The sequence below is a fragment of the Methylobacterium ajmalii genome, from assembly GCF_016613415.1.
GTDB classification, from domain to species: Bacteria; Pseudomonadota; Alphaproteobacteria; order Rhizobiales; family Beijerinckiaceae; genus Methylobacterium; species Methylobacterium ajmalii.
Genome location: NZ_JACWCT010000167.1, coordinates 1 through 44,460, shown reverse-complemented (window position 1 = coordinate 44,460; position 44,460 = coordinate 1). Strand labels below are relative to the sequence as shown.

General features: G+C 71.3%; 38 protein-coding genes and 2 tRNA genes. 21 read left to right on the top strand and 19 right to left on the bottom strand.

The window, feature by feature from the left end; all coding sequences use genetic code 11:
- A partial coding sequence (locus HPY23_RS32725; RefSeq protein WP_210346970.1) for a hypothetical protein occupies window positions 1-206 on the top strand: 206 nt, incomplete at its 5' end.
- A 128-nt stretch (window positions 207-334) separates the two neighbouring features.
- Here the strand turns inward: HPY23_RS32725 and qhpR are convergent.
- Window positions 335-1,387, bottom strand: a complete 1,053-nt coding sequence (gene qhpR / locus HPY23_RS29755) for an AraC-like transcriptional regulator QhpR (RefSeq protein WP_091884067.1) — start codon at window positions 1,385-1,387, stop codon at window positions 335-337.
- 289 nt (window positions 1,388-1,676) lie between these two features.
- Here qhpR and HPY23_RS29750 point away from each other — a divergent pair, with 289 nt between their 5' ends.
- From HPY23_RS29750 to HPY23_RS29730, 5 genes are all read left to right on the top strand, one after another.
- Window positions 1,677-3,068, top strand: coding sequence for an ethanolamine ammonia-lyase subunit EutB (locus tag HPY23_RS29750; protein ID WP_091884064.1), 1,392 nt, complete (start codon window positions 1,677-1,679; stop codon window positions 3,066-3,068).
- A complete protein-coding gene (eutC, locus tag HPY23_RS29745) occupies window positions 3,065-3,874 on the top strand; it encodes an ethanolamine ammonia-lyase subunit EutC (protein ID WP_091884062.1) in 810 nt (269 codons plus the stop codon). The genes HPY23_RS29750 and eutC overlap by 4 nt, the downstream gene beginning before the upstream one ends.
- Before the next feature lie 56 nt (window positions 3,875-3,930).
- The gene (eat, locus tag HPY23_RS29740; RefSeq protein WP_091884058.1) at window positions 3,931-5,310 is read left to right on the top strand and encodes an ethanolamine permease; all 1,380 of its coding nucleotides are present in this window, start codon (window positions 3,931-3,933) and stop codon (window positions 5,308-5,310) included.
- A gap of 192 nt (window positions 5,311-5,502) precedes the next feature.
- Complete coding sequence (locus HPY23_RS29735) at window positions 5,503-6,498, top strand: TorF family putative porin (protein ID WP_139234907.1); 996 nt, start codon at window positions 5,503-5,505, stop codon at window positions 6,496-6,498.
- A 359-nt stretch (window positions 6,499-6,857) separates the two neighbouring features.
- Window positions 6,858-8,903, top strand: a complete 2,046-nt coding sequence (locus tag HPY23_RS29730) for a methyl-accepting chemotaxis protein (protein ID WP_236012815.1) — start codon at window positions 6,858-6,860, stop codon at window positions 8,901-8,903.
- 204 nt (window positions 8,904-9,107) lie between these two features.
- Here the strand turns inward: HPY23_RS29730 and HPY23_RS29725 are convergent, their stop codons facing one another.
- The 9 genes from HPY23_RS29725 to HPY23_RS29685 all read right to left on the bottom strand — a co-directional run bounded on the left by HPY23_RS29725 (window position 9,108) and on the right by HPY23_RS29685 (window position 19,769).
- A complete protein-coding gene (locus HPY23_RS29725) occupies window positions 9,108-10,592 on the bottom strand; it encodes a carbohydrate porin (protein ID WP_091884054.1) in 1,485 nt (494 codons plus the stop codon).
- 7 nt (window positions 10,593-10,599) lie between these two features.
- Complete coding sequence (gene ppk2 / locus HPY23_RS29720; RefSeq protein ID WP_060848054.1) at window positions 10,600-11,520, bottom strand: polyphosphate kinase 2; 921 nt, start codon at window positions 11,518-11,520, stop codon at window positions 10,600-10,602.
- 147 nt (window positions 11,521-11,667) lie between these two features.
- Window positions 11,668-11,752, bottom strand: a tRNA-Tyr gene (locus HPY23_RS29715).
- A 149-nt stretch (window positions 11,753-11,901) separates the two neighbouring features.
- Window positions 11,902-11,986 (bottom strand) — tRNA-Tyr (locus HPY23_RS29710).
- Between the two features lie 876 nt (window positions 11,987-12,862).
- On the bottom strand, window positions 12,863-13,792 hold the full coding sequence (gene kce, locus HPY23_RS29705; protein WP_060848053.1) for a 3,5-dioxohexanoate:acetyl-CoA acetone transferase: 930 nt from the start codon (window positions 13,790-13,792) through the stop codon (window positions 12,863-12,865).
- Window positions 13,793-13,812: 20 nt separating this feature from the next.
- Window positions 13,813-14,739 carry a 3-hydroxyacyl-CoA dehydrogenase gene (locus tag HPY23_RS29700; protein WP_060848052.1) on the bottom strand — a complete coding sequence of 309 codons (927 nt, stop codon included), beginning with the start codon at window positions 14,737-14,739 and terminating at the stop codon, window positions 13,813-13,815.
- 40 nt (window positions 14,740-14,779) lie between these two features.
- The gene (locus tag HPY23_RS29695) at window positions 14,780-17,305 is read right to left on the bottom strand and encodes a branched-chain amino acid ABC transporter ATP-binding protein/permease (protein WP_091884053.1); all 2,526 of its coding nucleotides are present in this window, start codon (window positions 17,303-17,305) and stop codon (window positions 14,780-14,782) included.
- A 5-nt stretch (window positions 17,306-17,310) separates the two neighbouring features.
- Complete coding sequence (locus HPY23_RS29690; RefSeq protein WP_091884050.1) at window positions 17,311-18,189, bottom strand: branched-chain amino acid ABC transporter permease; 879 nt, start codon at window positions 18,187-18,189, stop codon at window positions 17,311-17,313.
- A gap of 332 nt (window positions 18,190-18,521) precedes the next feature.
- Entirely contained in the window at window positions 18,522-19,769 is a 1,248-nt protein-coding gene (locus tag HPY23_RS29685; RefSeq protein ID WP_060848049.1) for an ABC transporter substrate-binding protein, read from the bottom strand.
- Between the two features lie 195 nt (window positions 19,770-19,964).
- Between HPY23_RS29685 and HPY23_RS29680 the strand changes: the two genes are divergently transcribed.
- Entirely contained in the window at window positions 19,965-20,699 is a 735-nt protein-coding gene (locus HPY23_RS29680; RefSeq protein WP_091884047.1) for a GntR family transcriptional regulator, read from the top strand.
- Between the two features lie 29 nt (window positions 20,700-20,728).
- Window positions 20,729-21,496, top strand: coding sequence for an SDR family oxidoreductase (locus tag HPY23_RS29675; RefSeq protein ID WP_091884044.1), 768 nt, complete (start codon window positions 20,729-20,731; stop codon window positions 21,494-21,496).
- Window positions 21,497-21,588: 92 nt separating this feature from the next.
- Here the strand turns inward: HPY23_RS29675 and HPY23_RS29670 are convergent, their stop codons facing one another.
- The 4 genes from HPY23_RS29670 to purD all read right to left on the bottom strand — a co-directional run bounded on the left by HPY23_RS29670 (window position 21,589) and on the right by purD (window position 25,123).
- Entirely contained in the window at window positions 21,589-21,726 is a 138-nt protein-coding gene (locus tag HPY23_RS29670) for a hypothetical protein (RefSeq protein WP_167543932.1), read from the bottom strand.
- An 85-nt stretch (window positions 21,727-21,811) separates the two neighbouring features.
- Window positions 21,812-22,687: an EamA family transporter RarD gene (gene rarD / locus HPY23_RS29665; protein ID WP_091884040.1), complete on the bottom strand. Its 876-nt coding sequence runs from the start codon at window positions 22,685-22,687 to the stop codon at window positions 21,812-21,814.
- A gap of 161 nt (window positions 22,688-22,848) precedes the next feature.
- Window positions 22,849-23,760 carry an alpha/beta fold hydrolase gene (locus tag HPY23_RS29660; RefSeq protein ID WP_200601878.1) on the bottom strand — a complete coding sequence of 304 codons (912 nt, stop codon included), beginning with the start codon at window positions 23,758-23,760 and terminating at the stop codon, window positions 22,849-22,851.
- A gap of 73 nt (window positions 23,761-23,833) precedes the next feature.
- Window positions 23,834-25,123 carry a phosphoribosylamine--glycine ligase gene (gene purD / locus HPY23_RS29655; protein ID WP_091884035.1) on the bottom strand — a complete coding sequence of 430 codons (1,290 nt, stop codon included), beginning with the start codon at window positions 25,121-25,123 and terminating at the stop codon, window positions 23,834-23,836.
- A gap of 153 nt (window positions 25,124-25,276) precedes the next feature.
- Between purD and xseA the strand changes: the two genes are divergently transcribed.
- The 3 genes from xseA to HPY23_RS29640 all read left to right on the top strand — a co-directional run bounded on the left by xseA (window position 25,277) and on the right by HPY23_RS29640 (window position 28,656).
- Complete coding sequence (gene xseA / locus HPY23_RS29650; RefSeq protein ID WP_091884033.1) at window positions 25,277-26,854, top strand: exodeoxyribonuclease VII large subunit; 1,578 nt, start codon at window positions 25,277-25,279, stop codon at window positions 26,852-26,854.
- Between the two features lie 732 nt (window positions 26,855-27,586).
- On the top strand, window positions 27,587-28,297 hold the full coding sequence (locus HPY23_RS29645) for a carbonic anhydrase (RefSeq protein WP_060849488.1): 711 nt from the start codon (window positions 27,587-27,589) through the stop codon (window positions 28,295-28,297).
- Between the two features lie 74 nt (window positions 28,298-28,371).
- Window positions 28,372-28,656: a hypothetical protein gene (locus tag HPY23_RS29640; RefSeq protein WP_091884246.1), complete on the top strand. Its 285-nt coding sequence runs from the start codon at window positions 28,372-28,374 to the stop codon at window positions 28,654-28,656.
- 49 nt (window positions 28,657-28,705) lie between these two features.
- On the opposite strand, the gene HPY23_RS33930 is transcribed toward HPY23_RS29640, so the two are convergent.
- Window positions 28,706-29,947 (bottom strand): GGDEF domain-containing protein, encoded by a 1,242-nt coding sequence (locus HPY23_RS33930; RefSeq protein WP_175539896.1) that lies wholly within the window; start codon window positions 29,945-29,947, stop codon window positions 28,706-28,708.
- 382 nt (window positions 29,948-30,329) lie between these two features.
- Here HPY23_RS33930 and HPY23_RS29630 point away from each other — a divergent pair, with 382 nt between their 5' ends.
- Window positions 30,330-31,601: a multidrug effflux MFS transporter gene (locus tag HPY23_RS29630; RefSeq protein WP_091884028.1), complete on the top strand. Its 1,272-nt coding sequence runs from the start codon at window positions 30,330-30,332 to the stop codon at window positions 31,599-31,601.
- A 57-nt stretch (window positions 31,602-31,658) separates the two neighbouring features.
- A complete protein-coding gene (locus tag HPY23_RS29625) occupies window positions 31,659-32,189 on the top strand; it encodes a DoxX family membrane protein (RefSeq protein WP_091884025.1) in 531 nt (176 codons plus the stop codon).
- Between the two features lie 76 nt (window positions 32,190-32,265).
- Here the strand turns inward: HPY23_RS29625 and HPY23_RS29620 are convergent, their stop codons facing one another.
- The 3 genes from HPY23_RS29620 to HPY23_RS29610 all read right to left on the bottom strand — a co-directional run bounded on the left by HPY23_RS29620 (window position 32,266) and on the right by HPY23_RS29610 (window position 35,206).
- Window positions 32,266-33,429 carry a PAS domain-containing protein gene (locus tag HPY23_RS29620; RefSeq protein WP_091884023.1) on the bottom strand — a complete coding sequence of 388 codons (1,164 nt, stop codon included), beginning with the start codon at window positions 33,427-33,429 and terminating at the stop codon, window positions 32,266-32,268.
- A gap of 492 nt (window positions 33,430-33,921) precedes the next feature.
- Window positions 33,922-34,611: a LuxR C-terminal-related transcriptional regulator gene (locus HPY23_RS29615; protein ID WP_091884020.1), complete on the bottom strand. Its 690-nt coding sequence runs from the start codon at window positions 34,609-34,611 to the stop codon at window positions 33,922-33,924.
- A gap of 157 nt (window positions 34,612-34,768) precedes the next feature.
- Entirely contained in the window at window positions 34,769-35,206 is a 438-nt protein-coding gene (locus HPY23_RS29610) for a hypothetical protein (RefSeq protein ID WP_139234906.1), read from the bottom strand.
- 63 nt (window positions 35,207-35,269) lie between these two features.
- Here HPY23_RS29610 and HPY23_RS29605 point away from each other — a divergent pair, with 63 nt between their 5' ends.
- The 3 genes from HPY23_RS29605 (at window position 35,270) to HPY23_RS29595 (ending at window position 38,143) form a co-directional block, all read left to right on the top strand.
- Window positions 35,270-36,184, top strand: coding sequence for an alginate O-acetyltransferase AlgX-related protein (locus tag HPY23_RS29605; RefSeq protein WP_060848037.1), 915 nt, complete (start codon window positions 35,270-35,272; stop codon window positions 36,182-36,184).
- Between the two features lie 117 nt (window positions 36,185-36,301).
- Complete coding sequence (locus HPY23_RS29600; RefSeq protein WP_091884014.1) at window positions 36,302-37,684, top strand: MATE family efflux transporter; 1,383 nt, start codon at window positions 36,302-36,304, stop codon at window positions 37,682-37,684.
- A 3-nt stretch (window positions 37,685-37,687) separates the two neighbouring features.
- Window positions 37,688-38,143, top strand: coding sequence for a MaoC family dehydratase (locus HPY23_RS29595; RefSeq protein WP_060848035.1), 456 nt, complete (start codon window positions 37,688-37,690; stop codon window positions 38,141-38,143).
- Between the two features lie 21 nt (window positions 38,144-38,164).
- Here the strand turns inward: HPY23_RS29595 and HPY23_RS29590 are convergent, their stop codons facing one another.
- The gene (locus HPY23_RS29590) at window positions 38,165-38,725 is read right to left on the bottom strand and encodes a sugar O-acetyltransferase (RefSeq protein ID WP_091884012.1); all 561 of its coding nucleotides are present in this window, start codon (window positions 38,723-38,725) and stop codon (window positions 38,165-38,167) included.
- 107 nt (window positions 38,726-38,832) lie between these two features.
- Between HPY23_RS29590 and HPY23_RS29585 the strand changes: the two genes are divergently transcribed.
- The 5 genes from HPY23_RS29585 to HPY23_RS29565 form a co-directional block, all read left to right on the top strand.
- Window positions 38,833-39,387: a TetR/AcrR family transcriptional regulator gene (locus tag HPY23_RS29585; RefSeq protein ID WP_091884009.1), complete on the top strand. Its 555-nt coding sequence runs from the start codon at window positions 38,833-38,835 to the stop codon at window positions 39,385-39,387.
- A gap of 63 nt (window positions 39,388-39,450) precedes the next feature.
- Window positions 39,451-41,310, top strand: a complete 1,860-nt coding sequence (gene htpG / locus HPY23_RS29580; protein ID WP_091884007.1) for a molecular chaperone HtpG — start codon at window positions 39,451-39,453, stop codon at window positions 41,308-41,310.
- A 223-nt stretch (window positions 41,311-41,533) separates the two neighbouring features.
- Window positions 41,534-42,271, top strand: coding sequence for a Crp/Fnr family transcriptional regulator (locus HPY23_RS29575; protein ID WP_060848031.1), 738 nt, complete (start codon window positions 41,534-41,536; stop codon window positions 42,269-42,271).
- Window positions 42,272-42,502: 231 nt separating this feature from the next.
- Entirely contained in the window at window positions 42,503-43,000 is a 498-nt protein-coding gene (locus HPY23_RS29570) for a MarR family winged helix-turn-helix transcriptional regulator (protein WP_091884004.1), read from the top strand.
- Between the two features lie 30 nt (window positions 43,001-43,030).
- Window positions 43,031-44,460, top strand: a 1,430-nt coding sequence (locus HPY23_RS29565; protein ID WP_200649715.1) for an FAD-dependent monooxygenase, incomplete at its 3' end; no start/stop codon positions are given.

Genomic DNA, 44,460 nt, shown 5'->3' with positions numbered 1-44,460 from the left:
GCCTCACGCTGTTTCCTGCCTGTGGCCTGGGCGTCTATCAACCCCAAACGACGAAGCGGGCTTCGAGCCCGCCTCTCGTCCATCAACCCCGAATGACGAATGACCCAAATATCGATCGACTTCCCCACGTGGAGGGCGATCTTGGATCTGGAGAAACGATGCGGATTACGATGACGCTGAGCGCGCAATGCGTGGCATCGCCGTGAGCGACGACGAGTCGCAGTCGTGGCGAGAGCCGGGTCGAGACGAGCGGCGTCGGTCAGGGCCGCCCGCCCGGGCGCCTTCCCTGCGTCGCGGTCCGGGCAGGCGCGTCGGGGCGCCGCCGCATGCGCACTCACTGGACGCGGGATCGACCGCCCTCGATCCGATGCATCTTGCGGAAGCGCAGGGGCGAGATCCCGAACCAGCGGCTGAAGGCGCGCACGAAGGCGCTCGGCTCCGAATAGCCCAGGTCGTAGGCGATCTGCGCGATGTCGAGCTGGCCCTCCAGCAGCGTCCGGCGCCCCTCGACCCGGCGGACCTGCTCGACGAGGTCGGCGAAGCTGGCATTCTCCTCGACGAGGCGCCGCTGCAGCATGCGCGCGGGCATGTGCAGGACGCGGCTGGCCCCGTCGAGCGAGACCGAGCCGCTGGCGATGTTCCGGCGGATGTAGTCCTCAGTCATCGCGGCGACGGACTGCGCCGGCTTGCAAAAGCCCAGGGTCTTGATGTTGTGGCACATGAGCCGCAGCAGGGCCGGGTCCGCCTGCGGCATCGGGGCGACGGCCCTCTCCGGCCGGAACAGCAGGGCGTTGGTCCGGCTCTCGAAGCGGACCGGCGCACCGAAGGCGGCCTCGATGCTGCGCCAGTTCTCGGTCCTGGCATGTTCGAGGTGGACCTCGTCCGGGCACCAGTCCCGGCCGGCGCAATGCCGGAAGACGTTGCAGAACATGCCGAGCGTCAGCACCGCGTCCTGGCTGCGGTGGGCGATGCGGGCATCGTCGATCCGGTAGGTCAGGTGATAGAACGGGTTGCGGAAGATCAGCTCGGTCGAGGTCTCCTGCTGGTGATAGCGGAAGTGGCTGGCGAGGTTCTCGGCCGCGTGCAGCGCGTCGTCCGACGATAGCGCGATGTAGCCGATGAGGCCGAGCTGGCTCGGCCGGAACTGCTGGCCGTAGGCGAGGCCGAAATCGTCGTCGCCGGAGCGCCGGGCCGCGAGATCGAGGACGGTGCAGTACCCGTCGAGGCTCAGCGGCGCCACCGGGTCGGAAAGGCTGGCCTGGTCGATCCCGGCGTGACCCAGGATCGTGTCCAGGCAGAGCCGGCGCGATTCGATGAAGCCCGCCAGCCCCGTCGCGGCGGCGGACAGGAGCTTCGGCGTGCCGGCGGTGGGGGCGAGGGCGGCCATGCGGGCGGTCTCCTCCAAAAGACCTCGGGCAAGAGACCTCTGGCGAAGCCCCTGTGCACGTCGTCGACATGCATGTCCTGGACCGTTTCTCGGCCCGTTTCGGTCGTCGGCGTGGCGCCCGGCCCCGGACGAGGTCGAGAACGCCCGCCTTTGTCGCGATCTGTCAGTTTTCCGGATTCCGCTGTCAATCCGGACGGACGGGCGAGGTGCTAAAACACATGCCTGCTTCACCGTAACGTCGGACATGGTTTCGTTCCGTTACGGCGCGCCTGAGTTGAGGGGCACCGCCATGGCACGTTATCACTGCACGCTGGGGGGCGAACGGCACGGCTTCGCGGATCTGAGAACCCTGCTCGCCGCCGCCTCGGCGCCGAAATCCGGCGACGGGCTCGCGGGCCTCGCCGCCGGGAGCGCCAAGGTGCGCATGGCCGCGCGCTTCGCCCTCGCCGACCTGCCGCTCAAGACCTTCCTGGAAGACCTCGTCGTCCCCTACGAGGACGACGAGGTGACGCGCCTCATCGTCGACACCCACGACCGGGCGGCCTTCGCGCCCGTGTCCTCGCTCACGGTCGGCGAGTTCCGCGACTGGCTGCTCTCGGACGCGGCCGATGCCGCCGCCCTTGCCGCGCTCGCCCCGGGCCTGACGCCCGAGATGGTCGCGGCGGTGTCGAAGCTGATGCGCAACCAGGACCTGATCGGCGTGGCGAGGAAGTGCCGGGTCGTCACTGCGTTCCGCACCACGCTCGGGCTCGAGGGGCGGCTCGCCACCCGGCTCCAGCCCAACCACCCGACCGACGACACGCGCGGCATCGCCGCCAGCACCCTCGACGGCCTGCTCTACGGCGTCGGCGACGCCGTGATCGGCATCAATCCCGCCACCGACAACGTTTCCAACGCGGTCGCCTTGATGGACATGCTCGATACGCTGCGTCAGGAGTACCGGATTCCGACGCAGACCTGCGTGCTCACCCACGTCACCAACTGCATCGAGATCATGAACCGGGGCGCGCCGGTCGATCTGGTGTTCCAGTCGGTGGCGGGCACGCAGGCCGCCAATGTCGGCTTCGGGGTCGACCTCGCGGTGCTCCGCGAGGCCCACGACGCCGCCCGCACCCTCGACCGGGGCACGGTCGGGCAGAACGCGATGTATTTCGAGACCGGCCAGGGCTCGGCCCTGTCCTCGGGCACCCATCACGGCGTCGACCAGCAGACCGTCGAGACCCGTGCCTACGCGGTCGCCCGCGCCTTCGCGCCGCTCCTCGTCAACACGGTGGTGGGCTTCATCGGCCCCGAATATCTCTACGACGGCAAGCAGATCATCCGGGCCGGACTCGAAGACCATTTCTGCGGCAAGCTGCTCGGCCTGCCGATGGGCTGCGACGTCTGCTACACGAACCATGCCGAGGCCGACCAGGACGACATGGACGACCTGATGACGCTGCTCTCGGCAGCGGGCTGCACCTTCCTGATCGCGGTGCCGGGCTCCGACGACGTGATGCTGAACTACCAGAGCCTGTCGTTCCACGACATCCTCTACCTGCGCTCGCTGCTCGGGGTCCGCCCCGCCCCCGAATTCGAGGCCTGGCTCGCCGAGATGGGGGTGACCGGCGGGGGCGCCCGCCGGCCGGCGCCGCTCGAGGCCCGCTTCGTGCGCCAGCTCGTCGACGGGCGCGTGGCATGAGCCGGCGCGACGACGAGCGAACCCCGACCGAGCGCCCCGGCACCGCGCCCGCCACCGACCCGTGGGCCCTGCTGCGGACGCTGACGCCGGCCCGCATCGGCCTCGGGCGGACCGGAAACGCCATCCCGATGCGCGCCGTGCTGGAGTTCCAGTACGCCCACGCCCTTGCCCGGGACGCCGTCCACGATGCCCTCGACACCGAGGCGCTGTGCCGGGCCCTGGAGCCGCTGCCGACGCTCCGGGTCGCCAGCAACGCCCCCGACCGCGCCACCTACCTGCGGCGCCCGGATCTCGGCCGGATGCTCGCCCCGGAGAGTCATGCCGCCTTCGCGGGGATCGCGCCGGCCGAGATCGCCATCGTGGTCGCCGACGGGCTGTCGGCCACCGGCGTGCAGGCCCACGCGGCGGCGCTGGTCCATGCCTGCGCGGCGGCGCTGGCGGGGTTCCGCCTCGCCCCGGTCGTCGTGGCGACGCAGGGGCGGGTGGCGCTCGGCGACGACGCGGCCGCCCGCCTGGGCGCGGCTTTGTGCGTGATGATCGTCGGCGAGCGGCCGGGCCTCACCGTCTCCGACAGCCTCGGGATCTACCTGACCTACGACCCCCGGCCGGGCCGGCAGGATTCCGAACGCAACTGCATCTCGAACATCCATCCGAACGGCGGCCTGAGCGCCGAGCAGGCCGCCCGCAAGCTCGGATGGCTGGCCCGCGAAGCAATGAGCCGGAAGCTGTCCGGTGTCGGCCTGAAGGACGACATGCCGGCCGCCCTGGGTACGCAGTCCGGCGCACCCAGGATCGCCGGCTCCTGAGGTCTACAGACAACGAAAACTGAAGATCAACCATCGACCGACAGAGGGGAACCGTCATGTCCGAAGCGCCCGTCAACCTGCACAAGGGGCTGAACGCCTTCCATCTCTGGGGCATCGCCGTCGGCCTGGTGATCTCCGGAGAGTATTTCGGCTGGAGCTACGGCTGGGCCCAGGCGGGGACCATGGGCTTCCTGATCACCACGGCGCTGGTCGCGGTGATGTACATCGCCTTCATCTTCAGCTTCACCGAACTGACGACCGCGATCCCGCAGGCGGGCGGTCCCTTCGCGTATGCGCTGCGCGCCTTCGGCGAGACCGGCGGGGCCATCGCGGGCTTCGCAACCCTGATCGAGTTCGTGTTCGCCCCGCCGGCGATCGCGCTCGCCATCGGCGCCTACCTCAACGTGCAGTATCCGGGCCTCGACCCGAAGCACGCGGCGCTCGGCGCCTACATCATCTTCATGGGCCTCAACATCGTCGGGGTGCAGATCGCCGCCACCTTCGAGCTGGTGGTGACGGTGCTGGCGGTCGGCGAGCTGCTGGTCTTCATGGGCGTCGTCGCCCCGGCCTTCAGCGTCTCGAACTTCGTCGCCGGCGGCTGGGCCGGCCAGGACGCGTTCAGCCCCGCCGCGATCGGCGGGATGTTCGCCGCGGTGCCGTTCGCGATCTGGTTCTTCCTCGCGATCGAGGGTGTCGCCATGGCGGCGGAGGAGGCCAAGGACCCCAAGCGCACGATCCCGATCGCCTACATCACCGGCGTCCTGACGCTGACCGCGCTCGCCTTCGGGGTGATGCTGTTTGCCGGCGCCGCCGGCGACTGGAAGTCGCTCGCCGACCTCAACGACCCGCTGCCGCAGGCGATGAAGCGCGTCGTCGGCGAGTCGAGCGGCTGGCTGCACATGCTGGTCTGGCTCGGCCTGTTCGGCCTCGTCGCCTCCTTCCACGGCATCATCATGGGCTACGGCCGGCAGATCTTCGCCCTCGCCCGGGCCGGCTTCCTGCCCGCCATCTTCGCCCGGCTGCACCCGCGCTTCCAGACGCCGCATCTCGCGACGCTCGCCGGCGGCGCGGTCGGCATCGCGGCGATCTACAGCGACAACCTCGTCAGCATCGCCGGACAGTCGCTCACCGCCAGCATCGTGACCATGGCGGTGTTCGGGGCGCTGACGATGTACATCGTCAGCATGGCGGCCCTGTTCCGGCTGCGCCGCACCGAGCCGGGCCTCGCCCGCCCGTACCGCGCGCCGCTCTACCCGGCGGCGCCGCTGGCGGCCCTGGCGATGGCGGCGGTCTGCTTCGTCGCGCTCGTCGTCTACAACCTGCAGATCTTCGTGATCTTCGCCCTCGTGATCGCCGCCGGCACCGGGGCAACCCTGCTGATCCGGCGCCGTCAGCGCGCGGCCGTGCCCGGCCGCGCCGCGGGCGAACTCGCCTGACGGCGGGCCGCCGCGGACAGACCCCGTCTTCTCGCGACGCATCCGACCGCTCCCGTCCCCGGCAGTAACGGGGGGAGGGCCCCCGTCGGTCCGCACGCGACCGCCCGTCCCGCGGACCATCCGGCCGGCGGGGCGGACGCCCACCCCCGGATGACCGAACGTCAACGACCCAGCGAGCGAGCCCGGACGACCATGAGCCCCGCCACGACCGCCAGAGCGCTCTCCCTCGGGGCAGGATTCCTGCTCGCCCCCATTCTCGGCGGGGCCGCGATCGCGGCCGACACGCCGGCGCCGGCCGAGGTGCCGGCGGCGGCCGGGCCGAAGCCGGTCATCGATTTCTCCCTCGGCGCCCGCTACCAGACCGACTACAACTTCCGCGGCGTGAGCCAGTCGGACCGCCGCGGCAGCGTCCAGACCTTCTTCGAGACGCAGTACTTCGACAACCTGCTCTATACCGGGATGGCGACCTACCAGACCCGCCTGCCGACCCGGCCCGACATGGAGTTCGACCTGATCGCCGGCATCCGGCCGAAGTTCGACAAGTTCACCTTCGACCTGGCGATCTACTACTACAACTACCCGAACGAGCGCCGCGCCTTCCTGGTCGACGCCACCGGTGCGCCCTTCTACGCCACGACCGCGAACTCGGACTTCTACGAGGGCGGCGGCAAGGTCTCCTACGCCTACGACGACAACCTAGTGCTCGGCGCGGCCCTGTTCCACTCGCCGAACTTCTTCGGGACGCACGCGATCAGCACCTACGCGGCGGGTAACTTCGCCTACACGCTGTCGCCCGAGATGTTCCCGACGCTGCCGGCCTCCCTCGTCGGCGGCCTCACCATCTCGGGCGAGGTCGGCCACTTCACGCTGACGAGCGCGAAGAACTCCACCACCGGCTTCAATGCGGACATCGGACGCTTCAACTCGTTCAACCTGCCGAGCTACTTGTACGGCAACGTCGGCGTCTCCTACGCGTACAAGAACCTCCTGCTCGACCTGCGCTACCACACCGCCGGCCTGGACAAGCGGGAATGCTTCGCGCTCACCGGGGACCTGCGGGGCTTCTCCAACGGCGGCACCTCGCGCTGGTGCGGCGACGCGGTCATCGGCTCGATCACCTGGCAACTCTCGACGGCGACGCCCGGCATCTATTCGGAGCCGGCCGGCATCCTGGGCTTCTTCAGGTAGTCGTCCGCCCCCGGGCCCGCGGATCCACCTCGCGCCACGTCCGGCCAGGAGCCGGGCGTGGCTTTCGCGCGTCGCAAGTGCAGCCGGGATCGGCCGTCGTCCTCGTGACGCGACGACCCAAGGCAAGGCATGACATGGCGGGGGAAATATCGGTCGGCGCCCGCATTCGCGACTGCTTGACGAAACGAGACGATCGCCTACTCACACGTTAAATCGTGCCGGACGGCCTCTCGCGAACGCGAATAAGCAATTCATAATCCCTTTTTAACACTACAGGCGCAGGTTACGCCGATCACGCGACTGCGCACCACGCCGGCCCGGTGCCGGCGCGGCTTGCATTTCACCCTCGAGATCGCACGATGCCCAACCTCAGAAGCATAAAGTCGCGCCTGACGCTCGGTGGCGGCATCGTCACGATCGTCGCGATGGCGACCGTCACGCTCAGCGGCTCGTACTTCATGTACCGCTCGTCGGAGGACGCGGCCAACCGGGAGATGAAGACCCTCCTCGACCGCTACGCCAACGACGTCTCGCTCAGGATCGTCGCGGGATCGGCGGTCGCCGCCACGGTGGCCAACGCCGTGTCAGGCGTCGTCGCATCGGGATCGCCCGACCGCCAAGCGGTCGAGCAGATGATGAAGGTCGTGATCGACCGCAATCCCGACATTCTCGGGCTGTCGGTCGGCATGGAGCCGAACGCCTTCGACCGCAAGGACGGCGATCTCGGCCGATTCATCCCCTACGCCTTCCGCAAGCCGGACGGGGCGGCGGGCATCGAGAAGCTCGGCATGACGGCGGCGGACGGCGTCGAGGAGTGGTACGACAAGCCGGTGCGGGAGAACCGCTCGCGCATCCTGAATCCCTATACCTACACCGTCGACGGCAAGAGCGTCCTGATGACGACGGCCGTGGGCATCGTGCGCAACAAGGCCGGCGCGGCGATCGGCATGGCGGGCGTGGACGTGGGCCTCGCCCAGCTCCAGGCCTTCGCCGGCGGCCTCGCCCCCCTGGGCGTGGGGCGGATCACGATCGCGGCCGGCGGCGCCTGGGTCGCGAATCCGGACGCCGCGCTCCTGGGCAAGCCCATCGAGCGGCCGGAGGTCGCCAGGCTCGTCGAGGCGTCCGACCGCGCCGACGGCCCGGTCGTCGACCTGCACAGGAACCAGGACGGGTCGCGCGATTTCGTGTCGGCCGTGCCGGTGCGCTTCCCGGGCGTGGCGGAACGCTGGCACGTCGTCATGACCATTCCGCACGACGCGGCCCTCGCCGGCGCGCGCTCGGCGCTGAACATGATGATCGTGACCTCGGCCCTGATCCTCGCCCTCGTGCTCGCCACGGTCTTCGTCTCGGCGCGCTCGTTCGTCCGGCCGATCGACCGGGCGACGCGGCGGATGACCGGCCTGGCGAATGGCGACGTCGCGTCGGCGATCCCGGACCTGACCCGCCGCGACGAGATCGGCGACATGGCCCGCGCCGTGGCGGTGTTCCGCGACAACGCCGTCGCCCGCCTCGACCTCGAGGCGGCCCAGGCCGCCGAGCAATCCGCCCGCCAGCGCCGGGCCGACCGGGTCGACGCCCTGGTCAAGGGCTTCCAGCACAAAATCGCCCGCTCGCTCGAGATCGTCACCTCGGCGGCCACCGAGCTCGACGCCACCGCCCGGGCGATGACCCACGTCGCCGACACCACCAACCGGCAAGCCGTGGCCTCGAGCGCGGCCGCCGAGCAGACCTCGGTCAACGTGCAGACGGTGGCCTCGGCCGCCGAGGAGATGGTCTCCTCGCTCCACGAGATCCAGCGCCAGGTGCTGCGCTCCAACGAGGTGGCCACCCACGCCGCCCGCGAGGCCGAGGCCAGCGGCTCGGCCATGGCCGAGCTCGGCACCGCCTCCGAGCAGATCGGGGCGGCCGTGACGACGATCTCGTCGATCGCCGCCCAGACCAACCTTCTGGCGCTCAACGCCACGATCGAGGCGGCCCGGGCCGGCGAGGCGGGCCGCGGCTTCGCGGTCGTCGCGGCGGAGGTCAAGGAACTGGCCGGCCAGACCACCCGGGCGACCGAGGAGATCGGCGGCCAGATCACCGCGATCCAGAGCGCGACCGGCCGGGCCACCGAGGCGATCCTGCAGATCGGCCGGACGATCGCGTCGATCAACGAGATCTCCGGGATGATCGCCTCCACGGTCGTGCAGCAGACCGGGGTGACGACGGAGATCTCCCGCAACGCCGCCGAGGCGGCGCACGGCACGCAGGACGTGTCGGCCAACGTGGCGCGGGTGCTGACCTCCGCCAACGAGACCGGCCGTGCCGCCTCGCAGGTTCTCGACGCAGCCGCCGAGCTGGCGAGCCAGTCGCTGAGCGTCAAGCAGGAGGTCGACATCTTCCTGAACGACATCCAGGCCGCCTGACCGCGCCCGCGCGGGGAGGACCGGGAGCGGATGGCCCCCGCGCCAGGATGGCGCCAGGCCGAGGCTTGGCGCAGCTCGGACCGCCCCCTGGCCGCACCCGAGGCTGGAGCATTTTCCGACGAAGTGGAACCCGGTTCGTCGCAAAAAATGCAACAAAACAATGACTTAGAGATCTTCGCGATTGCAACGCGATCGTGAAGTGCTCTAGTAGTTGATCGTCGCCCGCAGGCCCATCACGGTGGCGTTCTTCAGCCGGTGGCCGGCGTCGTCGGCGAGGCCGCCGCCGGGCCGCAGGACGAATTGCAGGTCGGGCTGGAGCGTGAAGCCGGGCAGCACCTCGGCCTGGTAGGTCGCCTCGATCACCACCTCGCTCGACCGGATCGGGCCGGTCCCCTGGCCGAACAGGATCGTGTCCCGGTCGAAGGCCCGGGCCGCCGGGCCGATGCGCGAATAGATCACCCCGAGCGCCACGGTGTCGTTGGGCCGGCCCGGCAGCACGCCTTTGTAGGCGAGGCCGCCGTCGACGTAGAGATCGATCAGGTTGCGGTCGCCCGGCACCTTCGACATCCGCAGGAAGGCGCTGGCGCCCTCGTCCTCGGTGCCGGGCTCGCGATAGAGCGTCTGGTCGATGATGCCGTAGACGCCGCGGTCGCCGCGAAAGCGCCGGGCGATGCCGCTCGATTCCGGATCGGCGAGCAGGCGGCCCGACACGCTGTCGAGGCGCGGGCTGTCGAAGTCGCCGAAATGCTGCCAGCCGCCGAGCGTCGCCGTGCCGTGCAGGCTCTCGCCCCACAGGTCGAGCGTGTAGGCGTAGGCGACCTCGCCGATTAGCAGCGGCGGGTCGGCGACCCGGAAGCTGGTGCCGGTGCGGTTGAGGCGCTGCGGATCGGTGTCGTCGCCCCGGCGCCGGCCCGCGGGATCGCCGTCCAAGATCGCCGCCTGGACCGACAGGCGCTCGTCGGGCACGTACTTCACCCGCACCGCCGGGGTGGCGAGCGGATAGATCGGCCCGCCGCTCGGCAGCACCACGGCGCCGATGTTGGGCCAGCCGAAGCCCGCATTGAAGAACACCACCGCCGACTGGGCGATGGCGAACTCGGTATCGGCCGAGACCTGGCCGACCTTGATCGAGAGCGTGTTGTCGAACAGGTTCTGCTCGAGCCACAATTCGAACAGCCGGGTCGCCGGCAGCGCCTCGATGCCGCTCACCGTCGTCAGGTTGTCGACGTAGGAGCGCGACATCCCGTGGCCGTGGATCTGGAAGAAGTCGGTGTGGAGCTTCGCCCCGGTCCAGCCGGCGAGCTTGTCGAGGTCGACGTCGAGGGAGGTGTCGAGGCGGCCGCCATAGGTGACGCCGCGCTTCAGGCCGCCGCGCAGGTTCGCCAGGCCCTCGCCGATATAGGTGATCGTATAGGTGATGCCGCGCTCGGCCAGGAACGCGCGGGCGCCGAACGGGTCGCCGTAGGGGCCGAGCGACGACTGGATCGAGCCGCCGATCGTCAGCGAGACCTGGTCGGAGGTGCGCGCCTGGGCGATGGCGGTCTGCGGGTCGCCGCCGGCGCCCGTGAGGGGAAAGCGCGCCAGGATCGGCAGGGTCGGGCCCGGCGCGGGCGCGGCCTGCTGCGCCACGGCCCCGCCCGCGGCGAGACCGAGGCCGACGAGGAAAGCCGCCGCGCGCCAATCCCTCATGCCGGGCTCAGTACCGGGCCGGCACGTACATCTCGGCCGGAACCGGGCCGCGGACGTAATCGGGGTTGCGCACCCGCTCGGGCAGGTGGACGGACGGGCGCTCGACGGTGCCGTACGCGACCTGCTCCAGCAGGTGGCCGATGCAGTTGAGGCGGGCGCGCTGCTTGTCGACCGCGTCCACCACCCACCAGGGCGCCTCGGGGATGTGGGTGCGGGCCAGCATGTCCTCCTTGGCCCGGGTGTAGCTTTCCCAGCGCCGGCGCGATTCGACGTCCATCGGGCTGAGCTTCCACTGCTTGAGCGGATCGCGGATCCGCATCTCGAAGCGGTGGGCCTGCTCGGCGTCGGTGATCGAGAACCAGTACTTCACCAGGATGATGCCCGAGCGCACCAGCATGCGCTCGAACTCGGGCACCGAGCGGAAGAACTCCTCGACGTCGGCCTCGGAGCAGAAGCCCATGACGCGCTCGACGCCGGCCCGGTTGTACCAGGAGCGGTCGAACAGCACCATCTCGCCGCCGGTCGGCAGGTGGCTGACGTAGCGCTGGAAGTACCACTGGCCGCGCTCGCGCTCGTTCGGAGCGGGAAGGGCGGCGACGCGGCAGACCCGCGGGTTGAGCCGCTGGGTGATGCGCTTGATGACGCCGCCCTTGCCGGCGGAATCGCGCCCCTCGAACAGCACCACGACCTTCAGCTTGTGGGCCTGGACCCAGTCCTGGAGCCGGACCAGCTCGTGCTGCAGGCGCAGGAGCTCGCGGAAGTAGAAGCGCCGGTCGAGGTCCGGGCCGGCGCCCTCGCGCGGCGGGACGAGGCCGGCGAGGCGCTCCTCCTCCATCTCGAGCTCCAGCTCCTCGTCGTAGGCGTCCGCGATCTCGCGCCGCAGCGCCTCGATCACCGCCGATTGCTGCGACGCCTCGAACTCGCCCATGGTCGTGCTTCCCGCTCCGGTTCGTCCGACCGGGAGCCTTACCCGCCGTCCCGTGACAATATCGAGAAGCCGGCCGGCCGGCACGCCGAGGGACGACACCGTGCACAACGTCGAAGAATCTCGGTGATCGGAACGAAGGAGAAGAAGTGGTGGGGGAAGTAGGACTCGAACCTACGAAGGCATAGCCAGCGGATTTACAGTCCGCCCCCTTTGCCGCTCGGGACATTCCCCCACGCTGCCGTCGCCGGCAGGGGCCGCCGCACGAGCGGCGGGTCCTTATGATGGTGCCGCCCGTTCCTGTCAAGGTAACGGCACAGCCCCACGATCCCGTCCGCGACGCCTCGAAGCGGCCACGATCACGGGACTAGACTGAAAACAGAATGGTGGGGGAAGTAGGACTCGAACCTACGAAGGCATAGCCAGCGGATTTACAGTCCGCCCCCTTTGCCGCTCGGGACATTCCCCCACGCTGCCGTCGCCGGCAGGAGCCGCCTCTCGGCGACGGGGCCCTTATGGTGGGGTGCTCGGGGGGTGTCAAGCCGCGATCCGTGGCCGGCTCACCGGATCCGTCTTCGTGCGGTTTCCAATCCTCGACATTCGACGGAAGATGACGACGCGAGGCTCCGGCCATGACACGCAGGAATATATGCAATGCGACGATTCAGAGCCATTCGCCGGAACAGCTCTTACACAATTAATCCTTGATATAAACAAAATAATTACTTCTATGAGTTCTTTCGAGATCTGCGTTCGCCGGTGCGGGTGGGTCAAGGGCTGGACGTTCCCCCCGACGAACGACCTTTCGCCCACACGCCTCAGGCAGGCTGCGCCGTGCCGGGCGGGGTGGATCGCGACCGGCAATACGGCCGCCGGAGGAGCTATTCCGCAAAACCGTTCATCGGGGCCTGTTTGAGTTGCGACGACACGATCGCGAGGAGATTTTTTTCCTGCCCTCGACCTCATGCCGAGGCATGAACGCAGTGAGCCTCGAAGGAGGGATCCCGTGATCTCGGAGACTTCTGCATCCCTCCTTCGAGTTCAGTCGATCTTTGATCGCGTGCGATCTCCGATCACCGACATCTCGGGATGAGGCTGCTGGCAGGATGGTGTCTGTCGATCGGTCAAACAGGCCTTGGCACCGAGGCCTCTATGCGAGAGATCGGGCTCACCGTCGCGAAGCGAACGGTCGGGACTCGCACGCGAGCCCGGCCGCTCAGTCCTGGAAGAGCGTCGAATGCTCCAGGGCGTTTTCAAGACACAGCGGATGACGGTTCACCGGCAGAAACTTCGGCACGATCAGAGACGTAGAGCCGCCCCGGCTGCGATGCGATCCGGCGCGGCTCTAGAAGTTCACCCGGTCGCCGCCCTTCAGCGCCAGGATCTCGCGGGCGTCGTCCGGCGTCGCCACGTCGAGGCCCAGGCCCTCGATGATCTGGCGCGCCTTCAAGACCTGCTGGGCGTTCGACTCGGCCATCCTCCCGGGCCCGATCCACAGAGAATCCTCCAGCCCCACCCGGACGTTGCCGCCGAGCGCGATCGCCTGGGCGGCGATGGTCATCTGGTTGCGGCCCGCGCCCAGCACCGACCAGTGGTAATCGGCGCCGAACAGCCGGTCGGCGGTGCGCTTCATGTGCTGCACGTCCTCGGGGTGCTGGCCGATGCCGCCGAGGATGCCGAACACGCTCTGGACGAAGAAGGGCGGCTTGATCACGCCGCGATCGGCGAAGTGGGAGAGCGTGTAGAGGTGGCCGATGTCGTAGCACTCGACCTCGAACCGGGTGCCGCTCTCGGCGCAGGTCGTCAGGATGTGCTCGATGTCGGCGAAGGTGTTCTTGAAGATCCGGTCGCGCGAGCCCTCCAGGTAGGGCTGCTCCCAGTCGTGCTGGAACGTCTTGAACCGCGACAGCATCGGGTAGAGGCCGAAATTCATCGACCCCATGTTGAGCGAGGCGACCTCGGGCTTGAAATGCGCCGCCGGCCCGAGGCGCTCGTCGATGCCCATGGTCGGGGCGCCGCCGGTGGTGAGGTTCACCACGCAGTTCGAGCGCTGCTTGATGACCTTCAGGAAGGGCTCGAAGGCCGCCGGAGACTGGTCGGGCTTGCCGGTCTTCGGGTCGCGGGCGTGCAGGTGGACGATGGCCGCGCCCGCCTCCGCCGCGCCGATCGCGGCCTCGGCGATCTCGTCGGGAGTCACCGGCAGGTGCGGCGACATCGAGGGCGTGTGGATCGCCCCGGTGACGGCGCAGGTGATGACGACTTTTCTCTTGGCCATGGGAATGTCCTCCTGAACTCTTACGATTGGGCGCGCTTGTGCGCCATCAGCGCCGCGAGGCGCGCGTCGCGTCGGCGGCTGCGCTCCGCCGGCGGGGCGGGATCGGGCCCGCCGTCCCAGGCGGCGTTGATGCGGGCGACGCTCTCGGGCGACCACACCGCGGCGGGAGCCGGGTCGGCGGCGAGACGGCCATAGAAGCCGCCGTAGCGGGCGGCGTAGTCGGCCACCCCGCCGGGCGCGTTGAGGTCGATCGTGGCGAAGGGCCCGAGGAACGACCAGCGTAGCCCCAGGCCCTCGGCCACCGTCCGGTCGAGGTCGGCCGGGCTCACCACCCCCTCGGCGACGAGGCGGAACGCCTCCGAGAGCAGGGCGCCCTGGAGCCGGTTGAGCACGAAGCCCTCGACCTCGCGGTTCACCGTCACCGGCGCCTGGCCGGCGGCCTCGTAGAGGGCGCGGGCGCGCGCGATGACGCCCGGGTCGGTCCAGGGCGCGCCGCAGAGTTCGACCACCGGCACGAGATGGGGCGGGTTGACCGGGTGGCCGACGAGGCAGCGGGCCCGACCCGCGAGGCCTTCCGTGAACAGCGACGCGACGATGGCGGAGGTCGAGGAGGCGAGGATCGTGTCCGGCCCGCACAGGGCGTCGAGATCGGCAAACAGCGCGCGCTTGGCCTCGACGGTCTCGGGGCCGTTCTCCTGCACGAGGTCGACGCCCGCCACCGCCTCGGAGAGAGTCGGGCAGGTGCGGATCCGGGCGAGGATGGCCGGGATGTCCGCCACGAGGCCGTGGGCCTCGAGCTGGCGCAGGGCCTCGGCGATGTGCCCCGGTGCGACGTCCAGCGCCGCCGGGTGGATATCGGTGAGGCGGACGTCGAACCCGGACCGGGCGAAGACCACGGCCCAGGACCGGCCGATCAGCCCGGCCCCGACGACGGCAACGGTTGGCATGACGGGCGATTCTCCCTCGGGGCGGATCATAGGTAGGAACTCACAGCCACAGAACCTGCCGGCGAAGGGCCAGGTCGTCGCGCAGGGCCTGCGAGGGGCCGGCATGCATCACGCGCCCCCGCTCCAGCGCCACGGTGCGGTCGGAGAGGGCGAGCGCGAGATCGAGGTTGTGGTCGACGATGACGATCGAGACCTCGCGACGCAGCGCATCGAAGGTCTCGAACAGGCTCTCGACCACCGCCGGGGCCAGGCCCTCGAACGGCTCGTCGAGGAGCAGCACCCGCACGTCGCCCGACAGCGCGCGGGCCACCGCCACCATCTGCTGCTCGCCGCCCGACAGGTAGTCGGCGGGCGTGCGCCAGCGCTCGCGCAGGCGCGGGAAGTACGAGAGCACCCGCTCCTCGTCCCAGTGCACGCCGTTGCCGGTGCGGCGCTTGAGCCGGCCGAGCTCCAGGTTCTCGGCGACGCTCATCCCGGCGAAGAGCGCGCGGCCCTGCGGCACGTAGCCGATGCCGGCGCGCGCGATCGCAGCCGCCGCGCGGCCGTCGAGGCGATCGGACCCGAGCCGGATGTGCCCCGAGGCATGGGGCGCCAGCCCGGTGATCGTCTTGAGGCAGGTCGACTTGCCGGCGCCGTTGCGGCCGAGCAGCGCCACGATCTCGTGGGCGTGTACGTCGAAGGTGACGCCCGACAGGATGTGGCTCTTACCGTAGAAGGTGTCGACGTTCTCGAGCGAGAGCAGGACCTGCGGCTCGGCGGCGCTCGGGCGGGGGCGTGCCGCCATCGCGGCGGTGCCGGAGCCGATATAGACCTCCTGCACCTTGGGGCTGGTGCGGGCATCCTCGACCGTGCCGTCGACCAGCACCGTGCCCTCGTTCATCACCGTCACGGCGTCGGCGATCTGAAAGACCCGGTCGATGTCGTGCTCGACCATCAGCACCGGCACCTCGGTCGAGACCCGCTTGATGATGTCGCCGATGCGGGTGCGCTCGGCGGCCGCCAGGCCCGCCAGCGGCTCGTCGAGGAGCAGCACCCGGGGCTTGGTGGCGAGCGCCACCCCCATGTCGAGGAGGCGCTGGCCGCCATAGGACAGCGAGCCGGCCTCGGCGCGCTCCAGCCCCGCGAGGCCGAGCCAGCGCAGGATCTCGGCGGTCTCGGCCTCCGCCTCCCGGTCGGCCCGGGCGTCGCGCCACGGGTCGAACCGGCCGGGGCGGCGCCCCTGCACGGCGAGGCGAATGTTGTCCTCGACAGTGAGCGCCGGAAACAGGTTGGTGATCTGGAACGAGCGCCCGATCCCGGCCGCGCAGATCCGCTCCGGCGCGAAGCCGGCGATCGAGGTCTGGCCAAGCATCACGGTGCCGGTATCGGGCCGGTACATCCCGGAGATCAGGTTGAAGGCGGTGGTCTTGCCGGCGCCGTTGGGGCCGATCAGGGCGTGGAGCGTCCGGTCGCGCACCGCGATGGTGACGCCGTCCACCGCCTTCAGCCCGCCGAAGCGCTTGGCGATGCCGCTTGCCGCCAGGATCACGCCGTCCACGATTCCGTCCGGCCGCAGGAAAACCGGCAGGTTCTCGGGAGCACCGGCCTTGCGCCCCGCCATGGCGGCGTCCTCGGTGGCGGGCGGACGGACCAGGCGCCACACGCGCCGGCCGATTCCGACGAGCCCGTCGGGCGAGAACAGGATGAACCCGACGAAGAGGAGGCCGAACCAAAACAGCCAGTTCGCGGTCCAGATCGACAGCATCTCGCGGAACAGGATGAAGAACAGGGCCCCGATCGCCGGCCCGGCGAAGCTCCGCATGCCGCCGATCACCACCATGGCGAGCAATTCGCCCGAGAAGGCGGAGCCGAGCGGCTCGGCCGAGGCGAAGCGGTGGGTGAAGACGCTCAGGACGCCGGCGAGCCCGGTCACGGTGGCGGAGACCGTGAAGGCGACGAGCTTGTAGCGGTTGGTCGGATAGCCGAGGAAGCGCGCGCGCTGCTCGTTCTCGCGGATCGCCTCCAGCACCGTGCCCACCGGCGAGCGGCGGAGCCGCGCCAGTCCGACCGCGACCGCGAAGGCGGTGACGGCGACGAGCCCGTACCAGGTCCAGGCCGAATCGAGATCGAGCCCGGGAAGCCGTGTCCGCTCGACGCCGCCATAGCCGCTCTCGCCGCCGGTGAGCGCGGTCCAGCGAAACGCCACGGTGAAGGACAGCGCCGACAGGGCCAGCGTCAGGAGCGAGAAGTAGACGCCCCGGCGCCGCAGGATCAGCAACCCGAGGAGCACGGACGCGCCCGCCACGACGGCGAGGGCGAACAGGGTCGGCGGCAGCAGGGTGCCGGGGAAGAAGGTGCGCTGGCCGATCGCCGCCGCGTAGGCGCCGAGCCCGAAGAAGGCGCCGTGGCCGAAGGAGACGAGGCCCGTCTGCCCGACCAGGACGTTGAGCCCCATGCAGGCCACCGCGAACACCACCACGTCGGCGGCCGAGGTGAGGGTGAGCCCGAGCGCCGACAGGCCGAAGGGCAGGGCCACGAGGGCGGCCGCCATGAGCGGCAGGGTCAGTCTCTCGCTGCGGTGATTCATGGTGGTCACTCGAACCGCAGGATGCGCTCGCCCAAGAGGCCGCGCGGCCGCACGAGCAGGATGAGCGCCATCAGGGCGTAGATCGCGGCCTCGGCGAGGCCGGGATAGACCAGCACCATCAGGCCGCGGACGATCCCGACGATGAGGGCGGCGAGCACCACGCCCCAGAACGAGCCGAGCCCGCCGATCACCACCACCACGAAGGCGCCGGTGAGCACCTCGGCGCCCATGGCCGGATGCACGCCGGAGATCGGGGCCAGCATCACGCCGGCGAGCGCCGCGAGGCCGACGCTCAAGCCCACCACGGTCGCCATGTAGGGCTTCAGCGAGATGCCGAGCGCCGCGACCATGTCGGGGTTCTGGACGCCCGCCCGGACCACCCGTCCGAAGGTGGTGCGCTGGAGCAGGAACCAGACGCAGGCCACCGCCACGACGACCGCCGCCAGGATGGTCAGCCGGTAGCGCGACAGCACGAGATCGCCGACGAAGACCTGCCCGCGCAATCCTTGCGGGATCGCGTAGGGCAGGGGCGGGGCCCCGAAGATCATCCGGATGCCCTGCTCGGCCACCATGGCGAGGCCGAAGGTGAGGAGGAGCGAGAGGATCGGGTCGGCGCGGTAGAACCGCCGGAACAGGAACCGCTCGACCAGAAGGCCGATGCCTGCGACGAGGACGGGTGCGGCGACGAGGGAGCCGCCGAAGCCGAGTGCCGGCGACAGCTGGATCGTCAGGTAGGCGCCGATCGCGTAGAACGCGCCGTGGGCCAGATTGACGATACCGCCCAGGCTGAAGATCAGCGACAGTCCGAGCGCGATCAGCAAGTAGATCGCACCCAGGAACAGGCCGTTCACGACCTGCTCGACGGCGAGGGTGAGGAGAAGCACGGGGGTCAGTTCCTGTCGGCTGACGTCATGGTCATTGGTGCGCCACCGCGCGATTCGGGATGAGGCGCCAATCTCCTCTCCCCGCGGGCGGGGAGAGGGCTGGCTGCCGATGTCGTGCGGGCAGCGAGCGAGGGCGAAGCCGGAGCGAGGGTGAGGTTCCGAAGGAGCCGCATCCGGCAACTCCCCCTCACCCTCGGCTGACGCCTCGCCGCATCCCCTGGACGGGGACACGGCCCTCTCCCGGCCCGCGGGGAGACGAGGGACGCGCACGAACCGGGGCGGCGTCCGGGGGATCGGACCGGCCCGCCTTCACCGTGCGGCCGGCCGAATCCTCACCCCTCCATCTTGCAGGCCGCCTCCTCCGCCGTCGGGGCCAGCACCTCCATGTCCTCGTTGGGACCGGGAATCGCCGGGGTCGAGGTGAAGAGGTCCCACTTGTCCTTCACCTTGTCGGCGGGCAGCGCCGTGATCGCGTACATCTCGCTGATGAACTGGTGGTCGCGGGCGCGGAAATAGCCGGGGCGGGGCTTCTGCACGTCGAACTTCGCGCCGCCCTCCAGGTATGACACCAGCTTCGGCCCCTCGGTGGATTTCGTGTCGGCCATCGCCTTGGCGACGATCTTAACGGCGTTGTAGTCGCCCCAGGCCTGGTTCTCGGGCGGCTTGCCGTATTTCTTGACGAAGGCGGCGACGAAAGCCTTGGCCGAGGGCGTGTCGACCTTATGGTGCCACAGGCACGGCCAGGTTCCGGCGAAGTTGCCGGGGCCGGCGCCCCAGGCGAGCGCGGTGTCGAAGCCGAAGCCGGCGACCGGGAAGGGCAGGCCGTACTCGGCGTATTGCTTGAGGAAGTTGGTGATCTGGTTGCCGGCGAGGTTTGAGATCACGAGGTCGGGCTTGGCCTGCCGGATCTTGATCAGGTAGGCGGAGAAATCGGTGGCGTCGGTCGGCACCAGCTCGTCGGCCGCGAAGGTGCCGCCCTGGCCCTGCATGAAGCCCTTGGCGACCCGCAACAGGTCGTGACCGAAGGCGTAATCGGCGGTCAGCGAGTACCAGCGCTTGCCCTTGACGAGGCCCTGCTCGGTCAAGGAGCGGCCGACCGCCTTGACGTACATCGAGTTCGCGCCCTCGACGTGGAACATGTAGCGCTTGCAATCCTGCCCGCGCAGCGCGTCCGAATTGGCGCCGGTATTGAGGAAGATCGTCTTTCCGCGCTGCGCCACCTGTCCGATGGCGAGCGCCGAGGCGGAGGAAATCTCCCCGACGATCGCCGCGACCTTGTCGCGCTCGACATAGCGCTCGGCCTTGCTCGACGCGGTCTGCGGGTTGACCGAATCCTCGGTCAGGAGCTCGACCCTTCGGCCGTCGATGCCGCCGGCGGCATTGATCTCCTCGGCCGCGAGCTGGGCCGCCATCACGGCGTATTCGCCGAGCGGCCCGAGGAAGCCGGTGCGCGGCGTGAGGTGGCCGATGCGGATCGGTGCGCCTTGCGCCCGCACGAGGCCCGGCATGGCGAAAGCGGCGCCGGCCGCGAGGCCGCCCTGCACGAGGCGGCGGCGCGTGGGAACGAGACCCTGCGTCATGGTTGCGTGTCCTGCCCGGGATCGATCGCGGTCGTTTGGGTTGCCGTGATCTGTGATCACACTTAGGCTGGCATCAAACGACGCGCCTGTCGAGACGGTCTCGAAACCGCCCGGGCGCGCCGGAGGAAAACGCAGGGAGGAGGTCCGCGCTTGCAGAGGCGGGACTTGCAGAGGCGGGACTTGCAGAGGCGGGACTTGCAGAAGCACGGCCGGCATGGCGGCGGCGCGGATGCGGGCGACCGGCCCGATCCGGAGGCGCTCGCGCCGCCCGAGCGGATCACGCTGGGCACCCAGGTCTACGATGCGCTGCGCGACCTCCTGATCGCCGGCGGGCTGGCGCCCGGCGAGCGGCTGTCCCTGCGCACGGTGGCGGAGCGGCTCGGCACCTCGATGATGCCGGCCCGCGAGGCGGTGTCGCGCCTCGTCGCCGACGAGGCCCTGGAGGTCCTGCCCAACCGCGCCGTCCGGGTGCCGGTGATCACGCTGCAGACGTTCCGGGAGCTGACCCGGGTGCGGATCGCCGTCGAGGGGTTCGCCGCCGCGGAGGCCGCGCAGGCCTGCGGCCCCGGCGAGCTCGCGGCGATCCGGGATCACGACGCGGCGTTCCGCAGCGAGGTGCAGGCCACCGCGCCCGACCTCGAACGGGCGATGCGGGCGAACCGCGACCTGCACTTCGCGGTCTACGCCGCCGCCGGCCTGCCCTCGCTCATCGCGATCATCGAGGGGCTGTGGCTGCGCATCGGCCCGGTGCTCAACCTCGACATGCGCTCCTCGCCCCGCCGCCTCGCCGAGGGCGAGGCGGAGGCGCATCACGCCCGCCTCGTGGCGGCGCTCGCGACCGGCGACGCGGAGGGCGCCCGGGCGGCGCTCGCCGCCGACATCGCAAGCAGCGCCGCCTTCATCGAAACGACCGGACGCCTGGCCTCCTGAGCCCGGCACCCCGACGACGGAGACACGCCATGGAGATGGGACTGGGCGGCCTGAAGGTGCTGGTGACGGCCGGCGCCAGCGGCATCGGGCTCGAGGTGGCGCAGGCCTTCATGGAGGAGGGGGCACAGGTCCATGTCTGCGACGTGGACCGGGAGGCCCTCGCGGCCCTGCCGCCGGGCATCGGCGCCACCCATGCCGACGTCGCCTCGCGCGAGGATGTCGCGCGGCTGTTCGCGGAGGCGGAACGCGCGCTCGGCGGGCTCGATTGCCTCGTCAACAATGCCGGCATCGCCGGCCCGACGGGGCGCGTCGAGGAGATCGACCCCGAGGACTGGGACCGCACCCTCGACATCTGCCTCACCGGGCAGTTCAACTGCGTGCGCCTGGCGGTGCCGCTGCTGCGGGCGAGCGCCAACCCGTCGATCGTCAACCTGTCCTCGGCGGCGGGCCGCTTCGGCTTCCCGCTGCGCACGCCCTACGCGGCGGCGAAGTGGGCGGTCATCGGCTTCACCAAGTCGCTGTCGCGGGAACTCGGGGCCGACGGGATCCGGGTCAACGCGGTGCTCCCCGGCATCGTCGCCGGCGACCGGCAGCGCCGGGTGCTGGAGGCCAAGGCGCAGCAGCGCGGGATCGGCTTCTCCGAGATGGAGAGCGCGGCCTTTTCCGCGGCCTCGATCAAGGAGTACGTCACGGCCCGCCAGCTCGCGGACCAGATTCTCTTTCTCGCCTCCGCGCGCGGCAAGACCATCTCGGGCCAGGCGCTCGCGGTGGATGGCGACCTGCAGATGCTGACGTGATCGGGCGCGCCCGGGGACTCCCGATCGGTCCGTATGCCGCGGTCACGGACCGGCGCCGCGGGCGCGTCAGGTCTCGGCGTCGCGGCGCCGGCTCACGGCCACCAGCGCGCCAGGAACCCGCCCACCACGACGGCGAACATCGCCCACGGGCCGACCACCAGCCAGATCGGGTGCGGTCCGGCCTCGTCCCTCGTCTTCACATCGCTCAGGTTCACATCGCCCAGCATCATCGCGGCCCCCGCCGATTCGTCGCGTGAGGCGAGAAAGCCCGCCGATTATGGTTGGATGGGGGAAGCTTGGCCGGTGGGGCTTGCGTCAGGCTGGGCTGTCCTCCGGTGCGCGCACGACCGAGGGCCGCGGTCGCGCGGCATCGAAGGCGTAGAGGGCCAGTCCCGCCCAGATCAGCCCGAAGACCAGCAAGCGAGAGAGCGGCAGCGACTCGCCGAAGGCGAACACGCTCAAGCCCAGGAGGCAGGTCGGCGAGAGATATTGCAGCAGGCCGATCGTCGAGAGCTTGAGGCGAGAGGCGGCGGCCGCGAACCACATCAGCGGCACCGCGGTGGTGACGCCGGTGAGCACCAGGAGCAGCCATTGACCGCTCCCGAGGCCGGGCGGCGGCGGGGTGAGCGCGAGGTAAGCCAGCGCCAGGGGCAGGAGCGCGAAGGTCTCGGCGCCGAGGCCGAGGATCGGGTCGATCGGCACCAGCTTGCGGATCAGGGCGTAGATCGCGAAGCTGACGGCCAGCGTGAGCGAGATCCAGGGCAGCGCTCCCGCCGCCGCCACCGCGGCGGCGACGCCGATGGCGGCGAGCGCCACCGCTGCGAGCTGGAGCGGCCGCAGGGATTCGCGCAGCACGAGCGCGCCGAGCGCGACGTTGACGAGCGGGTTGATGAAGTAGCCGAGGCTGGCATCGAGCATCCGCCCGTTCTGGACCGCCCAGAGATACAGCGACCAGTTGCCCGCGACGACCAGGGCGGAGAGCAGCAGGAAGAGGTGGCGGCGCTGGAAGCTGATCACCGGCCCGCGGCGCATCGCCCGCAGGCCGATCAGCAGCAGCGTCACGAACACGCTCGACCACAGGATGCGGTGGGCCAGGATGCCCCAGGCCGGCACCCCGTCGAGCAGGCGGAAATGCACCGGGACGACGAGGCCCCAGCTCAGGAAGGCGCCGAGCGCGTAGATCAGCCCCACGGATGTTTCCCCCGGGCCGTACCCGCCCGCCGAGGTTGTGCCGCAGGTCCCGCGCCCGGGCTACGGGCCGGGGCGGGGAGCGGTCATCCGCTCCGCGCGGGTCTTGTGGGGGGCGAGCCTCCGCGAAGGCAAAGACTCGCGAAGGCAAAGACTCGCGGAGGTCACGGGCCGGCGAGGAAACGCTCCAGGATCGGCAGCGTCGCCCCCGGGTTCTCCTCGGCGACGAAGTGGCCGGACGGGACGATCTCGAAGGTCGTGTCCTCCGGCGCGAAGGTGCCGGTCCAGGCCTGGCGCACCGGATCGAGCCCGTTCCTGCCGACGAAGCGGTCGGCGACGAGCACCAGGACCGGTCCGGCGAGGCGGCGGCCCTCGGCCAGGTCGGCCTCGTCGGCGGCCCGGTCGGGGCCGGCCCCGGCGCGGTAATCCTCGCAGCACGCGTGGATGCGCTCGGGCACGTTCCAGCTCTGGCGGTAGAGGTCGAGGGCGCCGGGCGAGAAGGGGTCGAGGGTTCCGGAGCCGGTCCAGAGCCGCAGCAGGTCCTCGTAGTAGGGGATCGGGTTCTTGCCGATCTCCTGCTCGGGGATCGGCGCGGGTTGCGCCAGGAAGCGCCAGTGCGGGTAGGCGTCCGGCTCCCGCTCCATCGTCTGCCACTGCGAGACCGTCGGCACGATGTCGAGGAGGGCGAGGCGGTCGATCCGGCCCGGCTCGTCGAGGGCGAGGCGGTAGCCGACCCGGGCGCCGCGGTCGTGGCCGACGAGCCCGAAGCGGACATGGCCGAGCCGTTCCATGACCGCCACCACCTCGCGGCCCATCTGCCGCTTGGAATAGTCCCGGTGGGCGGGATCGCCCTTCGGCGCCGCCGACCAGCCGTAGCCCTTGAGATCGAGGCAGATCACCCGGTGGGTACGGGCGAGCGCCGGGGCGATCCTGTGCCAGCAGGCATGGGTCTGGGGAAAACCGTGCAGCAGCACCAGCGGCGGCGCGTCCTCGGGCCCGCCGGCCCGGGCGAAGAAGCGGCCGTCGGGCAGGTCGATCCAGTGCGAGGTGAAGCCGGGAAACAGGTCGGCGGGCATCGGGCGCTCCCCAAGGGTCGTCGAGCCCGCGCCGGGACGCGGGCCCTCTTCGAGGTTAACGCACGAGCAAGGCTCAGGTCTCGCGGGCCACGGCGCGCCAGCCGATGTCGCGGCGGCAGAACCCTTCCGGCCAGTCGATCCGGTCGAGGGCGGCGTACGCGCCGGCTTGCGCCTCCCGCACGGTGCCGCCGAGCGCCGTCACCGCGAGCACCCGGCCGCCATCGGCGACCAGCCGCTCGCCGTCGCGCCTGGTGCCGGCCTGGAACACCAGGGCGCCGGCTCCTTCCGCCTCGGGGAGGCCGCGGATCTCGGAGCCCTTGGCGACGGTGCCGGGATAGCCGGGCGCCGCCATGATCACGGTCAGCGCCACCTCGTCGCGCCATTCCGGCGTCGCGCCCGAGAGGTCGCCCTCGGCGGCCGCCAGCAGCAGCGGCACCAGGTCGGAGTCGAGGCGGGGCATCAGCACCTCGCATTCGGGATCGCCGAAGCGGGTATTGTACTCGATCAGCATCGGGCCATCGGCCGTCAGCATCAGCCCGGCATAGAGGATGCCCGAGAACGGCGTGCCCCGCGCCCGCATCCCGTCGAGGGTCGGGCGGATGATCCGCTCCATCACCTCGGCCTCCAGGGCGGGCGTCAGGACCGGCGCGGGCGAGTAGGCCCCCATGCCGCCGGTATTCGGCCCCTGGTCGCCGTCATGGACGCGCTTGTGGTCCTGGGCGGTACCGAAGAGCACGGCGCGGGTGCCGTCGCAGAGGGCGAACAGGCTCGCCTCCTCGCCGACCATGCACGCCTCGATCACCACCTCGGCGCCGGCGGCCCCCATCCCGCCGCCGAGCATGTTTTCCACGGCGGCTTCCGCCTGTTCCAGGGTCTCGGCCACCACCACGCCCTTGCCGGCGGCGAGCCCGTCGGCCTTGACGACGACCGGGATGCGGCCAGCCCGCAGGTGGGCCAGCGCCGGCTCGACCGCGCGGAAGCGCGCGAAGGCGGCGGTCGGGATCGAGAACTCCCGGCACAGCTCCTTGGTGAAGGCCTTCGAGCCCTCGAGCTGGGCCGCCGCGGCGTTCGGACCGAAGGCCCGGATGCCGGCCTGCGCCAGCGCATCGACCAGGCCCGCCACCAGCGGCGCCTCGGGGCCGACGACGACGAAATCGACGCCCTCCCGCCGGCAGGCGTCGATCACCGCCGCATGGTCGGTCACGTCGAGGGCGAGGTTGGTGCCGTGGGCGGCGGTGCCGGGATTGCCCGGGGCGATCAGCAGGCGCCGGCAGAGGGGGCTCTGGGCGAGCTTCCAGGCGAGCGCGTGCTCGCGCCCGCCGGAGCCGATCAGCAGGAGGGTGAGGGGGTGCTGGTCGCGCATCGCCGGTCCCGGAACGGAAGGTCAGTCTTGCGCGAGACGTTTACGGGCGCGGGCGCGGCGCGGCAACCGGCACTGATGCGCGGGGGACACTGGCGGCCGCAAGCGGCGGGGCGGTCTTCCGCGACTCGGGGCGAGCCGCTAGCGTCGCGCCCGATGTCCGCCTCCGCCTTCTCCGCCCCGATCGCCAACGTGCCCGAATGGTCGGTCACCGAACTGGCGACCGCCCTCAAGCGCACCCTCGAGGATGCGTTCGGCCACGTGCGCCTCAAGGGCGAGATCTCGGGCTATCGCGGCCCGCACGGCTCCGGCCACGCCTATTTCAGCCTCAAGGACGGCGGCGCCAAGATCGACGCCGTGATCTGGAAGGGCACGATGATGCGGCTGCGTCACAAGCCCAAGGAGGGCCTGGAGGTCGTGGTCACCGGCCGGATCACGACCTATCCGGGCAAGTCCGCCTACCAGATCGTGGTGGATTCGCTGGAGCCCGCCGGGGCCGGCGCCTGGATGGCGCTGCTGGAGGAGCGCCGCCGGGCGCTCGCCGCCGAGGGGCTGTTCGACGCCGCGCGCAAGCGGCCGGTGCCCTACCTGCCCTTGGTCGTCGGTGTCGTCACCTCGCCGACCGGCGCGGTGATCCGCGACATCCTGCATCGGCTGGCCGACCGCTTCCCGCGTCCGGTCCTGGTCTGGCCGGTGCGCGTGCAGGGGGAGGGGGCCGCGGAGGAGATCGCGGCGGCGATCCACGGTTTCAACGCGCTGGAGCCCGGCGGCGCGATCCCGCGGCCGGACGTGCTGATCGTCGCCCGCGGCGGCGGCTCGATCGAGGATCTGTGGTGCTTCAACGAGGAGATCGTGGTGCGGGCCGCCGCCGCCAGCACGATCCCGCTGATCTCCGCCGTCGGACACGAGACCGACGTCACGCTGATCGACCACGCCGCCGACCGGCGTGCCCCGACCCCGACCGGCGCCGCCGAGATGGCGGTGCCGGTCCTGCACGAGCTGCTGGCGGACCTCGATTCCCTGAGCCGGCGCCATGCCGGCGCGCTGCTGCGCCTCGTCGACCAGCGGCGGGGCGAGCTGCGCGGGCTCGCCCGCGCGTTGCCGGGCCCGGAGGCCTTGCTCGCGCAGAAGCGCCAGCGCCTCGATCTCGCCGACGCCCGCCTCGCCCCGGCGCTCGCCGCCAACGCGCGCGACGCGCAAGGCCGCCTCAACCGGGCGCTCCAGGGCCTCGCCCGCAACCCGCCCTCCCTGCGGCTGGCGCGGGCCCGCGAGCGGCTGGCGGCGATCGACCACCGGCCCCGCCACGCCCTGGAGCGGGTGCTGGCGGTGCAGGGCGAGCGGCTGAACGGAATGTCGCGCCGGCTCGACCGGGCGCCGGGCCAGGGGCTCGAGCGCCTGGCCGGGCGGCTGTCGCGGGCGACCGCCCTGTTTTCCAGCCTCAACTATCGGGCGGTGCTCGCCCGCGGCTACGCGCTGGTGCTCGATTCGGCCGGCACGCCGGTCGGCTCGGCGCAGGCCGCGCGGGCGGCGGGCCACCTGACGGTGGAATTCGCCGACGGGCGGGTGGCGGCCTCCGTCGACGGAGCGGCAGCGGCCGGGACGCCGCCCGAAGAAACCCCGCCAGCACCGGCGCGACCGGCCCCGCGCCGGGCGGCCAAGCGCAAGGAGCCGGCCGCGGACACGAAGAAGGCGCCCGTGGCAGGCGCCGTGCAGGGGTCGCTGTTCGAGAACTGATTCGCCGCGGCCCTTCCCGCTCGGCGGGCAGGGCAGTTGCACCCGGAGCCCGCTTGACCGACGGGGCCGAGACAACGCGGAAATTTTATTCGCCTCTCGATTTCATCTTCATGTCGAAAGCAGATTTGGATGGTATAATACCAATATTTATTTTATGAGTCTATATATTACAAAATATTGCTATATAATATTAAAAAATAGCCGCTAATTTAACAAAGATTCAATCTCCGAAACTGCTTTCTATATCATAAAATTGATTGCACTCGGCCGGGCGTGCGCTTTCGCTTCCCTCGTGCCGCCCGGGAGGGCAAGTCGTGGCCTCCCGGGCGAATTCATCGAAGCTTTTGCCGGCGCTGTCCCAATAGCATCCAGCTCGTGATCACCGACCAGGGAGCACGTTTCCCTGATCGCGCCAGCGACGGCCGAATTCTCGAACGCCGCAAAACCGGAATCGTGAAGGACATCGTTTGGCCCACGGTCTCTGGGCCGCGAGGAGTGCCCGCACGGTCGCACGGCACTGGTGCATCGGCACCGCCACGGTCGAGGACCAAAGTCTCATCCCGCCGCGCCGGCGGGCCAGATGACGCACGGGCAGAGGGGCCGCACCGGGCAACCCGGCGGCGGCTGCGACGTTCTCGGCTTCGTGGCGCGGCCCGCGAGCGGGCCCGCAGCGTCGTGGTCGGCGTGACGTCGACCGGCGCAGTCTCGGCCAGCGAAAGGAGGTCGCCGATGATGGACAATATCGTTCAGGGGTTCACCCAGTTCCGCGAGCAGGTGTTTCCGAGCCAGCGCTCGGTCTACCAGCGCCTCGTCCATGACGGCCAGAAGCCGAAGGCCCTGGTGATCTCCTGCGCCGATTCCCGCGTCGTGCCCGAGCTGATCACCCAGGCCGGGCCGGGCGAGCTGTTCGTCACCCGCAACGTCGGCAACATCGTGCCGCCCTTCGCCACCATGATGGGCGGCGTGACCGCGGCGGTCGAGTACGCCGTGATGGCGCTGAACGTGCGCGACATCGTGGTCTGCGGCCATTCGGATTGCGGCGCCATGAAGGGCCTGCTCACCCCGGGCCTCGGCGAGAAGATGCCGAGCGTCGCGGCGTGGCTGCGCCACGGCGAGGCCGCCCGCAAGATCGTCTGCGACGCCTACCCAGACGACATCGACGACAAGCGCCGCCTGCACGCCCTCGCCATGGAGAATGTGCTGGTCCAGCTCAACCACCTGCGCACCCACCCGGCGGTGGCGAGCGCGCTCGCCTCGGGCCAGCTCACCCTGCACGGCTGGCTGTTCGAGATCGAGACCGGCCACCTGCTGGTCTATGACGGCGAGGCCGGCCGCTTCGTGGTCCTGGCCGAGGAGGACGAGCTCCCGGTCGCCGAAGCCGCCGCCTCGCCGCGTCTCGCCGCGGCCGGAGTCGGCGCGCCCGAGGCCCGGGCGGCCGAGTAGCCGGTCTCCCGCCCGTCGCCTCTCCACAGGCGGGCGGATTGACAGGCGCGGAGGGGCGGGTGACGACGGCCGGCATGGCAGACCTCTCGGCAGACACCCGACCCGACCGCTCCCGCGACGCCCGCTTCGCGTGGATCGCCGTCGGCGCGACCCTGGCGACGATCCTGATCGCCAACTTCGCGCCGGCCTCCGGGCCGGTGCCGCTCCCCCGGCCGGCGGCGGTCTCGCCGGCCGAGGATCCGGGCTGCCGCGAATGGACCGATTCCTGCCGCGTCTGCACCCGCGGGGCCGACGGGGTCCATTGCTCGACCCCGGGCTTTGCCTGCCAGCGCGAGGCCCTGCGCTGCACCGGACGATGAGTCCGGACCGGGCGGCCGGCGAGCGGAGGGCAGCGCGTCGGCGAACGGGTCAGACGGGCCGCGCGGCCGGGGACATCGCCGCGCCGGCGCACCCGCCCGCGAGGGCGTAGCCGTTCCGCCCCCGATGCTTGGCCCGGTAGAGAGCCCGGTCGGCCTCCTCGAACAAGGTGTCCCTGGCATCCCTGGCGCGGGGAAGCCCTGCCGGCTCGAGGGCGATGCCGACGCTGATCGTGACGACGCCGACCCCGTCCGGCCGCGCGGGATGGGATATGCCGAGGTTCTCGACGGCTGAGACCAGGGCGGCGGCGAGCCGGGCGGCCTCCGGCGCGCCGGCATCCCGCACCACGAAGGCGAATTCCTCTCCGCCGAATCGAGCCGCCAGGACATCGGGATCGAGGAGCCCGGGATCGGGCACGAAGGTCTCGAACAGGGCCGCCACCCGGCGCAGGCACGCATCGCCCTCCGGATGCCCCAGGGCGTCGTTGAACGGCTTGAAATGGTCGACGTCGATCATCAGCAGCGCGACGGCGCGGTCCTCGGCGAACCAGGCTGCCACGGTCTCGTCGAGGAGGCGACGGTTCGGCAGACCGGTGAGTGGGTCTGTATGCGACAGGCCCTGGAACCGCTGCCGGGCCGCCTCCGCCGCCTCGGAGGCGAGCAGGGCCCTGAGCGTGCGCCGGTAATCGCGGCACCGCTGCCGCTCCATGCGGAAGTTGGCGTAGAGGCTGAAGGCGCAGCCGGTGGCGTATTGCACCGGCAGGGCGTACCGCAGGTCGGGATCGAGCCCCGCCTTCGTGAACACGGCCAGCGTGGCGCACAGGAAGGCGACGGCCGTGAAGACCAGGGCGTGGCGAAACCGCAGCGCCAGCAGCAGGTTGCCGTAGATCACGACCAGGATCGACTCGCCGAACGTGAATACGCCGAGCGGAGCCGTGGTCAACCAGAACAGCAGCATCGGCAGCGCCATCGACCCGATCATGCCGCCGAGCACGAGACCTTCGCGGGCCGCCGGCCCGACCCGCGACAGCATCCAGGCCAGGGCGAGGGAGCCGGGCGTCACGACGAGCAGCCGCATCGCGACGCTCAGACCGAGGATGTCCGGCATCAGCCAGACACTGGTGAAGTTGTAGACGTTGTAGAAGATCAGCCCGACCAGGATCAGTTGCCGCAGGCCTGCGACCCTCAGGGGGCCATGCTCCGCCTCGTAGCGGGCCTCAGTGCGGGGATGGAGGCGCAGCAGGCGATCGAGGCGGCCGAGGGTATCGGGCTCCAGCGGAGCGACGGCGGTCACGGCTACTCTCCTACCGGCGTCCCGGCACCGGCCGATACCCTGGGGCAGAACCGCTACGCGACTGTTAATATGGTGCGTCGAACCTCCCGGATGGCGGCTGCCGGCAGGATGACCGATGCGGCACGTGCGGCCGTCGGCCCGGCGGGCAGGGTCGATCGGGCCGCAGGCTGCCACGCCGCCCCGGCGCCTCGCGGCCCCGTCGCATCGCAGCCATGACGCCGCCTCCCTTGCTGGCGGCACGGGCCTTCGCCAAGACGGACCTGCAAGAACGGACACCGTTCGACAAGGACCCCGTTCGGAACGATCCCGGTCCCGTGCCGCCCGCTCCGCGCGGCCCGCCGGGTCGTGTCCTCCCTCCACGGGCCGGCCCCTCAGGATGACCATGGCGAGCAGCGCGAGCGGCGAGGTGACCTCCGTCGAGACCACCCGGACCGAGCCGGGCTGGGCCGGGCCCGGCTTCGTCGAGTTCGTGGCCCTGATGGCCCTGATGATGGGCCTGACCGCGATCACGATCGACAGCTTCCTGCCGGCCTTCCCGGCGATCCAGGGCGACTTCGCGGTCCAGGACCCGAACCGGCTCCAGCTTCTGGTCTATGTCTACATGCTGGGCTTCGGCATCGCCCAGCTGTTCTATGGTCCGGTCTCGGACGGGACCGGGAGACGGCCGGCGCTGATCGCCGGCATCGGGATCTACCTCGCCGGGACCGTGCTCGCCATGCTGGCGCCGAGCTTCGAGGTGCTGCTCCTCGCCCGCGCCATCCAGGGCATCGGCGGGGCCGCCGGCCGGGTTCTGGCGGTGGCGATCGTGCGCGACCGCTACGAGGGCCGCGACATGGCCCGGGTGATGTCGTTCTGCATGATGGTCTTCCTCATCGTGCCGATCCTCGCTCCCTCGATGGGGGGTGCCATCCTGCTGTTCGGCAGCTGGCGGCTGATCTTCGGCGCCATGCTGGCGCTGGCCCTCGTCACCCTGGCCTGGTTCGGCACCCGCCTGCCCGAGACGCTGCACCCGGCCTTCCGCCGGCCGGTCTCGGCCCGGGCGATCGGGTCGGGCATCGCCGTCACGGTCGGCACCCGAACCTCGCTCGGCTACGCCACGGCGCTCGGGCTCACCACCGGCTGCATCATGGGCTATGTCGGCTCGGCGCAGGCGATCTTCGACACCGGCCTCTACCACCTAGGCGCCCTGTTTCCGGTCGCCTTCGCGCTCATCGCCGGGGCGATGGGCGTCGCCACCCTGATCAACGCCCGTCTCGTGCGCCGCCTCGGCATGCGGCGGCTGGCGCATATGGGCACGGTCGGGCTGTTCGCGGTCGCCTGCCTGCAGCTCGTCCTGATGCTGGCCTTCGGGGGCACGCCGCCGGTCTGGCTGCTGATCGCCACCCTGTCGGCCTGCCAGTTCCTGATGAGCTTCGCGATGCCGAACTTCAACGCCCTGGCGATGGAGCCGCTGGCGGCCATCGCCGGCACCGCCTCCTCGTTCATCGGCTTCTACACCACGCTGCTCGCCGCCTTCTGCGGCCTCCTCGTCGGCCAGTCCTTCGACGGTACCGTGACGCCGCTCGCGGTCGGCTACTGCGCGCTCAGCGGGCTCGCCCTCGCAACGGTGCTGTGGACCGAGCGCGGCCGGCTGTTCGGCGCGGGCGCCCGGTAGAGCCGCCTTAACCCCTCGGGCGCCACCGTCCGGCCATCACGACGGGAGTGTCTCGGGATGGCTGCGCGCAACGACGGAATCCTGCTCGCCGGGCGGCTGCTCCTGGCCTCGGCGCTGCTGCCGGCGGCGATCGGGCGGGCGCTCAACCCCTCGGGCTTCGCCCTGACGCTCGCGGCCACCGGCATGCCCTACCCGAACGCCGTCGCGACCGTGTCGGTGGTGATCGGGCTGTTCGGGCCGCTGCTCCTGCTGCTCGGGGTGCTGCCGCGCCTCGTCGGCCTCGGGCTCGCCGTCCACGCGGTGGTGGCGGGGCTGCTGCTGCACCGGTTCTGGGACTTTTCCGGCGCGGGCGCGCGGGTCGAGCAGGAGCTGTTCCTCGCCCAGCTCGGCCTCGCCGCCGGCTTCGTGCTCTACGCCGTCACCGGCCCCGGCGGCTGGAGCTGGCAGGGCTGGTGGCACGGGGGCGGCGAGCGTCCGGCCGAGCGCGCACCCGTTCGCGCTCCGGCGCCTGCCGCCCCGGCCGCCAAGCCGCCGCGCAAGCGCGCCGCCGCGCCCCGGGGCCCGCGCCCGGCCAAGGCTGCCGCATAGAATGGCTGCCGCATAGGATAGCTGCAGCTCAGGGAAGAGGCTCCACGATCGGGCGGGGGAGGACGCCCCCGGGGCATCAGGCCATCAGGCGTTGGCGCTCGATCACGACCGGGTCGGGATAGCGCCGGGTCACGTCGCAGGCCACGCCGATGAGCCGGGCGCCCCCGCCGGGCGTCCGCACCAGGCTGCCGCGGGCGGACAGCCAGCGCAGGCGTCCCTCGTGGTCGGTGATGCGGTACTGCGCGTCGTAAGTTCCCTCGCCGCGCAAAGCCGGCTCCAGGCTGGCGAGAACGACCGGCAGGTCCTCAGGCAGGATCATCGCCAGGAACTCGTCGAGCGGGCCCCGGGTCACGCCCATCAGGCTCTCGCCGATCTCCGAGCAGCTGACCTCCCGGGTCGCCGCGTCGATGTCCCAGGTCATCATCTCGGCCGCCGACATGGCGAGGCGCAGCCGCTCCTCGCTGGTGCGCAGGGCCTCCTGCGCGCGAACCTGCTCGTCGATGTCGGCCATGGTGCCGACCCATTCGCGGATCGCGCCGTCGGCGCTCTCGATCGGGATCGCCCGGCCGAGCATCCAGCGATACTGCCCGTCGCGGTGGCGCACCCGGTATGTCGCGTCGAGCGGCGTGCCGCTCTGGCAGCAGGCCCGCCACACGACCTCGGTGCCGCCGCGGTCATGCGGGTGCAGGACGTCGAGCCAGCCGAACCCCTGGAGCTCGGCATCGCCCAGGCCGGTCCGGGCGCTCAGGCCGAAGGTCTGGACCAGCCCGCCATCCGGCCCGGTGCGCCACTCCACCGCGGCGCTCGCCTCGACCAGGGCACGGTAGCGCTGCTCGCTCTCACGCACGCCGTCGGGCTCGTCCTCGGCCCGCACCGCCGCAGCGCCGGGCGGCGGCGGGGCGACGTGGCGGAAGCTCGGCTCGTAGCGGCCCAGCGGCAGGTCGATGCGCACGCCGATCGGGCAGGTCGGGTCGGCATAGATCTGCTGCAGCACCTGGCGCAGGCGCCGCGCCTCGACCCGCACGATGGCGTCCGTCGCCGGATCGAAGCTGGTCGAGCGGCCGAGCGCGTCGGTCGCGATGGTGTAGGACTTGAGCAGGCTGCCGCGGCCGGCCAGGCTCTCGCGCACGACGTAGGACAGGAACGCCGAGAGCTGCGGCGATTTCTTCAATGGCGGCAGGTTCAGCAGGGCGTCCAGGGCAGCGTGGATGTTCTCGCTTCCGATCGCTTCCCGATCCATGTCCGTTCCCGTCGCCTTCCGCCCCGCCCGTCGCAAGCGGCCGCGCTGGTCACGCGCCGCGATTCGTCTCGCCGCGCTCCTGTGTTCGACCGATGATGCGACGCCGTGCATCGTCCGCCTCGTACCACCGCAAGGTGATACGTCAGACGGTCACAGTGTCAAGCGACCAGCGCAGGCGTTCGATTGACCATGCGTCATAACGGGCAAATCGACCCGCGACCTTCGTCTAAGAGCGATAGACCATCGGCCTGAAATTCTCCGACGATGGACGAAACCGAGGAAGGCGAAGCAGGATCGAGTGCACCGGTCAATTCCGACTGGATTGCCGAAACGGCGTGCCAAGCAGTGAGCCGGCACCGGATCGACGCAGTGCTTGCCGCAATCAGGCACTTGCCGAATTATCCCGTCGACGGGATCGCGATTCCGGCGCGAATGCCTGCCGCCGGGCCGGTCCCGACTGGGACGAGGGTGTTCGAAGGCCGCCGGCTGGCGTCATTCCGCCAGCAGCCGGGCTCCGACCACCGCCGCCGCGGCCCGGTTCTGGACACCGAGGCTGCGCAGCAGCGCCGCCATGTGGACCTTGACGGTCCCCTCGCCGAGCTGGAGCCGCCGGGCGATCTCCTTGTTCGAGCGTCCCTCGACCAGCAGCGCCAGGACGTCGCGCTGGCGCGGCGTCAGGTCGGGAATGCGCAGCGGGCGCCCATCGCCGCGGCCGTCCGGGCCGGGGACCCGCGCTTCGAAGGACGGGCGCGGGCCCGCGCCGTCGAGCACCGCCAGGGATGCCGGCACGAAGATGTGCCCGTCGAGGATCATGCCGACCGCTCGGGTCAGCTCGGCCGAGCCGATCCCCTTCGGCACGTAGCCGTGGACGCCGACCTCGAGGGCGGTGAGGATCTTGTTGCGCTCGGTCGAGGCCGAGACGACCGCCACCTTCACCGCCGGGAAGCATTCCCGCACCGCGCTCAGGCTGCCGGGGCCTTCCATGCCGGGCATCGCGAGGTCGAACAGCGCCAGGGTCACGGCCCCGCGCCGGGTCGAGAGCTGGTCGACGGCCGCATCGAGGGAGCCGGTCTCGATCACCTCGGTGAACCCGAAGTTGCGCGTCAGGATCGCCACCACGGCGAGGCGGAAGAAATCGTCGTCATCCGCGATCAGGGCGACTGGCGGCGTCGGTTGGGTCATACCGTGGCGTCTCTGGATACGGTCCGTGCCGGATCCTAGAGCATGTCGGGGCCGCGTGGGTACCCTCCCGTTGGGGAATGACCGGCAATATCAACGACCTATCCCGGGCGCGGCGTCGTTTGGCGTACCGTGTGGCGCCCCTGCGCCGTCGCCACCGTCAAGTTTTGAACGCACCGGTACCCTGCGGCGCCTCACCGCATGACAACGTTTTCACGGAGGTCGACTCGCCCGGCCGGCGAATCATCGTCGCCGCATCGGGCACGTACGGACGATGCGGCGCGAGGACCGGCGCCGGGAAGCCGACGATCGGGGCAGGGCGGGGGAGGGCGATTCCCACGATCGTGATCCTCGCATCCTCCGCGACGGCGGCATGCACCCGCCTCCTCGGCTGCATGGTGCCCGGGACCGGGCGGCTCGACCCGGTCCGCCGGGCCGTCGGGGCGGTGATGCCGGAGCGCGGGATGGCGTGGCTGTGCGGGGCTCGGCCGAGGTCGCCGCCGACCGGGATGCCGACCCCGCCCGGCGAGCGGGCGGACCGGACCGCTGCGCCGGTCACCTTTATTTTTCCATCCTGCGGTATCAGATCGCCCGGCAACTGATCGCTCAGGCGGGGCCGCGCCCCGCCCGTGCCGCGGCGGGACCGCGGGCAGGGAACCGGATGTATCACGCGGGCAAGGACGGCTGGCTGTTCCTCACCGGGGGCACCAACGAGGTCGCGGACCAGTACCGCCGCGTGCGCCCGATGGAGCGGGTCCTGCGCCAGTGGCGCCGGCGGATCGTGCAGCGCGTGCAGCGCTGCCGCGGCCTCGGCACCCGCTACCTGCACCTCGTGGTGCCGGAGAAGCTCAGCGTCTACGAGGACCGCTTCGACGGGCTGACCCTCGATCCGCGCCTCGCCCCGGCCCGCCGCCTCGGCGACCTGATGCGCTGGTCGTTGACCGGGCGCCGGGCCTGGATCGAGCTCCTGGAGCCGATGCGGGCGCGGCGGAACGAGCGCGACCTGCACTACCGCACCGACACGCACTGGAACATCCACGGCTGCCTGCTCGCCTACCGGCTGGTCTGCCGGGCCTGCGGCGCGACGCCCCGCACCGACTTCCTCGACCGGCCGCACCAGCGCTTCGAGGCGGTGCTCGACATCGGCAACAAGCTCGAGGCCCAGCCCCTCGAGACCGTGCACAACTACCAGCTCTTCCGGGACGCCGTGCGGGTCTCGGGCGGCACCCTCATCGACGCCTACACGGCCGCCGGGCGCCTGGGAGAGCTCCATACCGGGGCGCACGCGGTCTACCGCAACGCCTCGCCGGAGGCCGACCCCCGCACCCTGGTGCTGTTCGGCGATTCCTGCGCCAACTTCTCCGGCAACGGCCTGACCGCGATGCTGGCCGAGACCTTTCGCGAGGTCCACTTCATCTGGTCGGCCAATCTCGACTGGGCCTATATCGAGCGGATCCTGCCCGACCTCGTGCTGTGCGAGCAGGTCGAGCGCTTCCTGCCCCGCGTCCCCGACGACGACCTCGACCTGGCGGCCGTCGAGGCCGAGCGGCTGGAGGCTCTGGAGAAGGCCGCCTGACGCGCAGGCCCCGCGAAGGGGATTGCCGCGTCGCGCGACCCGCTTGACGAAAAACCGGCATATGCCACTAAATCGCCGGCGCCGGGATCGCCGGTTCCAGCCGAGGAGCGCCGCCCGATGGATGCGCGCACCCACCGCCTTCTCCACGCCCCGATCGGGCCGACGCTCCTGCGGCTCGCCGCGCCCAACGTCGTCGTGATGCTGGTCCAGGCGCTCGTCGGTCTGATCGAGACCGCCTTCGTCGCCGGGCTCGGCACCGACGCGCTGGCCGGCATGGCGCTGGTCTTCCCCGTGCTGATGCTCGTGCAGATGATCTCCGCCGGCGCCATGGGAGGCGGCATCCTGTCGGCGGTGGCGCGCAGCCTCGGGGCCGGGCGGCGGGCGCAGGCCGACGCGCTGCCGTGGTACGCCGCCGCCATCGGGCTGGGTCTCGGCTTCCTCACCACGCTCCTCGCCCTCGGCTTCGGCCCGGCGCTCTACCGGGTCATGGGCGGGGAGGGCGCCTCGCTGGCGGCGGCCTCCGCCTACGGCGGCGTGGTATTTTCCGGCGCGGTGCTGGTCTGGCTGTTCAACGGACTGGCGGCCGTGATCCGCGGTACCGGCAACATGGCGCTCCCGGCGATCGTGACCAGCGTCGGCGCCGCCGTGCTGGTGCCGCTCTCGCCGGCGCTGATCTACGGCGTCGGGCCGGTCCCGGGCCTCGGTATCGTCGGGGGCGGCGTCGCGGTGCTGGCCTACTACGCGGCGGGCGCGGTCGTGTTCGCCCACCACCTCTGGGCCGGGCGCGGCCTGCTGCGGCCCGCCTCGCGCCCGCCGCGCCTCGAATGGGCGCCGCTGCGCGACATCCTGCGGATCGGCGCCGTCTCGTCGATCGTCAGCGCCACCACCAACGCGACAATCGCCGCCGCCACCGCCTTCGCGGGGGCCGCCGGCCCCGCCGCGGTCGCGGGCTACGGCACCGGCGCGCGGCTCGAGTACCTGCTGGTGCCCCTGGTCTTCGGCCTCGGCGCGCCGATCGGCGCCATGGTCGGCACCTGCATCGGGGCCGGCGACCGGGCCCGGGCGCTTCGGGTCGCCTGGACCGGGGCCGCCATCGCGGGGGCGCTGACCGAGGCGATCGGCCTTGCCGCCGCGCTGTGGCCGCTGCCGTTCCTGCGCCTGTTCGGCCACGACCCGCAGATGCTCGCGGTCGGCGCCCGCTACCTCCACCTCGTCGGGCCGTTCTACGGCTTCGCCGGCATCGGGCTGGCGCTCTATTTCGCCTCGCAGGGCGCCGGCCGGGTCGGCTGGCCCCTCGTCGCCGGGCTTGCCCGCATGGCGGTGTCGATCGGCGGCGGCCTCCTCGCCCTGCGCCTCGGGCTGTCGCTCGACGGGGTCTTCCTGGCGCTCGGCCTCGGGCTCGCGGCGCTCGGGTCGATCAATGCCGGCGCGGTCGCGACCGGCGCGTGGTTTCGCGGCGAGCGGGCGTCGCCCGCCCTCGTCGCGGCGGGAGGGAAATAGGCGATGGCACGAGAACTCTACCTCGACGATCTGGCGGCGGGCCAGGTCTACCGCTCCGGCGAGACGACCGTGAGCGAGGCTGAGATCGTCCGCTTCGCCGGCGAGTTCGACCCGCAGCCCTTCCACCTCGACGCCGAGGCGGCGCGCGCGACGTTCTTCGGCGGCCTCGCGGCGAGCGGCTGGCACACCGCGGCCCTCACCATGCGGCTTCTCGTCGACAGCGAGATGCGGATCGCCGGGGGCATCATCGGGGCGGGCATGGACGAGGTGCGCTGGCCCAAGCCCCTGCGCCCCGGCGACACGATCCGGCTGGAGAGCGAGGTGCTGGAGGTGCGGCCCTCGCGCTCGCGCCCGAGCCAGGGCCTCGCCAAGGTGCGCACCACCACCCTCAACCAGCACGGCGAGGCGGTGCAGGTGCTGGTCGCCAACCTCCTGGTGGTGCGCCGGCCGGAGGGGTGACGCCGCCTCGCCGGTGGGCGCCTATCCGGGGACCCGCAACCGCGCGGGATTGCCCACGACGGTCCCGCCCGCCGGCACGTCGCGGGTCACCACGCTGCCCGCCCCGACGATCGCGTCGTCACCGATGGTGACGCCGGGCAGGATCTGGGCGCCGCCGCCGATCCAGACATTCGCCCCGATCGCGATCGGCCGACCGAACTCCAGCATCTGCCGGCGCTGGGCCGGATCGCGCGGGTGGTCGGCGGTCATGATCTGCACGCCCGGCCCGATCTGGGTCATGTCGCCGATCGTCACCTGCACGACGTCGAGGATGCAGCAATTGAAGTTGAGGAACACGCCGCGGCCGAGGCTGATGTTGTAGCCGTAGTCGCAGAAGAACGGCGGGCGGATGTTGCAGCCCTCGCCGACCCGGGCGAAGGCCTCGGCGAGGAGGGCCTGGCGCTCCGGCTGGGTCAGGGTGCTGCGGGCGTTGTAGCGGTCCATCCAGGCCGAGATGCGCCGGTTGTCGGCGTCGAGCTCCGGGTCGTCGGCGACGTAGAGCGCGCCGGAGAGCATCTTCTGCTTCTGGCTCGTCGGGGTCATGCAATCCTCGCTGTCGGTTGGCGTCGGGCCGCGATGCGTACATATGTACACATAGCCGCCGGAAGCCAACCCGCCCCGGCCCTCGACACGCCCCGCGAGACCTCCGCTTGCCCGCCGCCCCGCGCCGTCACGATCCCGACCGCCGCGCCCGCCTGATCCGGGTCACCCTCGACGTGATCGCCGCGCACGGCGTCGCCGGCACCACGCACCGGCGCATCGCCGCGGCGGCGGACGTGCCGCTCGGCTCGCTGACCTACCATTTCGCCGGCCTCGACGACCTCCTGACCGAGGCCTTCACGCTGCTCGCCGACACGGTCTCGGCCCGCTTCGAAGCGCGGCTCGACGCGGCGACGAGCCGAGCCGAGGCCTGCGAGGCGGTGGTCGAACTCGTGGTCGCGGAGGACTGGGCGACGCCCCGCACGATGCTCCTGAGCTACGAGCTCTACGCCTACGCCGCCCGCGTGCCGGCCCTGGCCGGGGTGATGCGCGCCTGGATGGGCAAGAGCCGGGCGGCGTTGGAGCGCCACTTCTCGCCCGAGGAAGCGCGGGCCCTCGACGCGATGATCGAGGGGCTGACGATCCACCGCTCGGTCGACCCCCGGCCGGCCGGCCGCGACGAGGTGCGGGCGATCGTCGCCCGGCTCGCCGCCCCGCTTCCTTGAAAAGCCCGCCGCCGGCCCGCATATCCGCCCGCGACGAATTGTTCCCATGCGGAGAACCGAGACGTGAGCGAGACTGTGGAGCGGCACTCCTTCGGCGCCGAGGTCGGGCGCCTCCTGGACCTCGTGGTCCACGCCCTCTACTCCGAGCGCGAGATCTTCCTGCGCGAGCTGGTCGCCAACGCCGCAGACGCGGTCGACCGGCGCCGGTTCGGGGCGCTGACGGATTCCGCCCTGGCGCTGCCGGCCGACGCCAAGGTGCGGATCAACCCCGACAAGGCGGCCCGCACCCTGACCCTGTCCGATCCCGGCATCGGCATGACGAAGGACGAGCTGGCGCAGAATCTCGGCACCATCGCGCGCTCCGGCACCCGGGCCTTCAGCCAGTCGCTGGCCGACGCCAAGCCGGAGGAGCGCCCGAGCCTGATCGGCCAGTTCGGCGTCGGATTCTACTCCGCCTTCATGGTCGCCGACCGGGTCGAGGTCACCTCGCGCAAGGCCGGATCCGACGAGGCCTGGACCTGGGCCTCGGAAGGGCAGGGCGAGTACACGCTGGCGCCCGCGACCCGGACCGAGCCCGGCACCGACATCGTCCTGCACATGAAGGCCGATGCCGAGGAGTACCTCGAGGGCATCCGGCTGGAGACCATCCTGCGCAAGTGGGCCGACCACATCACCGTGCCGGTGACGCTGGTGCGCGACGGCGAGGAGGTCGCCGGGACCAAGGGCACGGCGCTCTGGCGCAAGCCGAAGTCCGAGGTGAGCGAGGAGGAGTACACCGAGTTCTACCGCCAGGTGGCGCACGCCTTCGACAAGCCGTGGGCGACCCTGCACTGGCGGGCGGAAGGCCAGCTCGAGTTCAACGCGCTGCTGTTCGTGCCGGGCATGAAGCCCTTCATGGCGATCGAGGAGCAGCGCGAGAGCAAGGTGCGCCTGCACGTGCGCCGGATGTTCATCACCGACGAGGCCGGGCTGCTGCCGTCCTGGCTGCGCTTCGTCCAGGGCGTGGTCGATACCGAGGACCTGCCGCTCAACGTCTCGCGCGAGATGCTGCAGGCGACCCCCGTGCTCGCCCGCATCCGCCGGGCGGTGACCGCCAAGGTCGTATCCGAGCTGAAGAGCCGGTCGAGGGACGCGGAGTCCTACGCCACCTTCTGGCAGGCCTTCGGGCCGGTGCTGAAGGAGGGGCTGTGGGAGGATGCCGAGCACCGCCAGGACATCGCCGGCCTGCTGCGCTTCCGCTCCTCGACCACCGAGGGCTGGGTCTCGCTCGCCGACTACGTGGGGCGGATGAAGCCGAACCAGGAGGCGATCTACATCCTGGTCGGCGACGACGTCGACGCGCTGAAGCGCTCGGCCCAGATCGAGGGGTTCTCCGCCCGCGGCATCGAGGTGCTGCTGCTCTCCGACCACGTCGACGCGTTCTGGCCCGAGCGCTACGACAGCCACGACGGCAAGCCGATCCGCAGCATCACGCAGGGCAGCGACGACCTCTCGGCCTTCGAGCCCGAGGTCGCGGAGGGCGACGCCCCGGCCGACCTCGCCGACCTGCTGCCGAAGCTGAAGGAGGCGCTGAAGGACGACGTCTCCGACGTGAAGGCGAGCCAGCGCCTCGTCGACAGCGCGGTGCTGCTCTCCGCCCCGGCCTTCGGGCCCGACCTGCAGATGCAGCGCCTGCTGCGCCGGGCCGGCCGCGGCGCCGGCATGGGAGCCGGCATGGGAGCCGGGATGGGCGGCCAGCCGGTGCTGGAGTTGAACCCGCGCCACCCGCTGATCCGGCGCATCGCCGAGCGGGCGGCGGCCGGGGAGGATGTCGGCGAGGCGGCCCAGACCCTCGTCGACCTCGCCCACGTCCAGGGCGGCGACCCGCCGCGCGATCCCGTCGCCTTCGCCCGCCGGGTGGCGAGCGCGCTCGCGCAGGGCTGAGTCCGCCGGGGCGACGCCGGACGCGCGGGCCTCCCGCGCGTCCGGCCCGTTTCCGGAAGGACCGGAAGGCGTCGCCGTCCCCGGAGGGCCCGCCGGCACGGCGGCAGGTACCCGGGCCGGGACGTGCCACCTCCCGCTTTACTGTCGCGCCACCGGCGCTAATTTCCGCTCCGTCATGACGGCAGCCCGCGCTGGCGAACCGCGGGTGGAGGGCCCGGAGACGATGAACCCGCTGATCCGCAAGCTCGAACGGTTCACCCGCCTGAGCGATGCCGACAAGCGCCTGCTGCAGCAGGCCGCCTCGGCGCGGATCGTCAACTACGACACCCACCAGGACATCATCGCCGAGGGCGAGGAGCCCTGCGACGTCAACCTGATCCTCGCCGGCTGGGTCTGCCGCTACAAGCAGCTCGCCGACGGCAGCCGCCAGATCATGTCGTTCCTGCTGCCGGGCGACCTGTGCGACCTGAACATCTTCCTGCTGAGCCGGATGGACCACGCGCTCGGCACCCTGACCCCGGTGACGGTCGCCAAGATCTCCCGCGACCTGCTCGACCGGATGCTGAACGCCGACCCGCGCCTGACCCGGGCCCTGTGGTGGGAGGTGCTGGTCACGGCGGCGATCCACCGGGAATGGCTCGTCAACATCGGCCGGCGCAGCGCCCTCGAACGGGTGGCGCACCTGCTGTGCGAGATCTTCGTCCGCCAGCAGGCCGTGGGCCGGGTGAAGGACGACCGCTGCGAGCTGCCCGTCACCCAGGCGGAACTCGCCGATGCGCTCGGCCTCTCGGCGGTCCACGTCAACCGCACCCTGCGCGAGCTGCGCCAGTCCGGGCTGATCGACTGGCGCGACAAGTCCCTCGTCCTCCCGGACCTCGACGCCCTCACGGCGCTCGCCCGGTTCGACCCGGACTACCTGCACCTCGACCACGAGGGCGAGCGGTTCGAGGCCGGCGCCTGACCGGCGGCCGCGCGGGGCCGCCGGCACGGCGGCCTGATCCCTGAAACTCTCCCTGCATCCAGCCATCCGCGCCCGACCGGATCGGCGCGCCCTCCCTCGTCGCGCGGCACGCCCGGGACGATACTCGCGACCCGCCGCTCCCGCGCGAGCGGGAACCGAGCGCCCGCTCCGTCCGTTCTTCGACTGAAATGACAGCACGCTGTCATATCGACAGCCTATAGCGAAGATGCCGTGCCCGAGCAGACGTCTCCTTCCGCATCACCGCCTGGGACCGACCCGGACGGCGGCCGTCCCGCCCTCACCGAGCTGGTCCTGGCGGTGTTCCGCCTCAACGGCGACCTGCTCGCCGCGGGCGACGCGCTCGTCCACGACCTCGGCCTGACCAGCGCCCGCTGGCAGGTGCTGGGCGCGGTCGCGCTCTCGCCGGTCCCGCTGCCGGTGGCACACATCGCCCGCAACATGGGCCTGACCCGCCAGGCGGTGCAGCGCGTCGTCGACGACCTCCATGCGGCCGGATTCCTGCGGGTCGAGCCGAACCCGCACCACCGGCGCGCCCACCTGATCGCCCTGACCGAGACCGGCGAGAGCGCCTACCGCGAGGCCATCGCCCGCAAGGACGTCTGGTTCGACGACCTGTGCGCCGGCCTGCCCCCCGACGGCATCGCCGCCGCCGCAAGCCTGCTGCGCGAGATCCAGCGCCGGATCGGCGCGGCCGCGCAGGACGACTGATCCCTTCCCCGAATCCGATACGAGGTTGCCATGTCCCCGACGTCCTCTCCCGCCTTCGACGCCGAGGTCATCGTCGTCGGCGCCGGTCCGATCGGACTGACCACGGCCTGCGCCCTGCGCCACCACGAGATCGACTGCCTGGTCCTGGAGGAGCGGACCGAGGTGCGGGCCTATTCCCGCGCCAACAACCTCTGGGCGCGGCCGCAGGAGCTCCTGGCCGGGATCGGCGTGCGCGACGCCCTGGCGGAGCGGGCCTACCCGATCCGGCTCGTCAACTTCTTCCTGAACGGCACGCCGACGACCCCGATTGCCATCGACGACGTCGCCAGCCCCTATCCGCGGGTGCTCTACAGCGGCCAGGACGTGATCGAGACCACGCTGATCGCGACGCTCGGGGAGCGCGGCGGCCGGCTGGCGCGCGGGCGCAAGGTCGTGGCGGCGGCGCAGGACGCGGACGGCGTGACCGTCACGGTGCGGCACGACGGGGCCGAGGAGCGGCTGCGCGCCCGCTACCTCGTCGCCGCCGACGGCGCGAAGAGCACGCTGCGCCCGCTCCTCGGCTTCGACTTCGAGCCCGAGCGGTTCGAGGGCTGCATGAACCGGCAGGTCGACGCGAAACTGTCCTGGCGGCGCTCGCGGGAGCCCGACCAGCTGTGGTTCTTCTACTACGAGCACGGCTTCTGCGGCGTGATGCCGGTCTGGGGCGGCTACCATCGCCTGTTCTTCCTGGCCGACGACACCGGCGTGCCCGACCGCGACCCGACGCTCGACGAGATGCAGGCGGTGGCGCGCGAGGTCACGGGCGACGAGACCCTGACCCTGACCGATCCGCAATGGCTGACCCACAGCCGCTTCCAGTACGGCGTGTCGCCGGCCTATGCCCGGGGCCGGGTCCTGCTCGCGGGCGATGCCGGCCACCTGTCGCTGCCGATCGGCGGGCAGGGCATGAATGCCGGCCTGCACGACGCGGTCGAGGTCGCCTGGCGGCTCGCCATGACCCTGCGGGGCGAGGCCGCGCCTGTCGTGCTCGAGTCCTACGACGCCGAGCGCGGAGCCGAGCACGCCCGGCTGAGCGCGCAGCAGGCGAAGGGCTTTCGCCGCACCGTCTATCGCGGGCCGGTCGCCGATGCGGCGCTCGGGCTCGCCGCCAAGGCGATTCCCGGCATCGGGGCGCTGCTCCAGGGCACCGACGACCTCCAGCAGCTCTCCGTGCGCTACCCGGAGAGCCCGCTGAACGAGGACCATCTCTCGGGCCTCGCCCACCTGTTCCGGCGCGGGCCCGGGCCCGGCGAGCGCGCGCCCGACGCGGAGGTCGTGCGGGACGGCGAGACGACCTCGCTGTTTCGCTTCCTCGCCAACCCGGACGGGCGGACGACCGGCTGGGCGCTGCTCTGCTTCGACGGCCGCGATCGGGGCGCGGGCGACGCGCTGCGCGCCGCCGCCGCGGCGGTGGCGCCCTG

What these genes read in the sequence shown, in the direction of transcription:
- qhpR (WP_091884067.1), bottom strand. Translation starts at nt 1,387, where the DNA reads ATGGCCGCCCTCGCCCCCACCGCCGGCACGCCGAAGCTCCTGTCCGCC.
- HPY23_RS29750 (WP_091884064.1), top strand. Translation starts at nt 1,677, where the DNA reads ATGGCACGTTATCACTGCACGCTGGGGGGCGAACGGCACGGCTTCGCG.
- eutC (WP_091884062.1), top strand. Translation starts at nt 3,065, where the DNA reads ATGAGCCGGCGCGACGACGAGCGAACCCCGACCGAGCGCCCCGGCACC.
- eat (WP_091884058.1), top strand. Translation starts at nt 3,931, where the DNA reads ATGTCCGAAGCGCCCGTCAACCTGCACAAGGGGCTGAACGCCTTCCAT.
- HPY23_RS29735 (WP_139234907.1), top strand. Translation starts at nt 5,503, where the DNA reads ATGAGCCCCGCCACGACCGCCAGAGCGCTCTCCCTCGGGGCAGGATTC.
- HPY23_RS29730 (WP_236012815.1), top strand. Translation starts at nt 6,858, where the DNA reads ATGCCCAACCTCAGAAGCATAAAGTCGCGCCTGACGCTCGGTGGCGGC.
- HPY23_RS29725 (WP_091884054.1), bottom strand. Translation starts at nt 10,592, where the DNA reads ATGAGGGATTGGCGCGCGGCGGCTTTCCTCGTCGGCCTCGGTCTCGCC.
- ppk2 (WP_060848054.1), bottom strand. Translation starts at nt 11,520, where the DNA reads ATGGGCGAGTTCGAGGCGTCGCAGCAATCGGCGGTGATCGAGGCGCTG.
- kce (WP_060848053.1), bottom strand. Translation starts at nt 13,792, where the DNA reads ATGGCCAAGAGAAAAGTCGTCATCACCTGCGCCGTCACCGGGGCGATC.
- HPY23_RS29700 (WP_060848052.1), bottom strand. Translation starts at nt 14,739, where the DNA reads ATGCCAACCGTTGCCGTCGTCGGGGCCGGGCTGATCGGCCGGTCCTGG.
- HPY23_RS29695 (WP_091884053.1), bottom strand. Translation starts at nt 17,305, where the DNA reads ATGAATCACCGCAGCGAGAGACTGACCCTGCCGCTCATGGCGGCCGCC.
- HPY23_RS29685 (WP_060848049.1), bottom strand. Translation starts at nt 19,769, where the DNA reads ATGACGCAGGGTCTCGTTCCCACGCGCCGCCGCCTCGTGCAGGGCGGC.
- HPY23_RS29675 (WP_091884044.1), top strand. Translation starts at nt 20,729, where the DNA reads ATGGAGATGGGACTGGGCGGCCTGAAGGTGCTGGTGACGGCCGGCGCC.
- HPY23_RS29670 (WP_167543932.1), bottom strand. Translation starts at nt 21,726, where the DNA reads ATGATGCTGGGCGATGTGAACCTGAGCGATGTGAAGACGAGGGACGAG.
- HPY23_RS29660 (WP_200601878.1), bottom strand. Translation starts at nt 23,760, where the DNA reads ATGCCCGCCGACCTGTTTCCCGGCTTCACCTCGCACTGGATCGACCTG.
- purD (WP_091884035.1), bottom strand. Translation starts at nt 25,123, where the DNA reads ATGCGCGACCAGCACCCCCTCACCCTCCTGCTGATCGGCTCCGGCGGG.
- xseA (WP_091884033.1), top strand. Translation starts at nt 25,277, where the DNA reads ATGTCCGCCTCCGCCTTCTCCGCCCCGATCGCCAACGTGCCCGAATGG.
- HPY23_RS29645 (WP_060849488.1), top strand. Translation starts at nt 27,587, where the DNA reads ATGGACAATATCGTTCAGGGGTTCACCCAGTTCCGCGAGCAGGTGTTT.
- HPY23_RS29640 (WP_091884246.1), top strand. Translation starts at nt 28,372, where the DNA reads ATGGCAGACCTCTCGGCAGACACCCGACCCGACCGCTCCCGCGACGCC.
- HPY23_RS29630 (WP_091884028.1), top strand. Translation starts at nt 30,330, where the DNA reads ATGGCGAGCAGCGCGAGCGGCGAGGTGACCTCCGTCGAGACCACCCGG.
- HPY23_RS29625 (WP_091884025.1), top strand. Translation starts at nt 31,659, where the DNA reads ATGGCTGCGCGCAACGACGGAATCCTGCTCGCCGGGCGGCTGCTCCTG.
- HPY23_RS29620 (WP_091884023.1), bottom strand. Translation starts at nt 33,429, where the DNA reads ATGGATCGGGAAGCGATCGGAAGCGAGAACATCCACGCTGCCCTGGAC.
- HPY23_RS29615 (WP_091884020.1), bottom strand. Translation starts at nt 34,611, where the DNA reads ATGACCCAACCGACGCCGCCAGTCGCCCTGATCGCGGATGACGACGAT.
- HPY23_RS29605 (WP_060848037.1), top strand. Translation starts at nt 35,270, where the DNA reads ATGTATCACGCGGGCAAGGACGGCTGGCTGTTCCTCACCGGGGGCACC.
- HPY23_RS29600 (WP_091884014.1), top strand. Translation starts at nt 36,302, where the DNA reads ATGGATGCGCGCACCCACCGCCTTCTCCACGCCCCGATCGGGCCGACG.
- HPY23_RS29595 (WP_060848035.1), top strand. Translation starts at nt 37,688, where the DNA reads ATGGCACGAGAACTCTACCTCGACGATCTGGCGGCGGGCCAGGTCTAC.
- HPY23_RS29590 (WP_091884012.1), bottom strand. Translation starts at nt 38,725, where the DNA reads ATGACCCCGACGAGCCAGAAGCAGAAGATGCTCTCCGGCGCGCTCTAC.
- HPY23_RS29575 (WP_060848031.1), top strand. Translation starts at nt 41,534, where the DNA reads ATGAACCCGCTGATCCGCAAGCTCGAACGGTTCACCCGCCTGAGCGAT.